This is a genomic window from Novosphingobium profundi (assembly GCF_020524485.1).
In the GTDB taxonomy this organism is placed as follows: domain Bacteria; phylum Pseudomonadota; class Alphaproteobacteria; order Sphingomonadales; family Sphingomonadaceae; genus Novosphingobium; species Novosphingobium profundi_A.
The window spans coordinates 456199-513004 of the sequence record NZ_JAIVLF010000005.1 but is presented as its reverse complement, the minus strand read 5'-3'; the positions used below and the strand labels follow the sequence as shown (position 1 = coordinate 513004).

50 protein-coding genes and 2 riboswitches (2 of these 52 running past the window's edge) are annotated in these 56806 nt (G+C 66.4%); of the genes, 21 read left to right on the top strand and 29 right to left on the bottom strand.

Features of this window, described 5'->3' with window-relative positions; translation table 11 throughout:
* Both LC060_RS16175 and LC060_RS16170 read right to left on the bottom strand, forming a co-directional pair.
* Positions 1-654, bottom strand: partial view of a sulfotransferase family protein gene (locus tag LC060_RS16175; protein ID WP_226637337.1) — the 5' portion only. 177 nt of this gene lie to the left of the window's left edge; 654 of the gene's 831 nt are visible here — the first part of the coding sequence; its start codon is at positions 652-654; its stop codon lies off the left edge, out of view.
* Between the two features lie 208 nt (positions 655-862).
* The gene (locus LC060_RS16170) at positions 863-1996 is read right to left on the bottom strand and encodes an acyltransferase family protein (RefSeq protein ID WP_226637335.1); all 1134 of its coding nucleotides are present in this window, start codon (positions 1994-1996) and stop codon (positions 863-865) included.
* A gap of 421 nt (positions 1997-2417) precedes the next feature.
* On the opposite strand from LC060_RS16170, the gene LC060_RS16165 reads away from it, so the two are divergent.
* Positions 2418-2849 carry a GtrA family protein gene (locus LC060_RS16165; protein WP_226637333.1) on the top strand — a complete coding sequence of 144 codons (432 nt, stop codon included), beginning with the start codon at positions 2418-2420 and terminating at the stop codon, positions 2847-2849.
* On the opposite strand, the gene LC060_RS16160 is transcribed toward LC060_RS16165, so the two are convergent.
* From LC060_RS16160 to LC060_RS16130, 7 genes are all read right to left on the bottom strand, one after another.
* Positions 2794-3807: a glycosyltransferase family 2 protein gene (locus tag LC060_RS16160; RefSeq protein WP_226637331.1), complete on the bottom strand. Its 1014-nt coding sequence runs from the start codon at positions 3805-3807 to the stop codon at positions 2794-2796. The two genes, LC060_RS16165 and LC060_RS16160, sit on opposite strands and share 56 nt — an antisense overlap.
* Entirely contained in the window at positions 3804-4790 is a 987-nt protein-coding gene (locus tag LC060_RS16155; protein ID WP_226637329.1) for an NAD-dependent epimerase/dehydratase family protein, read from the bottom strand. The genes LC060_RS16160 and LC060_RS16155 overlap by 4 nt, the downstream gene beginning before the upstream one ends.
* 25 nt (positions 4791-4815) lie before the next feature.
* Entirely contained in the window at positions 4816-6075 is a 1260-nt protein-coding gene (locus LC060_RS16150; protein ID WP_226637327.1) for a class I SAM-dependent methyltransferase, read from the bottom strand.
* A complete protein-coding gene (locus LC060_RS16145) occupies positions 6068-7288 on the bottom strand; it encodes a DegT/DnrJ/EryC1/StrS family aminotransferase (RefSeq protein ID WP_226637325.1) in 1221 nt (406 codons plus the stop codon). The genes LC060_RS16150 and LC060_RS16145 overlap by 8 nt, the downstream gene beginning before the upstream one ends.
* A complete protein-coding gene (gene rfbG / locus LC060_RS16140) occupies positions 7279-8436 on the bottom strand; it encodes a CDP-glucose 4,6-dehydratase (protein ID WP_226637324.1) in 1158 nt (385 codons plus the stop codon). The genes LC060_RS16145 and rfbG overlap by 10 nt, the downstream gene beginning before the upstream one ends.
* Positions 8429-9250, bottom strand: a complete 822-nt coding sequence (gene rfbF / locus LC060_RS16135; RefSeq protein WP_226637322.1) for a glucose-1-phosphate cytidylyltransferase — start codon at positions 9248-9250, stop codon at positions 8429-8431. Before rfbF ends, rfbG begins: the two co-directional genes overlap by 8 nt.
* Before the next feature lie 132 nt (positions 9251-9382).
* Positions 9383-11050, bottom strand: coding sequence for a hypothetical protein (locus LC060_RS16130; protein ID WP_226637320.1), 1668 nt, complete (start codon positions 11048-11050; stop codon positions 9383-9385).
* A gap of 294 nt (positions 11051-11344) precedes the next feature.
* Here LC060_RS16130 and LC060_RS16125 point away from each other — a divergent pair, with 294 nt between their 5' ends.
* From LC060_RS16125 to LC060_RS16115, 3 genes are read left to right on the top strand one after another with little or no spacing between them, the layout of a single operon-like run.
* The gene (locus tag LC060_RS16125; RefSeq protein WP_226637318.1) at positions 11345-12517 is read left to right on the top strand and encodes a glycosyltransferase family 4 protein; all 1173 of its coding nucleotides are present in this window, start codon (positions 11345-11347) and stop codon (positions 12515-12517) included.
* Positions 12514-13485, top strand: coding sequence for an ATP-grasp domain-containing protein (locus LC060_RS16120; RefSeq protein ID WP_226637317.1), 972 nt, complete (start codon positions 12514-12516; stop codon positions 13483-13485). Before LC060_RS16125 ends, LC060_RS16120 begins: the two co-directional genes overlap by 4 nt.
* A complete protein-coding gene (locus tag LC060_RS16115; protein ID WP_226637315.1) occupies positions 13463-14203 on the top strand; it encodes an HAD family hydrolase in 741 nt (246 codons plus the stop codon). Before LC060_RS16120 ends, LC060_RS16115 begins: the two co-directional genes overlap by 23 nt.
* Before the next feature lie 15 nt (positions 14204-14218).
* On the opposite strand, the gene LC060_RS16110 is transcribed toward LC060_RS16115, so the two are convergent.
* The 5 genes from LC060_RS16110 to LC060_RS16090 form a co-directional block, all read right to left on the bottom strand.
* Positions 14219-14890 (bottom strand): sugar transferase, encoded by a 672-nt coding sequence (locus LC060_RS16110; RefSeq protein WP_226637313.1) that lies wholly within the window; start codon positions 14888-14890, stop codon positions 14219-14221.
* Between the two features lie 6 nt (positions 14891-14896).
* Entirely contained in the window at positions 14897-17251 is a 2355-nt protein-coding gene (locus LC060_RS16105; protein WP_226637311.1) for a GumC family protein, read from the bottom strand.
* A 124-nt stretch (positions 17252-17375) separates the two neighbouring features.
* Positions 17376-18587, bottom strand: a complete 1212-nt coding sequence (locus LC060_RS16100; protein WP_226637309.1) for a glycosyltransferase — start codon at positions 18585-18587, stop codon at positions 17376-17378.
* Positions 18584-20017, bottom strand: a complete 1434-nt coding sequence (locus tag LC060_RS16095; RefSeq protein WP_226637307.1) for a lipopolysaccharide biosynthesis protein — start codon at positions 20015-20017, stop codon at positions 18584-18586. Before LC060_RS16095 ends, LC060_RS16100 begins: the two co-directional genes overlap by 4 nt.
* 1 nt (position 20018) lies before the next feature.
* Positions 20019-21401 (bottom strand): O-antigen ligase family protein, encoded by a 1383-nt coding sequence (locus tag LC060_RS16090; protein ID WP_226637305.1) that lies wholly within the window; start codon positions 21399-21401, stop codon positions 20019-20021.
* Between the two features lie 349 nt (positions 21402-21750).
* Here LC060_RS16090 and LC060_RS16085 point away from each other — a divergent pair, with 349 nt between their 5' ends.
* Both LC060_RS16085 and LC060_RS16080 read left to right on the top strand, forming a co-directional pair.
* A complete protein-coding gene (locus LC060_RS16085) occupies positions 21751-23154 on the top strand; it encodes a polysaccharide lyase family 1 protein (RefSeq protein WP_226637303.1) in 1404 nt (467 codons plus the stop codon).
* A complete protein-coding gene (locus LC060_RS16080; RefSeq protein ID WP_226637302.1) occupies positions 23151-24350 on the top strand; it encodes a glycosyltransferase family 4 protein in 1200 nt (399 codons plus the stop codon). Before LC060_RS16085 ends, LC060_RS16080 begins: the two co-directional genes overlap by 4 nt.
* A gap of 50 nt (positions 24351-24400) precedes the next feature.
* Here LC060_RS16080 and LC060_RS16075 read toward each other — a convergent pair whose 3' ends face one another.
* From LC060_RS16075 to LC060_RS16055, 5 genes are all read right to left on the bottom strand, one after another.
* Positions 24401-25642, bottom strand: coding sequence for an outer membrane beta-barrel protein (locus LC060_RS16075; RefSeq protein WP_226637300.1), 1242 nt, complete (start codon positions 25640-25642; stop codon positions 24401-24403).
* Between the two features lie 2 nt (positions 25643-25644).
* Positions 25645-26241, bottom strand: a complete 597-nt coding sequence (locus LC060_RS16070) for a polysaccharide biosynthesis/export family protein (protein WP_226637298.1) — start codon at positions 26239-26241, stop codon at positions 25645-25647.
* A 190-nt stretch (positions 26242-26431) separates the two neighbouring features.
* Positions 26432-27313: a sulfotransferase gene (locus LC060_RS16065; RefSeq protein ID WP_226637296.1), complete on the bottom strand. Its 882-nt coding sequence runs from the start codon at positions 27311-27313 to the stop codon at positions 26432-26434.
* Entirely contained in the window at positions 27313-28515 is a 1203-nt protein-coding gene (locus LC060_RS16060) for a DegT/DnrJ/EryC1/StrS family aminotransferase (RefSeq protein WP_226637294.1), read from the bottom strand. The genes LC060_RS16065 and LC060_RS16060 overlap by 1 nt, the downstream gene beginning before the upstream one ends.
* A 14-nt stretch (positions 28516-28529) precedes the next feature.
* A complete protein-coding gene (locus LC060_RS16055) occupies positions 28530-30620 on the bottom strand; it encodes a nucleoside-diphosphate sugar epimerase/dehydratase (protein WP_226637293.1) in 2091 nt (696 codons plus the stop codon).
* Between the two features lie 464 nt (positions 30621-31084).
* Here LC060_RS16055 and LC060_RS16050 point away from each other — a divergent pair, with 464 nt between their 5' ends.
* From LC060_RS16050 to LC060_RS16035, 4 genes are all read left to right on the top strand, one after another.
* The gene (locus LC060_RS16050; protein WP_226637291.1) at positions 31085-32347 is read left to right on the top strand and encodes a glycosyltransferase family 4 protein; all 1263 of its coding nucleotides are present in this window, start codon (positions 31085-31087) and stop codon (positions 32345-32347) included.
* 93 nt (positions 32348-32440) lie between these two features.
* A complete protein-coding gene (locus LC060_RS16045; protein ID WP_413465127.1) occupies positions 32441-33307 on the top strand; it encodes a methionyl-tRNA formyltransferase in 867 nt (288 codons plus the stop codon).
* Between the two features lie 3 nt (positions 33308-33310).
* The gene (locus LC060_RS16040; RefSeq protein WP_226637286.1) at positions 33311-34000 is read left to right on the top strand and encodes a PIG-L deacetylase family protein; all 690 of its coding nucleotides are present in this window, start codon (positions 33311-33313) and stop codon (positions 33998-34000) included.
* A gap of 669 nt (positions 34001-34669) precedes the next feature.
* Positions 34670-35197: a LuxR C-terminal-related transcriptional regulator gene (locus LC060_RS16035; protein ID WP_226637285.1), complete on the top strand. Its 528-nt coding sequence runs from the start codon at positions 34670-34672 to the stop codon at positions 35195-35197.
* Between the two features lie 15 nt (positions 35198-35212).
* Here LC060_RS16035 and LC060_RS16030 read toward each other — a convergent pair whose 3' ends face one another.
* From LC060_RS16030 to LC060_RS16020, 3 genes are read right to left on the bottom strand one after another with little or no spacing between them, the layout of a single operon-like run.
* Entirely contained in the window at positions 35213-36592 is a 1380-nt protein-coding gene (locus LC060_RS16030) for a cobyrinate a,c-diamide synthase (RefSeq protein WP_226637283.1), read from the bottom strand.
* Entirely contained in the window at positions 36589-37230 is a 642-nt protein-coding gene (gene cobO, locus LC060_RS16025; protein ID WP_226637281.1) for a cob(I)yrinic acid a,c-diamide adenosyltransferase, read from the bottom strand. Before cobO ends, LC060_RS16030 begins: the two co-directional genes overlap by 4 nt.
* Positions 37227-37811 (bottom strand): hypothetical protein, encoded by a 585-nt coding sequence (locus LC060_RS16020; RefSeq protein WP_226637279.1) that lies wholly within the window; start codon positions 37809-37811, stop codon positions 37227-37229. Before LC060_RS16020 ends, cobO begins: the two co-directional genes overlap by 4 nt.
* Positions 37812-38038: 227 nt before the next feature.
* A riboswitch (cobalamin riboswitch) is annotated at positions 38039-38245 on the bottom strand.
* 62 nt (positions 38246-38307) lie between these two features.
* Positions 38308-38496: riboswitch (cobalamin riboswitch) on the top strand.
* Positions 38497-38718: 222 nt separating this feature from the next.
* On the opposite strand from LC060_RS16020, the gene LC060_RS16015 reads away from it, so the two are divergent.
* The 11 genes from LC060_RS16015 to LC060_RS15965 are packed head-to-tail and all read left to right on the top strand — an operon-like array spanning position 38719 to position 48764.
* Entirely contained in the window at positions 38719-40650 is a 1932-nt protein-coding gene (locus LC060_RS16015) for a TonB-dependent receptor plug domain-containing protein (RefSeq protein WP_226637277.1), read from the top strand.
* Complete coding sequence (locus tag LC060_RS16010) at positions 40650-41069, top strand: DUF1636 domain-containing protein (RefSeq protein WP_226637275.1); 420 nt, start codon at positions 40650-40652, stop codon at positions 41067-41069. The genes LC060_RS16015 and LC060_RS16010 overlap by 1 nt, the downstream gene beginning before the upstream one ends.
* Entirely contained in the window at positions 41066-42085 is a 1020-nt protein-coding gene (cobT, locus tag LC060_RS16005) for a nicotinate-nucleotide--dimethylbenzimidazole phosphoribosyltransferase (protein ID WP_226637274.1), read from the top strand. Before LC060_RS16010 ends, cobT begins: the two co-directional genes overlap by 4 nt.
* Before the next feature lie 2 nt (positions 42086-42087).
* Complete coding sequence (locus LC060_RS16000) at positions 42088-42663, top strand: histidine phosphatase family protein (RefSeq protein WP_413465126.1); 576 nt, start codon at positions 42088-42090, stop codon at positions 42661-42663.
* Positions 42660-43373: an adenosylcobinamide-GDP ribazoletransferase gene (locus tag LC060_RS15995; protein WP_226637270.1), complete on the top strand. Its 714-nt coding sequence runs from the start codon at positions 42660-42662 to the stop codon at positions 43371-43373. The genes LC060_RS16000 and LC060_RS15995 overlap by 4 nt, the downstream gene beginning before the upstream one ends.
* Positions 43370-44350, top strand: coding sequence for a threonine-phosphate decarboxylase (locus tag LC060_RS15990; protein ID WP_226637269.1), 981 nt, complete (start codon positions 43370-43372; stop codon positions 44348-44350). Before LC060_RS15995 ends, LC060_RS15990 begins: the two co-directional genes overlap by 4 nt.
* Entirely contained in the window at positions 44343-45296 is a 954-nt protein-coding gene (cbiB, locus tag LC060_RS15985) for an adenosylcobinamide-phosphate synthase CbiB (RefSeq protein ID WP_226637267.1), read from the top strand. Before LC060_RS15990 ends, cbiB begins: the two co-directional genes overlap by 8 nt.
* Positions 45284-46744 (top strand): cobyric acid synthase, encoded by a 1461-nt coding sequence (locus LC060_RS15980; protein ID WP_226637257.1) that lies wholly within the window; start codon positions 45284-45286, stop codon positions 46742-46744. Before cbiB ends, LC060_RS15980 begins: the two co-directional genes overlap by 13 nt.
* Positions 46741-47271: a bifunctional adenosylcobinamide kinase/adenosylcobinamide-phosphate guanylyltransferase gene (cobU, locus tag LC060_RS15975; RefSeq protein WP_226637256.1), complete on the top strand. Its 531-nt coding sequence runs from the start codon at positions 46741-46743 to the stop codon at positions 47269-47271. The genes LC060_RS15980 and cobU overlap by 4 nt, the downstream gene beginning before the upstream one ends.
* Before the next feature lie 45 nt (positions 47272-47316).
* Positions 47317-48069: a peroxide stress protein YaaA gene (gene yaaA, locus LC060_RS15970; RefSeq protein ID WP_226637497.1), complete on the top strand. Its 753-nt coding sequence runs from the start codon at positions 47317-47319 to the stop codon at positions 48067-48069.
* Positions 48066-48764, top strand: coding sequence for an SDR family NAD(P)-dependent oxidoreductase (locus LC060_RS15965; RefSeq protein WP_226637241.1), 699 nt, complete (start codon positions 48066-48068; stop codon positions 48762-48764). The genes yaaA and LC060_RS15965 overlap by 4 nt, the downstream gene beginning before the upstream one ends.
* On the opposite strand, the gene LC060_RS15960 is transcribed toward LC060_RS15965, so the two are convergent.
* The 7 genes from LC060_RS15960 to peaA all read right to left on the bottom strand — a co-directional run.
* Positions 48761-49522 carry a S8 family serine peptidase gene (locus tag LC060_RS15960; RefSeq protein ID WP_226637236.1) on the bottom strand — a complete coding sequence of 254 codons (762 nt, stop codon included), beginning with the start codon at positions 49520-49522 and terminating at the stop codon, positions 48761-48763. The two genes, LC060_RS15965 and LC060_RS15960, sit on opposite strands and share 4 nt — an antisense overlap.
* Positions 49519-51291 (bottom strand): ABC transporter ATP-binding protein, encoded by a 1773-nt coding sequence (locus LC060_RS15955; RefSeq protein ID WP_226637234.1) that lies wholly within the window; start codon positions 51289-51291, stop codon positions 49519-49521. The genes LC060_RS15960 and LC060_RS15955 overlap by 4 nt, the downstream gene beginning before the upstream one ends.
* Positions 51288-52298 (bottom strand): hypothetical protein, encoded by a 1011-nt coding sequence (locus LC060_RS15950; RefSeq protein WP_226637232.1) that lies wholly within the window; start codon positions 52296-52298, stop codon positions 51288-51290. Before LC060_RS15950 ends, LC060_RS15955 begins: the two co-directional genes overlap by 4 nt.
* 86 nt (positions 52299-52384) lie before the next feature.
* On the bottom strand, positions 52385-53488 hold the full coding sequence (locus LC060_RS15945; RefSeq protein ID WP_226637227.1) for a YncE family protein: 1104 nt from the start codon (positions 53486-53488) through the stop codon (positions 52385-52387).
* A 118-nt stretch (positions 53489-53606) separates the two neighbouring features.
* Entirely contained in the window at positions 53607-53978 is a 372-nt protein-coding gene (gene qhpC / locus LC060_RS15940; protein WP_226637225.1) for a quinohemoprotein amine dehydrogenase subunit gamma, read from the bottom strand.
* A complete protein-coding gene (gene peaB, locus LC060_RS15935) occupies positions 53975-55453 on the bottom strand; it encodes a quinohemoprotein amine dehydrogenase maturation protein (RefSeq protein ID WP_226637224.1) in 1479 nt (492 codons plus the stop codon). The genes qhpC and peaB overlap by 4 nt, the downstream gene beginning before the upstream one ends.
* Positions 55450-56806, bottom strand: the 3' portion of a protein-coding gene (peaA, locus tag LC060_RS15930) for a quinohemoprotein amine dehydrogenase subunit alpha (RefSeq protein WP_226637223.1). Its footprint extends 515 nt past the window's final position; only the last 1357 of its 1872 coding nucleotides appear in the window; its start codon lies off the right edge, out of view; it ends in the stop codon at positions 55450-55452. Before peaA ends, peaB begins: the two co-directional genes overlap by 4 nt.

The following is a 56806-nucleotide window of genomic DNA, read 5'->3' as shown; positions in this document are numbered from 1 at the left end:
GGGGCGGGCGAGGGGCTTCATCCAGGCAAGGCGCTTTCGCAGGATGGGCGGGACGAGCGGGACCGTCTTGTCCTTGACCTTCCCTCCTCCTTCGCTGGCGAGGGGGCGGGAAGGCAGGCCCAGGTGGGAGCGAACAAGGGCCATCTGCGCGTCGGGATTGCCCATGACGCCTTCGAAGAACAGGACCAGAAGCCGCTCCTGACCGAAGAGCTCGATATAGGGCTTCAGGTGCTCGGCGAAGTTCCCCGAACCCAGGAGCTGCATGTTCTCGCTCGTCGCTGGATCAAGATAGGACGTGATGTCCGAGCCGACCTCTCCGCGCCGGAACAGCATGCAGTAGCCCGAGTAGGCGCGTTCGACCGGATTGCGCAGTTGGGCAACCAGCTTCACGTTCGGAAGGTGGCGATGCAGACGGGCCGCCGCCTCGGGTGAATAGAGGTACGAGTTGGACTTTTCGCCAACGGTCCGGGCTGCCGGATCCGTGTCGAACTGCGAGAGGTACCAGTCCTGACCGCGCGCATATTCCCGCGAGAAGTAGTGAAGTTCCGGGTCCGGCATATAGACACCGGGATCGGACTGCAGTTGCTTCTGGAGCCAGGTGGTCGCCGATTTGGCGGCTCCAATGATGACGAAGTCGATGTCATTGAACTGCATGGGCGGACAAGGCCTTCCGGTTGATGCACTGTCACGGCCGGCAACGGGAGCGTGGCTTGTGGGGTGAGCCGCTGCAAACACAGACGTTGTCGGTGCGATTTACGTACAAGTTGCGCGCGCAGCCTCGCAATTACCTCTTAGGTTGAGCGCTGCGCAAAAAGGGGCATCTTGGAGGTGGTCTCGTGGCTCTTCCGGTCAGTGTCCGTCCTCACTTGTGGAAGATGCGTTCGTGGAAGAAGCGTCGGTAGGGGTAGCGTTCCAGCGCACGGTAGACACCTTCAGTCAGCAACAGTGTGAGGGGGATCGTGCAGGCGAGGAAGAGCGTGATCGAGACGAGCCAGTCCGATGTGAACAGGCCCGCTTTCACGAATACCGCGCGCAGCCCGTAGTAGGTGTAGGGGTGACAGATGTAGAGGCTGTAGCTGACCGTGCCGAGATAGGATGAGAAGCGGTTTGCCAGCAGGCGCGAGGTCAGGCTGTTCGGGCTGATCGCCAGGTAGAAGTAGGCGACCGTTGCAAGGAACACTGCGTAGGTACGCGGGTCCGAGAGGTCACTGTGCCCGAAGGTATAGTGCCGCACCGAGGCCAGGATCAGGCACGCGGCGAAGGCCAGTATCTCGAGCCAGGGCCGTAGCCGCAGTGGCGGCCAGACCCGGCGCTCGTGGAGCAGGCGTACCGCGATCCCGCCGAGGAAGAACGCCATGGCGGGATAGCGCCACAGGAACACCAGCGAAATGGCCGCGAGGCCCAGCGTAAGGCCCTTGTTACCCGTGCGAACGCCGGTGTGCACGATGAGGCAGCACAGCGTGTAGAAGACGACTTCGTAGCTCAGGCTCCAGGCGTTGGGCGTCAATTGCTCGGTGTGGGTGAGCAGGTTGATCATGAGCAGCGCAGGCACGATCGAGCGCCAGTCGTTGAGCGCGGGATAGGCATTGGTGAGAGCGTTCGCGCAAATGAACACGAGCGAGAAGGCGAGGAACAGCGGGTAGAGGCGCAGCAGACGGCGTAGGGCGAACTCGCGCGGGGAATAGCGCATGACGCTGGGCAGGATGACGAAGCCGCTGATCACGAAGAACAACCACACGCCCCAGCGCCCGAAGTTCCAGGGCGCGTACGTCAGGGCGAGGTAAGCCGGGACGTTGGCGTAGACGTGCTCGCCCACGCCGCCGAGCATGTGGGCGAGGAAGACCATGAACGCGGCCACGCCGCGAAGGGCATGGACGGTGGTGTTGAAGGTCCGGTCCTGGACGTGCGGACGCTCGGGCGCGGTCGCGCTCTGGGCCGTGCGCGGGGCAAGGTGGTCGGGAGCCGTAGGGGCGAGGGTGTCGAGCCGGTCGAGCATGGGCGAAAGGGCCTGGTGATCCTGTACTGGGTCCCAAAGTGGTCAAGGGCAGACGGGAGGATCGGGGCCTGGCCGGTGCCGGATACCGCGGGGACACAGGTTGAGCCTCGCGGGGAAAAAGGCCGGGGTCAATTGTTCTGAATCGCCGCGATGGGCCTCGAAAGATGGAGCAAGCAGGCCTGGATGGGGCGACTTTGGGGGAGCCCTCGAAAGGCCATGGGCCACCCCCTTTGCGCCCTTGTCTCCGGGCGCGCACAGGGGCAGCGTGGAGGTCGTGCGTCAAGGCTGGTGCGCATGTCCGCGCACATGTCCCTGTGGCCCCTGAAAGGAGCGTCTTCGTGGCAACGCCTGTCCAGCTTTACTCTTCCGGAGCCGATTCGAGCCCGAGAAGCCTCCCTTGCCAGGTGCGGCAGGTGCTCGGTTGAACCGCCTGCACGGGGCGGCTCTGCGCTCCGAACTCTTGCTGGCTCTGCGCTTCGGTCTTGTCGGGCTTGGCAATACGGCGATCGGTTATGGCCTGATCCTGGCCTGGCTCCTTGCGGGCGTCGGTGACTATGGTGCCAACGTCCTGGGCTTCGCGCTGGGCTTTCCGATCTCCTATGCGCTGCACCACAGTCTGACCTATCGCCGTCGGGAGCCGATGAGCCGCCGGGCTCTTCGGGCTTATGCGCTCGCCTTTGCGATGTCCTATGCCGTCAATTTGGGGGTTGTGGCCGCGGGGCGGGCGCTGGGACATGCGGGCAGTCCGCTGGTGCAGGGGCTGGCGGTTCTCGCCTATGCCGTCTGCCTGTTCGTGCTTACTCGCTGCCTTGTTTTCCGTTCTTCACAAGCGAGACGACCTGCGGAAAGTTGAGCTGGCTCTCGACGATCGGCTTGATCTCGGTCTTGGCCTGCAGGAACAATCGGCCCACGTACTCGCCCAGGATACCCATGAAGATCGCGTTGATCGCAATCGACATCAGGAGGAGGATGGTGGTGGTGGCAAAGCCGTCCGGCCAGGCTTGGCCGAAGACAAGCCGCCCGACCAGGTAGACGAAAGTCAAAAGGAGGCTGAGCAGGCCGATCACCAGCCCTGCAATCGAGGCCAGGCGCAGCGGTAGCAGCGAATGGTTGAGCACCCCGTCGACCGCGAGCGAGAGCATCGACTTGAGAGGAAACTTGCTCTCACCCTCGGTGCGGCCCATGCGGTCGTACTCGAGCCCGACCTGGGAAAAGCCCATCGCGCTGATGAGCCCGCGCAAGTAGGGCGAGGCATCGGTCACCTTCTGGAGTTCGACCAGGATGCGCCGGTCGACGAGGCGGAATTCGCCTACGTTGACGGGGAGTTCGTCCTCGCTGATGAACGACACGAAGCGGTAGTAGAGGCGCCGCAGCGAGGCGATCATGAAGCCGTCCTGCAAGGTGCGCCGGATTCCGTAGACGACCTGATGCCCGATGCGCCAGAGCTGCAGCATCTTGGGGATCAGTTCGGGCGGGTCCTGCAGGTCGCAGTCGAGCTGGATTGCGCAGGCCCCGCTGGCCGCCTGGTAGGCCGTCAGCAGCGAGCGCTGGTAGCCATAGTTGCGCGAGAAGCGGATCACCTTGAGTGCGGGATCCTTCGCCGCCAGTTCTTCCAGCAGCGGGAAAGTCCGGTCGGTCGAGTGGTTGTCGGTGACGATGATCTCGTAGTCGTAATCGGGCAACTGGCGGAAGACCTTGACGATGGTCTCATAGCAGCGAACGACGTTGCCTTCCTCGTTGTAGGCCGGAACCAGGATTGACACCAGCGTCCGGGACGTGCCGGTGAACCCGGTGATGCCGGGGCCGTTCACGACCAGGTCTCGGCAAGAAGGGCCTCGGCACGGCGGGCGGCACGTGTGCGGCGCTGGGATGCAATAGTTTGCACAAGCCCTTCCTCCAGCCCGATCTCACAGCGCCAGCCAAGACGATGCCAGGCAAGTTCCGGGCAGGTGCGCAGTTCCGTCGCAGGACGTCGCGACGCTCCACTGGCCGGTCGCACGAAGTCCTCGGGAGCTCCGATCAGGGCGCGCAGCGTATCGAGCACGTCCGCCATGCGCGGGGCATGGCCCGAGCCGATGTTAATGACGGGGCAGTTGGCGGGCACGATGTCGGCGATCCGCATCAAGCCTGCAACGGCATCGTCAACGTGCATCAGGTCGCGGCGGTCGTCCGGCGCCAACAGGGCAATCGGGCGCTCGTCGAGGAAGGCGTCGATCGCCTCGGCGAGGAGAAATGCGCGTGATTGGCCTGGGCCGTAGCACAAGGCAAGCCTGGCCGTGACGACGGGAAAGGGCAGGCTGGCGGCCAGGACGTCGAGGGCGGCGGTCGCAGCAAGCATGCCCGCGCCATAGGGCGTGGCCGGGCGGACCGGGCCGTCCTCACGGCTGGGCACGTCTGTCGGGCCATATTCGGCCAGTGTTCCTGCGCGGACCACGATCCGGGGCGGCACGGGCAGGCTGGCTAGGGCCTGCACGAGGGGCAGCGTGGTAGTGAGGCTGGAGTGTATCGCGGTGTCGACCGCCTCGATGGGGGATGCCGCCCGGGGCCGTGTATCCGCGGCAAGATGGTAGACGTGGGTGGGCGAAACCTCCTTGAGGCAGGCCTCCAGTGCCGGACGGTCAGCAAGGTCAAGCCGATGCAGGGTGATCCGGTCCAGCACGGGGGCCAGCCGTTCGAGCCGGGTCGAGGGCCGCACGAGCGCGTGGACCTGCCTCCCGCGTTCGAGGAGGCGCCGCACCAGGTGCGCGCCGACGAAGCCGGCGGCACCTGTCACGAAAGAGACACTGGAAGGCACGCAATCCTCCTGAGGCGAGCGTCAGTCAGACGATCTGCGGCGAGGGCAGGGGGACCAGGAATTTGCCGCCGCGCGCGCGGAAGGCCTCCTGCTGCTCGTAGATCTCGTCGAAGAAATTCCAGGCAAGGACGAACAGGACGTCCGGCGCCTCCTCCTCGATCGCGCTTACCGGCTTGATCGGGATGCGCGTGTTGGGGGAGTAGAGCCCGTGCTTGAGCGGGTTGCGATCGACGAGGAAATCGAGATAGCGCGTGTCGATGCCGAAGTGCGTGATCAGCGTGTTGCCGCGCGCCGAGGCGCCGTATCCGGCGATCTTGAGCCCTTGCGCCTTCAGGTCATCGAGTATAGCACGGGTTTGCTGACCCATCTCCTCGACCCGCGAGGCGAGCTCGTCGTAGGTGCGTTGTTCGAGCATCCCCGAACCCATTTCCTCGGCCAGCATTGCGCCCACCCGGTCACTGGGTGCGCGCGGCGCTTCCTTGCGGGTGAGAAAGACGCGCATCGAGCCGCCGTGGATGTCGGGAAGCGAAAGCGCGTCGGTGACTTCAAGGTCGAAGTTCGCGGCCAGCTTGGCAATCGAGAGCAGGCTGAACTCGGAGACGTGCTCGTGGTAGATGTTGTCGAATTCGGTGTGCTCGATGTACTCCTTGGCGCGCGGAACCTCGATCACGAAGGTGCCGTTGGGGGCCAGCAGGATGCAGATCGCTTCCATGAAGGTGTGCAGGTCACCGATGTGATTGAAAGTGTTGGTGGTGACGATCACCTTGGCAGGACCGCGCTCGTCCCGGACCTGCGCGGCCGTCTCGGGCGTGAAGTAGGCGAGGAAGGTCTCGACCCCGCGCTGGGCGGCGAGTTCGGCGATGTTCTCGGCCGGATCGAAGCCCAGTGTCGTACAGCCCAGCGTGTTGCAGGCGGCGAGCAGCAGCCCGTCGTTGCTGCCGATGTCGACGATCAGCTCCTCGCCCGCGATCCCGGCAAGGACTTCGGCGAAATCATGGAAGTGGGTGTGCATGCGCGCCGCGCCGGAGGGGACGTAAAGGTAGTGGCGGAAGAAGTCGGCCGGGATCTGGTCGGCGATCTCGATCAGGCCGCATTCCAGGCACACCTGGGTGTTGAGCGGAAACGCGGGCTGGGGACGACCGAGATCGTCGGGGCGGATTAGCATCTGCGCCGGGGCATGGTCGCCCAGCGGCAGGAACAGGTAGGGCGAAGGCGCCTTGCAGGCCCGGCAGGTGGACAGCGTGGCGTTGGTGGCGAGCGGCGGCATGGTCGTGTTCTCAGGCATTCGAAACCTCCCGGCTGCGCTGGTCAGTGAGCGCGTTGCTGAAATCCTCGAAGCGTCCATGCATGTAGTCGATATGCGCGTCCGTGAGGCCGTGGTGACAGGCGAGCAGGATGCCGCCGCGCATGACATCGTCGGCGACTGGATAGCCTGCGGGATCGCGCGCCACGGTCACCGACTTCATGGCTGGCTGGCGCAGGATGTTGCCGGTAAAGACCGGCCGGGTCTGGATGTCGGCTCCCTCCAACCAGGTCTGCAGCTCGCGCCGGGTGAAGGGTGCATCCTCGCGAATGGTGAGCGGGAAGGCCAGCCAGCCGGTGCGCGAGCCGGGCATCTGGCGGGGCAGTTCAAACCAGTCCTCATAGGCCTTGAAGAAGTCGTACTGGCGCTGGAAATTGTGCTCGCGCGCGGCGATGTTGTGTTCCAGCTTGCCCAGCTGGACCAGACCGAAAGCGGCACCAATCTCGGAAGGTTCGACATTGAAGCCGAGCTCCTCGAACAGGAACTTGGCATCGTAGCTGAACCCGTCGAGCTCGACGTTGAAGCGCTTGTCGATGCTTTCGGAATCGACGTAGAGCGAACTTGTCCGTCCCCACGAGCGTAGCAGCAGGCCGCGCCGCGCAAGGTCCGGGTCCGAGACGCAGAGCATGCCGCCATTGCCCGCCGCGTTGATGACGTGGCTGCCGTAGAAGCTGGTCGTCGAGATGTGCGAGCGCGTCCCCGTGCTGGTGCCATGCAAGGTGGCGCCCAGCGTGTCGGCGCTGTCCTCGATCACCATGAGGCCATGGGCCTGGGCGATCTCCCAGATGCGGTCCCAGTCGGGCAGGTTGCCGATCAGCGAGGGGATCATCATCGCCTTGGTTCGCGGTGTGATCATCGCCTCGATCTTGTCGACATCGATGTTGTAGGTGCCCGGCGCGGCATCGACGAAGCTGGGCACGAGCCCTGCGCGCACGAGCGGGGCGACCGTCGTTGCGAAGGTGAGCACCGGAGTGATGACCTCGCTTCCCTTGGGCAGGTCGAGCAGTTCGACCGCGAGGTAGTTTGCCGAGGAGCCGGAGTTGACCATGATCCCGTGGTCTTTCGCGAAGAGCGCGGCGACCTTCTCCTGCATCTCGCGGACCTTGGGGCCCATCTGGGTGGAGGTGCGCAGCACCTCGAGCACGGCGGCGATTTCCTCCTCGCCGTGGACTGTCTGGCCGTAGTTTACGCGCATGCTGCTGCCGCCCTTTCGATGGATGGTTGACGCGGGGTGAGGGATGTCGGGTGTTCGCTGTAGCGGGCAATCTGCGCGGCGCTGAAGGCGCGCATGTCGGCGCCGGGTGCGCAGGCCTCGCGGTACCATTCCACGCTCATGCGCACGGCCTCCCCGGTGGAGAGACGCGGTGTCCAGCCGAGCACGGCGCGCGCCTTGCTGCTGTCGAGCGTGAGCAGGCCCGCCTCGTGCGGGTCGTCGGGCCGCTTGCCGAAGACGATACGCGGGGCCCCTTCGCCCCAGGCCGCAATGACGTGCTGCGCGATGGCTTCGACGTCGAGGAAGTCTTCGGCACTCGGCCCGAAGTTCCAGCCCTGCGCATAGCGCTGGCCGTTCGCGTCCATGAGGCGTGCGCCGAGGAGGAGATAGCCCGCTAGTGGTTCGAGCACATGCTGCCAGGGGCGCACGCTGGCCGGATTGCGGATCGTGACCGGCTGGCCGGCAAGGGTCGCGCGCACTATGTCCGGAAGCAGCCGGTCGAGCGAGGCATCGCCTCCGCCAATGACGTTGCCCGCGCGCGCGGTGGCGATCTGACACCCCTCGGGATCGGCGAAGAACGAGCGGCGAAAGGCCTGTGCAACCAGTTCGGTGCAGCCCTTGGACGCGCTGTAGGGATCGGCTCCGCCCAAGGCATCGGTCTCGCGGTAGGCCCAGTGCCACTCCCGGTTGTCGTAACACTTGTCACTCGTCACCACGACGACCGCGCGGGCGCTGGGCATGCGCCGTACCGCGTCGAGAACCACCGCCGTGCCGGTGACATTCGTGGCAAACGTCTCGACCGGCGCTGTGTAGGAGGGGCGCACCAGCGCCTGGGCTGCGAGGTGTAAGACGATGTCGGGAGCGAGCCCCGCGCAAGCCTCTGCAAAGGCGCGCTCGTCGCGGATGTCGGCGATGCGGTGGTCGATGAGTTCGGTAATTCCGACCTCGCGGCCGAAATCGGGGCCGTCGGGATCGGTGGGAAGGGCAATGCCCGTGACCTCGGCGCCGAGCGCCTTCAGCCACAGGCTGAGCCAGGCCCCCTTGAAGCCGGTGTGCCCGGTCACCAGCACCCGCTTGCCGCGATAGGTGTCGGCCAGCGCCTGCCCGAGAGAGGAGGGGCCTTCAGACATTGATGAGCTTCGTGGGCGCATCGGTGGTGAGCACGGCCTGCCCGTTCTCGAAGTCCATCCAGGGCGGCAGGGTCTGGTTGGCAAGGGCATCGAGCGTGTCGCGGTCGCGCACGGTGTCCATGGGATGCCAGAAGCCCTTGTGCTGGTAGGCCATGAGCTCGCCGTCGTGGGCAAGGCGGGTGAGCGGGGCTTGCTCGAGGGGCTCCTCGTCGCCCTCAAGGTAGTCGAGAACACCCGGCTCGAAGATGAAGAAACCGCCGTTTATCCAGGTCTCGTACTTGCGCACCTTCTCGGTGAACTCGACCACCTGGCCATCCTCGATTTCGAGGTTGCCGAAGCGGGCGGGCGGGCGCACCGCGGTCACGGTGGCAAGCTTGCCGTGCGAGCGGTGGAAGTCCAGAAGCGCGCCGATGTCGACGTTACCCACGCCATCGGCATAAGTGACCATGAAGGTTTCATCATCAAGCCAGGAGCGCAGGCGGCGCAGGCGTCCGCCGGTCATGGTGGCAAGCCCGGTGTCGACGACGGAGACGCGCCAGTCGATCTTGCTGGTCGGGCGCAGCGCCATCTCGCCATTGCCGATCCCCACCGTGAAGTCGTTCGACATCAGGTGCAGGTCCTGGAAGAAGCTCTTGATCGCCATGGCCTTGTAGCCGCACGCGACGATGAAGTCGTTGTGCCCCCAGTGGTCATAGATATCCATGACATGCAGCATGATCGGCCGTCCCGCGACCTCCACCATGGGCTTGGGGACGCGGACCGTCTCTTCGGCAAGGCGGGAGCCCAGGCCCCCTGCGAGCAACACGACTTTCATGTTCCAAGGCTCCGATCAGTGATTGGGAAGCGCTCCTGAAGGTCTCGCTTCGGGACATGCAGGAAGGGTAAGGCTTGCGCGGTGTGCGGCGAAATGGGCATCGGGGTTAGGCGGGTTTAGCCAGGTGGACACTCAAAGGGTGGAGGGCCCGCCCGCCGGGGGCAGGACAGGCGTCGCATCCGGGCGGCGGTAGAGTTCGATGGTCCGTCCCTTGTGGCGGCGCCGATAGCCGGTGTAGCCGTGGGACAGCGCATAGGCTTTGAACGGCTCTTCCAGCGTTTCCTCGCCACTGATCAGGATCGCGGGCGGCGGGGCCGCATCGAGAAAGGCGGCCAGCCCGGCAGCGGAAGTCGTGGTGTAGTAGCGCCGGTCTTTCGCGGGGATGTAGGGCGCAATGCGGTATACGAACTGGCCTGCCGCGAATTCGGGGGGGACGGCGAAGTTCCCCGCGAGCGCAAGGGCCGGCGTGAGTGTCGCCACCCGTTCACCGCCGGAAAAGCCAGCCTCGCGCGCCAGAGCGCGCATGTCGCGGTGCAGGCTGATCGTCTCCCACTGCTGGGGGCGGGCCAGCTGGACCAGCCCGGGCCCGATCCGCGATGCACCTCCGACAAGGGCGAGGAGCGCCATGGCCCCGAGCACGGCCTGGGCTCCGGGAAGGTCGGGCGTGGCGGTACGGGCGCGCAGCAGGACAACTGCCAGGATCAGGAACGGGATCGGGGGCACGAAATACTGCGGGAAAGAAGGCGAGGGGACGAAGGCCACCACGAAGCCTGTGGCGGCAAGGCCAAGCGGCAGGACAACGCTCCAGCTCCGGACAAGCCGAACGCTCTCTCGCATGTTGGTGCGCATGGCCGGGATGAGCGCGAGCGCCACGATCCCCACGAGGCTGAGCAGCGTTGCGTTCGCAAGCCAGATACTCTCGGCGAGCAGCACCTTGGCGGCCAGTGTGTCCACCTTGGGCTCGCCGGACGCGGCCCAGTAGGCCGGCTGCAACTCGGTGAAATAACGCAGGGTGTGGGCAAAGAAGCTCTGCGTATCGAACAGGACGTACATCAGAACGGGCAGGCCCGCGAGCAGGCCGCCAATAGACAGCGGAAGGGTTCCGGCCAGAAGCCGCAGCGCGAACCCGCGCGAGGCCGGCGCGAACAGGGTGGCGAGTGCAAAGAGCGGAGCAAGGAAGATGTAGTTGGCCTTGAGGCCGATGGCGCAGGAGACCAGGACACCAGCTGCAAAGCAGGCGAGCGGAGAGGGGCGCGAGGATCCAATCCCGTGCAGCAGCGCGTAGAAAGCCAGCAACGCAGGGGCGAGCGGGAGCAGGTTGTTGGTGGCCAGCATCCCAGCGCCGCCCAGTAGCAAGACGTTGCCCATCAGCAGGCATGCGGCGGTAAAGAAGGCGAGGAACCCCGCTTCGGTCCGGCGGCAGATCAGCCAGATTGCGCCAAGCGCCGTGGCCCATCCGGCCAACACCAGCAGGCGCGCGATGAGGAGGAAATGTTCGGTTCCGACAAGGTCGTACAGGCCTCCCAGCAGCCATGGCAGGATGGGCAGGTGGTTGTAGCCAAGATCGCGATAGATGTCCTGTGTCCCGCCCAGCCGGGCGACCGTGAGGAACAGGTTTTCGTCCCGGCTGAGCGGGGTGGACATGAGCCGTCCCACAAGCCCCAGGAACACGATCCCGAGGACCCCGAGCCCTGCAAGTTCGATACGGGCGAGAGGTTGTGGCCGCGGGCGCACATGCACGGCCTCGGCGTATTCCGGGCGAAGCTCCATCCAGTCCTCGGCGATCTCGACACGTTGCATCTGTGGCCCTGCATTTCCCGCTGTTGATCCTGTGAAATCTGAAGGATTGGCAGGCCGCGAGGCGAGCGCGATTCGGGCGTACCCATTCCGGGTAGCGCCTCCTACGAAGGGGATCGGGAGAGCGCCGGGCGGGCGCGAAGCAGGGGCGTGGCTCTCCCAAGGGCTGCGGGTCGGGCCAAAAGGGGTAGACCGTATTCCCAGATTTTCAGGGCGCGCGATCTGATACGCTTGGGTGGACCGACAGAGCTCCGTGCGGGGGCTCCTTGCGTGAGACCGGAAGACGGATTTTGCCGCGTGCCTTCTAGCCAGACCCCACCCCAACACATTCTCATCGTGACCTCGGGCCTTGGTGCAGGGGGCGCGGAACAGGTCATCGCGCAGTTGGCGCACCATTTGGTCGAAGCTGGCCATGAGGTGGACGTCGCCGCCTTCGACACAGATGAGGCGCGCATCTATCACGAACTGCCCCTCGTGAGCCGGGTCTTTCGGCTGGGCGGACGCTCTGGGTTCTCGGGCGTTGCAGGACGGGTCATGGCGCTGCGCGGCCTTGTTGCCCGGCGCCGTCCCGATGTCGTCCTCTCGTTCCTGACCAAGATCAACCTGGTGGCGGCCCTTGCGGTGCAGGGACATCCCGCCCGCCTGATCTGCGCCGAGCGCAACAACCCCGAGCAGCAGCAACTGCATCCCTTGTGGAACCTGGCATTGCGCTGGTTCTACCGCCGTGCCGATACCATCATCTGCCAGACCGAGGGTGTGCGCCGCTGCTTCGCGCACGACCTGCAGGGGCGGCTGGTAACGATTCCCAACCCCGTGCCCGAACCCGATGTCCTGCGCGGGGAGGGGCCCTCCTACACCGTCTGTGCGGTCGGGCGTCTTACCTACCAGAAGGGGTTTGACCGGCTGATCGAGGCCTTCGCAGACATTGCAGCCGATTACCCGGAATGGCGCGTCGCCATCTGGGGCGAAGGCCCTGATCGCGAGGCGCTTGAGGCGCGAATCCGCGAGAGGGGCATGGAGGGGCGCATTGTTCTGCGCGGACTTGGTGAAAGGCCACGCTCCTGGATCCGGGAGGCCGACCTCTTCGTACTCTCGTCGCGCTACGAGGGGTTCCCCAATGCCCTGGCCGAGGCCATGGCGGCCGGGCTCCCCGTGCTGGCAACCCGATGCGATTTCGGTCCCGAGGACATGATCTCAGACGGTGAGAACGGCCTGCTGGTCGAGGACGAGGGCACAAGCCCAGCGCTGGGCACGGCGCTTGCGCGGCTGCTTGACGATGCACCTCTGCGCGAGCGGCTGGGCAAAGCGGCGGCGTGTTCGATGCTGCGCTTTCGGCCAGCCTACGTGCTGCGTCGTTGGGACGAGGTGCTGCGGCATTCTCCCGGCCATGGTTTGTCAACAGGAGGTTCTCGGCGAGGTCCGCGTCGGGCATCGCAGGCAAAGGCGCATGCCCTGGCGAGGAGCGAATGAGCGTGCCGAGGCTGCGGGTGCTGTTCACGTCGGCGGGACGCCGGGTCGAGCTGACCCGGTGCTTCCGGCGAGCGGGCACGGCGCTGGACGTCGACCTAGAGGTGCATGCCTGCGACCTCACGCCGCACCTTAGCGCGGCATGTCTCGATGCCGATGCCAGCTTTGCCGTACCGCGCTGCACGAGCCCGGACTATGTATCCCGCCTTCTCGACTACTGCCGGTCGAACGGGATCGACCTGCTGGTGCCGACCATCGACACCGAGCTCGAGGCACTGGCCGCTTCACGTGAGGACTTCGCGGCGGCTGGAACGCTGGTTCACGTGAGCGCGCCCGAGACGATCGCCATTGTCCGTGACAAGGCCCGGACGACCGAGGTGCTTGAGCGCGCCGGTGTTCCGGTGCCGCGCACCGCGCCCATCGAGGCGGTGCGCGCGGCGCCGGGGGATTGGACCTGGCCGCTCTTCGCCAAGCCGGTCGGAGGGAGCGCCAGCCGCGGTATCGGCGTGCTGGAAGGTCCCGGTGACATCTGCGCCCTCTACGATGAGCCGATGCTGGTACAGGACCTGCTCGAAGGTCCGGAATACACGATCAACATGTACCTTGATGGCGAGGGGCACATGCTGTGCGCCATTCCCCACGAGCGTCTCTCGGTACGTGCAGGCGAAGTGGAGAAGGGGCGTACCTTGCGCGATTCCCGCATGATCGAGATCGCCGGGGCCATCGCGCGGACCCTTCCCGGCGCGCAAGGGGCGCTGTGCTTCCAGTTGATCGATGACCCCTGTCATGGGCTGCGCGTGTTCGAAATCAACGCGCGCTTCGGAGGTGGGTACCCGCTTGCCGATCATGCGGGTGGCCGCTTTGCCGAAAATCTCCTGCGCCGGATTCTGGGCCGCGCACCTGTGGACCCTTCTGATTGGCGCGCCGGGGTGACGATGGTGCGCTACGATGCGGCCCATTTCCTTGGCTGATCCGGACTTGCCCGAAGACAGCGGACGTCTCGATCTGACGGGACGTGTCCTCGTGCTCGATCTTGACGATACCCTCTACCTCGAACGCGACTTCGCCTTCAGCGGCTTTGCCGCGTTGGAGTCGCTGGTCCTTCAGCGCACGGGCCGGAAAGGCTTTGCCCGGGTTTGCTGCAGTCTGTTCGCAGCAGGCCTTCGCGGAACGATTTTCAACCAGGCCCTGGCAGAGCTGGGCGCGGAGGGCGAGGAGGACCTGATCGCTGAACTGGTCGGGGCCTACCGCGCGCATGACCCGCAGATTGCGCTCGCCCCCGACGCGGCGCGCTTTCTTGCACGGGCACCGTGCGCAAGCTGCGCGCTGATCTCGGATGGGCCTGCGGGCATGCAACGATCCAAGGTACGCGCGCTTGGCCTGGAGGTAAGGCTGGGACGGATCGTTCTGACCGGGGAACTCGGCCCCGGATGCGGCAAGCCGCACCCCCTCGGCTACACCCTTGTCGAGGAATGGTCGCAGCGCCCCCCCGAGGCGCACGTCTATATCGCGGACAACGCGGTCAAGGACTTCCTCGAGCCGCGCCGACGCGGGTGGACGACGATCCAGATCCTGCGGCCCGAACGGGTTCATCGCGGCGCGGCACCTACCCTTGCGCACCGCGCGCACCATGTCATCGGTTCGCTGGATGCGCTTGCGCTTCGCAAAGGTGCAGTGGGCGCGCGGTAAGCTCCGGGGCGGTGCCTATTCGGCAGCTTCGGATGGGCAGGCCTCGACCCGGGGCGTTTCGATCTGCGGGGCCCGGCGTTCGCCGCCCAGCATCACCCAGAACGTGCGCAGAAGGATCTGCATGTCGAGGCGCGGGCTGGCGTTGTCGATGTAGCACATGTCGAGCGCGACCTTCTCGTCAAGTGAGAGCAGGGTGTTGCCGTTGACCTGCGACCAACCGGTGAGCCCGGGACGGACGCGCGCGCGCTGGTGGCCGCGTTCGCCGAGCTGTGCGATGGTTTCGGGAAGGAGCGGGCGCGGCCCGACGAAGGCCATGTCGCCGCGCACCACATTCCACAGGCCTGGCAGTTCGTCGAGACGGCTTCGGCGCAGAAATTTGCCCAGACCCGTGACGCGCGCCTCGTCGGGTAGGGGCGCTCCCGTCGCATCGAAGGCGCTGCGCATCGAGCGCAGCTTGAAGAGCGTGAAGCGCGTTTGGTGAAGGCCGGAGCGTTCCTGCCGGAACAGGATCGGACGGCCCATGCTGAGCGCCACGCCCAGTCCCAGAACGCCGATGACGGGGGCGCAAGGGACAAGCAGCAGCGCGGCAAGCGCGCGCGTAGCCAGACGCGAGCCGCCGGGGCGGGTGGCCGGGGATGGCTCGTGCGAGGCGGTGTCCTGCAAGGGGGCGTCGGTGGGGTGGACCATGCTCCCTCAGGCCGCGCTTGGCTGGTAATCGCCGCGCGCGAACATGCGGCGGATGCGCTCACCCCAGGTCGGGATCGGCGGAATGTCGGACGTGTAGTAATCGGCCGAATAGCGGTAGAACTGCACCGAGTCCCCGTACCTGCGGCGGGCATGTTCAGCGTAGTCGACCTGGTCGAAGATGACGCCGCGGATCCTGTCGGTGTCCATGACCTCGAAGGCGGCGCGCATCTGGTCGATGGTGGTCTTGCCCCAGCGCGCGACCAGGATCGTCTGGTCGGCAAAGTCACACATGGTACGCGCATCGCGCACGGCTAGCGCGGCGGGGGCATTGATGACGATGAGGTCGAAACGTTCGCGTAGCTGTTCGAGCAGGCCGGTTAGGCGGTGGGAGGACAGGATCACGGCGGGCTCCGCAACGGGGGCCTTCGCGCTCAGGAGATAGATACGCTTTTCGCTCGGTTCGCTGCCGAGGATTGCCTCGAGATCGCGCTCGTCGCGGGCGATGTCGTCAGGCCCTTCGACCCGGCGATGCGGCAGCATCAGCCCATCGAGGTCGGCGCGGCCTGTCACGATATCGACCAGGTCCGGGGCCAGCGACTGTTCTTGCAGGCGCTGGAGCACGCCGCGCTTGCGCAGGTCGAGGTCGAGGACGACGGTGCGATCCCCCATCGCGACGCCCGCCGCTGCGAGAGAGAGCGAGACCGTCGATTTGCCATCGCCGGGAACAGGCGAACTGATCAGGACGACCTGCGAGCCCTTTCGGCCCGGGCGCAGGGCGCGCAGGTCGCAATAGGCCGAGCGCGCGACTTCGGAGAACAGCGACTGCGGTTCTGTGAGCACGACGCTGTCCTTCGGATCCTGCGAAAGTCCGTGCGCGATCTGGGGCAGCATGCCCAGGGTCGGCCGAGCGAAGAGGCGGCGGATCTGGGCGACGGTGCGCAGCTTGTTGTCCAGGAATTCGCGCGTCAGGGCCGCCATGAAGGCAAGGACGGTAGAGCCCAGGAACGCGGTGACCGTCATCTTGAGAGGGTTGGGCGCGATCGGTGCGTAGTCGGGTACCGCGGGCGAGACGATGGTCGAGGCCACGCCCTGAAGCTGCATCTGGGCACCCACCTGCTCCACGCGCTCGGCGAGGACCTTGTAGGCCGCTTCGGCAAGGTCGGACTGGCGCACCAGCTTGTCGAGCTCCACTGTGTTCTGGGCGTTGCGGTAGGCGCTGGACGACAGGCTGCCGACGACGTTCTGCAGGCGCGCGGCCATGGCGGCGGCTCCGGCCGCTTCGCTGCGGGCAAGCTGGGCCATCTTCTCACCCTCGGCACGGGCGACGGCCTGGGTCGCGGCCTGGACCTGGTTGCGTTCGCGGGCAATGCTGGTGTCGATCGTGGCGAGCTGCGAGTTGACCCGGCGCACGTCGGGGTGATTGGGCCCCAGGCTGGTGCTCAGCTTGGCCTTCTCCGCCACGAGTTCGCCGCGGCGCCTCTCCAGGGAATCGAGCGCGGTCGAGGTCGCCGTCGCCGTGCTCTGTATCTCGCTGGCGCGCGAAATTCCGGCGCTGCGGGCCGCCGAGGCATCGCGCGCGGCGTTGGCCGCTGCACTCTGGAGCGCAATGCGGTTGATCTGCTGCAGGTCCTCGGCCCCGCCAGCGCCGACAAGCATCCGGTTGCGCGTGCGGAACTCGGCGACCTTGGCCGCGGCGTCGAGGGCGGCCTGTTCGCGGGTCTGCAGCTCCTTCTCGAGCGAACCAAGAAGTTCCTGGCGCCGCTCGTTGGTCTTGGCGTTGCGCAGGATGCCAACCGAGACGGGCAACTGGTTGGCGATATCGGCGGCAAGCTCGGGCGAACGCGATGTCACCGAGATCTGGATGAGGTCGGAACCGCTTTCAGCATTGATCGCCAGCATCCCGAGCAGGTGGTTGATCGCAAGCTGCATCAAGGCCTTGCCGGTAAGGTTGTCGTTGCCCAGTTCACGGCGGAACCTCTCGTCGTTCAGGAGGTCGAGGTCCTTGATGATCTGGCCCGCCACCGAGCGCGAGCGGTGCAGGCGCACCGTGTTCGCGACACGCTCGGCGTTGCGCGAGTTGACGTCGGCCTGGTTGGTGCCGACCTCGTCGATCAGTTCGACCTGGACGTTGGAACTGGACTGGTAGAGCGGGGGCGAGGCCAGTTGCTGGGCGAGCACGAGCACGGTGATCACGCTGACAATGGCGAGGATCATGCCCCGATAGCGGTGGAACAGCCGCACCAGGTCCTGCGGTCCGATTTGCTCGGAAGCTGCGCCCATCGCGCTTCCTTCCGGCTGCGGGGATGTGCGGTGCAGCGCAACCGAAGCGTCAGGGTCGTGATGTGCGATCGACGTCGACATTTCCGCTCTCCTCGGGCTGGCCGCGCAGGCCATCCGATGTGTGTGGTGTCAGGAGGGGGCAGTATGGTTCACCGCCCAGCCGGAACAAATCGCGCATCCGGAAGGGGGCCTGCTCCTTTTCTGGCTAGTCCTTATGGGCAGGACTGGAACGAAGGAGGGACTTGTAGAGGTCGAAATGGCGCTGCGCGGAGCCCTCCAGGCTGTAGCTCTGGCTCGTTGCGAGCGCGCCTTGCGAGTAGGAGTGGTAGTAATAGGCGTTGTGGGCAAGACGGGCGATCGCGTTGGCGAAGGAGGCCGGCTTGTCGAGCGCGCACAGCGCGCCGTTGCGGCCGGGCACGACCAGCCCGCGATTGCCGTTGACATCGCTGGCAACCACGGGAAGTCCCATCGACATGGCTTCGTGGATCGCGATCGATGCGCCCTCGTAGCGAGAGGTGTTGAGGTAGATGTCACTGGCGGCCAAAAGATCGCGGATGTCGGCGCGTTCCCCCAGGAACTGCACCATGTCGGCAAGGCCAAGGGCATCGACCTTGCCGCGCAGCCGCTCCAGGTCCGTGCCGCCGCCCGCCACGCGGAGGCAGAAGACGGGCTCGGTTCCGGGGCGGTACTGGCGCAGGACACGCGCGACTTCGATCAGCAGGTCGTAGTTCTTCTGGTCCGAGATCGCACCCACAGTCAGGATGCGGCAGGGCGTGCCCACGCTCTCTCGCGGGGCCTTGGCGCGATAGCTGGCGGCCGGCGCATTGGGGATCAGCGAGAAGGGGCGGCGCGAGAGGTCGCGATAGAGCGATGCGGTCTCGTTGCTGATCGCGACATAGTGCGCGACCACGTGGTCGAGGAAGCGGAATGCTGCTGGCGGAAAAGAGAGACGGCTGTTGTGGTGGGTGAAGACGACGGGCCCGCCAAATCCCGAAAAGGCGAGCATTAGGACGGCCCGCACCGTATGGGCATGGACGATGTGGGGGCGCGTTTCATGCAGGTGGCGCCGCAGCGCGCGCACCCCTTCGATCATTCCGCGCCGCCGGGTCAGGGCAAGGCTGTCGAAGTGCGCGCCGGCTTTCGTGATGCGTTGCTGCAGTTCGGCTTCCATGGCTTGCGAGTTGCCCAGGGTCTGGGCATCGCACAGCGCGGTGACGCAGGCGCGCGCGCCAAGCCCGGCATAGGCCTGGTTGAGATTGGTGATGAGGATTTCCGCGCCGCCCGAGGTCAGGCTGGTGAGGATCGAGCAGATCCGCAGCGGCTCGGACCCGGCCACGATCCTCGGGGCGGGCGATGACGTGGGCACGGGCGGCTGGGAGCGGACGACGAATTTGCCCCGGGGGGCCTGAAGAGTCATGGCAGGGGCTCCTTGGTCGAGGCGGTCACAGGTTCCGGGCGTCGGCTGGCGGCGAGGCGGCCATGGAGCGCGATATCGAAGGCGAGGACCAGCATGAGGCCAAAAACGATGTGGGCGAAGTTGGCCCCGATCGCGCCGTAGCGCGGGACCATGAGGGTGGCCGTGATGAAGAAGGCGAGGGTGGCCAGAACACTGCAGGCCAGAACGAAGCTCGGCCGGTTCATCGCCAGAAGCGCCGAGCGGGCCGGGGCCGCATGCAGCATCAGCATGATCGCGACGAGCTGGGCGAGGAGCAGCGCGAAGCTTCCCGAAAAGGCATTGCCGAAGACCAATTCAAGAAGTGGGCGGCCCATCAGCCAGCACAGCGCAAGCGCGACAAGTCCGATCCCGCCCAGGGCCAGTTGCAGCATCGTCACCAGGCGCCGCACGCCCTTGCGCGAGGACTGGTTCCACAGCCGCGCCAGATCGGGATAGATGATCGTCTGGAGCAGGTCGCCCGCGGTCTGGACGACTTTCGCGATGCGCCGCGAGAGATAGTAGAGGCCCGCCGCGGCGGGTCCGGCCAGGGTGCTGACAAGCAGCGTGTCCATCTCGTGGGTCAGGGTGCGCAGGCCCGAGGACAGGTTCGTCGAGATCGCAAAGCGCAGGAAACCGGGGAACTTGCTGGGCAGACGGCGCTTGTCCGCGCGCCAGGGGCTGGGGATGCCGGTCTGTTTCAGGGTACGCAGCCCCAGCGCATTGAACAGGAGGGAATCGAAGAGCTGGGACACAGTCCAGGCCACTACGAATTCGGTGATCCCACGATCCAGGACATAGAGCAGGCAGGCGAGCGTCAGGCGTAGCAGAACGGCGGCCATCTGCACGTAGGCGAGCACGCGGAAGCGCCCGGCAAGGCGCAGGGCCGCGCTCGCCATGCCGCGCAGGTTTCCGGCAATTGCAAGCGCATAGATTGCCACGAGGAAGCGCGCGTCGCCATCGAGGCCAAGCAGGGGCCCTGCCACCAGCGCGACCGCCACGGCAAGCAGTGCAGCGCCCAGCGCGCTGGCGATGTCGAGAAGGAGGCCATAGGCGTAGAGCGAGGCAAGGCGTTCGGGCGAGGCGCTCTCTTCCTCGGCTGCGACGAAGCGGATCAGCGGTTGCCAGGATTCGAAGCGGACCAGGCGTTCGCAGGTGCGCGAGATGGTGAGGACGATCACGAAAGTCCCGAAGGCCTGGGTGCCCAGCGCCCGGGTCGCGATCGCCAGCGTCGCCATCATCAGCATCGCGGCGCCAAGGCTTCCCGACATGAGGTGGGCCAGGCTGATCAGACGCGGGCGGATGAGCGTGCTGCGCTGCCAGCGTGCGCGCAGAGAGGCTCGCGGAGCGCCGGTGGCCGAGGTACGGGCATGGCGGCACGAGCCGTGCGGCGTTGGGCTGATGAGGTCCGTCATCTCAGGTCAGCTGCTGGTGGCGGGAGCCGGACGCAAGCCCCGGCCCAGGCCCGTATGCCATCCGGTCGCCGCCTGCGGCCAGTCCCTGTGCCGAGCGCGTCGCGATCCAGGCCAGCGCGAACATCAACATGACAGGGCCATTCCAGAGCCGGGCAAACATGTGCGGCAAGGACATGGTGTAGATGAAGAACACGGCCAGGATCGCGAGGCAGGAAATGCCCTCGATCCGGCTCACGCCCGCGATGGCCTTGCCCTGGAGGAGAAGCGCCAGCGCCATCAGGCACAGGCCGAGGAAGGAGACGATCCCGCCCTCGTTCAGGACCAGCAGGTAAAGCTGGTGAACCGGCATCCCGTGGGGGCTCGCGACACGGTATCCGTCGCTGCCAAGGCCTATGAGCAGATGGTCGTCGGCCAGTTGCCAGGCCTCGACGATCAGTGCCGAGCGGCCCACAAACGTCCCGGCCCGGGTCGGATCTCCGGTCATGAGGGCCTCGCCGACACGCTCTTCGAAGATACTGGGCACCGGACCGCCTAGGCTGGTGTAGGCCAGCACGATCAGGGCAAGGGGGACGGCGATGCGCACGAAGGTGCCCAGCCGCGAGAGGCCCAGCACGAAGCCGCAGGCAAGCAGGGCGGCGAACGTGCCGGTAAAGGTGGCGGAATAGACCAGCCCTGCGATCACGCAGAGCGCGAGGATCAGCGCGTAGATCGTGCCAAGCCGTCCGGTCATCACACCCCGGATGAGGAAGATCAGCGCGAAGGCGCAGACCGCGCCATTGGAATTGGGCTCTCCGGTCATCGCGCCCAGACGCCCGTTCCCATAGACGACATGCTCATTCACCAGCGCGCTGACCTGTGCGCGGTCGAACAGGGTTATGAGCGTGATGCCGATGACCTGCGAGACCGCCACGCCCAGAATGTAGGCCGTCGCGCAGCGTTCGAGAACGGGGCGGGAACACGAAGTCAGGAGCATTGGCACCAGCAGCATGGCAAAGGCATATTGCCCCGCCACGATTGGCCAGCGCATGAAATCGCCGTGGACGAGCGAGCCGACCAGCATCCCGCCCAGCAGCATCGTTAGCCCGGCAACCCACAGCGCGGTGTAGCGTGCGAACATGCGCGCGTTGAGGCCACCTGTGACGAGCGCGAGGGCAAGGGCCGTGAACAGCGCGACATCGGAGATCGAGATGTTCATTCCCGGCAAGCGACCAGCTTGCCACCAGGACAGGAAGAAGGCCGCTCCGGGCAGGAGGAGGCCAAGAGCCCGTTCCTGGCGTGAACGTGGGACCGGGATGGACGGCGCCCATTCCGAGGGGGGGCGCACGCCTGCCGGGCGCGTGTCGCTGCCGCCGAGAGATGCGCAAGGGGAAGGGCTGGTGGCCATGACGCAAGCATGAAACGCACGGGGCCGGCAGGCAAAGGCGAGTGTGGAGAATGCGCGGCGCATTGTCGGTAACGCCAAAGGGGCATCGCGACGGGTGCATTATACCCAAAGGATAGCTTGTCCGGGGGGCAGGGCGCACCCACACTTGGCCGGTCGCGTGGAGCCGCGTCTTGACCCAGACGCACGGGCGTACACGCGGCGCGCAGGCCTCCGGGGGAGAGCCCGAAGCTCATGGGCGAAGGCGCGAGCCTCATCCGCGCGGTGCCTGACCTCGCATCCTGTTCCGATCGCGTATGCGCCAGCCGGTCGGCAACCTTTCACCTGAAGCTGGCGCGAACGGGAGAGCGCGGTGCGTACAGCAAAGCAGGAACGGGCGAGCACGGATCGCGCGCAGCGGCCCCTGGAGGGGCGGTTCACGGCGAAGCGCGGGCTTGTGTTCGCAGGGCTTGTCGGCCTGGCGCTCACCGATTGCGCGCCGCCAAGCGCGGCAGCTTCGGCCCCGGTCGTGCGCACGCCCGCGGGGCAGAAGGCCTTTCCCGGCGCCATGGGGTATGGTGCGGTCAGCGCCGGAGGGCGCGGGGGGCGGATCATCTATGTCACGACACTTGCCGATGGCGGTCCCGGATCGCTGCGCTCGTGTATCGACTACAAGTTCCCGCGGGTCTGCGTCTTCCGCGTGAACGGGGTGATCCGCTTCACCCAGCGCCCGCCGCGCATCCGCTATCCCTACATCACCATCGCCGGACAGACCGCGCCGGGCGGCGGCATCACGCTCAGCCACAACGGCGGAGCCAACGGGCAGACGCCGCTCGTCATCAAGAACTCGCACGATGTGGTCGTGCGCCACATCCGCGTGCGCAACGACAAGGCGGGCAAGTACCGCGGCGCCGAGGACAACATCACGATCGAAAACAGCTCCAAGGTAATCATCGACCACGTCAGCACCTCGTGGTCGCGCGACGAGGGGATCAATGGCTATGCCGACAACGATCTCGTCACGATCAGCAACTCGATCTTCGCCTGGGGCATCCCCAAGCATGACAAGTGCGCGCTGCTTGCCAGCGACCCGAAGGACAAGCAGAACCTCAGCTTCATCAACAACATCTGCGCGCACAACGGCGACCGCAATCCCGACATCAATTTCCCCAGAGGCTCGTGCGTCGAGGTCGTGAACAACATCCTCTACAACGCCCAGTCGGAATTTGCGGAGGTCTGGGAGACCTATGGCGGCTCGCCAGTCTCGATCGTCAGCAACACGTTCCTGGCGGGCAACAACACCAACACCAACAGCCGGGGCATCGCGCGCGAGACGATTGGATCGACCGGCCGCGCCCAGATCTACCTCTGGGGCAACAAGTACGAAGGCAACTTCAAGCACATCAGCCCCGAGGTCGATGTCGCGCGGGTGCCCGATGGCCCGTGTCCGCTGACCGTCACGCCGCAGACCGCCAATGCCTCGTTCTACACCGTGCTTGCCCGTTCGGGTGCGTTCCCGCGCGATGACATCGATGACGAGATCCTGTCCGACGTGCGCAACCGCACCGGACAGATTGGTTCTCCTGCCCCCGCGCTTCCCTACCAGCCCGCCGCGAACCCCTATCCCGATGCGGACAAGGACGGCATGGACGATAGCTGGGAGGCCAGCCATGGCGCCAATCCCGCTAAGTCGGATGCCTGGGCCGATGCCAACGGCAACGGGGTCTCCAACTTCGAGGACTTCCTGACATCGCGCGAGCGGGGCTTCGGGCTGTGAGCGGCCTCGCCAGCGCGCAGCTCGCCTCCGTACCATCGGTCGGCCGCGCCCGCGCGCAGGGTCGTCCGCTGACGATCTGTTTTCCCTTCAGCGGGGACGAGCTTGGCGGCAGCCACATGTCGGTGCGCGGGCTCCTCGAGCAACTCGATCCGACCCGTTACCACGCCCTGATCGTGCCCGAGAGGCCGGGCGGGGATATCGCCGAGTTCTTTGCGTCCTGGCCGCAGGCCGCCGATCCCGCACCACCGCGCCAGTCGCTCGTGCCCGGAGCTCGGATCGGTCCGGCCAAGGCGCTTGGCGCGCTTGCCGGGGTGCGGGCGCGAAGCCGCTTTCTGCAGGCGCGGGGCGTGGATATCGTTCACAGCAACGACGGGCGCAGCCATGCGGCCTGGGCGCTGGCCGCGCACCTCGCGGGAAGCCGGTTGCTGTGGCACCACCGCGGCGATCCATCCGCGCGGGGGCTGCGCTACGTCGCGCCGTTCCTGGCCGACCGGATCCTGACCGTGTCCCGCTTCTCTCTGCCTGCACAAGGCTCGCGCGCCGCACAGCGCGCGCAGGTCGTCCACAGCCCCTTCGACACGCAGGTTGAGGCCAGCCGGGAGACCATGCGGGCCCGAATCCTCGAACATATCGGAGCCCCGGCCAACGCGGTCCTGTGCGGCTATTTCGGGAACTTCATCGAACGAAAGCGCCCGATGGGCTTTCTCGACACGGTCGAGGAACTGGGGCGTCTGGTCGATAGACCTGTCCACGGGCTGCTCTTCGGCGACCCGCGCAACACCGAATACGGGGAGCTTCTGCCCGAGCGTGCCGCGCGGATCGGAGGCAATGCGCGGGCGCACATGATGGGGTTCCGATCACCCGGTCACGCCTGGCTGGCGGGGTGTGACGTGCTGCTGGTGCCCGCCTCGCGTGAGCCGCTGGGACGCACGCTGGTCGAGGCGATGCTGGTGAAGACGCCTGTCGTGGCGACCCGTTCGGGGGGCAATCCCGAGGCGCTTGAAGGCGACTGCGGGATGCTGTGTGATCTCGATGATCCTGCGGGAATGGCCCGCGCCGTCGCGCGCCTTCTTGCCGAGCCCGAGCAGCGCCAGGCCATGTGCTTGCGGGCGCAAGTCGCGGCCCGCGCGCGCTTCTCGCGCGAGCACCATGCCGAGCAGGTGGCGGCGGTCTATGCCGAGCTTGCCGCGCCATGATGTGAGGCGGGGGGGGGGCAGGGGCCCCGGGTTGATCGGTGCTGGCCTCTTCAGAACCGGGCGCGCAGGCTGAAGCCGGCGCGAAAGCGTTCGAAACGTGCTGCGAACCGTTCGCTCGTGCGCTTGGAGAACTGGGCGTCGAGACTGATTGAGATATTGCGGGCGATCACGTGCTCGATCTCGCCCGATACGGTCGCGGTGTCTTCGCTTATCCCGGTGCCCACGAACTTGCTGCGCCGGAAGCTGCCACTCAACTTGGCGAACAGGTTGTGCCGTATTTCCTGCTCGGCGGTGAGCCGCAAGCGGGTGTCGGTACGTCCCTGCGCGCCGGTGCGGAAGGTCGCAACATCGCCGTTGAAGGCATCAAGAAGGAGCGCGGTGCGCCGCGAAGGGCGGTAGATCAGGGCGCCCGAGACCGACAGGCCGGTGCGGCCGGGCGCGGTCGGCTCGTCAGGGTCATAGCGAAAGACACCTACGCCCAGACGCCCTTCGAAGAGCCCTCCAGGTTCGACGTTGAGCCCGAGCTGGCCGCCGTAGGTCGTCGTATCCCGTTCGAAACCGGCCGGGGTTCGCGAAAGGCGGAACTCGCGGCGATTGACGAAGGTGCTGGCGGTGACGAACACGGTGCCTCCCACGCGAAGGCCCACGGCCGCCTGGCCGTTGTAGGCGGAGAAATCGCGGTCGGCGTCGATGCCGGACAGAGCATCGAAGCGAGTTGCACTGGCCTGGAGATCGAACAGGAGACGCCCGGGCTGCGTGCGCAGGTGAAACTCGGTGGCCAGGATGTCGAACCGGCGCGGGCCGCGATCCGGGTTGGTACGGGCTTCGGAATCGCTGCGATCCTCGACCGCGCGTTGCAGGCTGGCGCCAAGTGAATAGAGCGAGGTGCGGGAGGGGGACCACTTCACCGTTGCATCCAGACGCCAGCGTTCGGAATTCTCGGTGCTCCGGCTCGCGTAGCGGCGCACGGTTCCCGTAACCCCGCCCGTCAGCGTAACGGGCCCAGGGCTGCTGTCGGCGCGCACTTCACCCGAGAAATCGGCGTAGACATCGTCGTACCGTTCGATGGGCGCGGCGTAGATGTTGCTGTCGTAGTTCAGCCGGACATTGGCGTTGGTGGTCAGGCTGAGGCCGCCCAGGCGGATCGGTTGCGCCCGGTATTCGGGATCGTCGGGATAGACCGTGGGTGCAGTACTTCCGAGGGTTTCGGTCTGCGCACGGGCAGGGGCGGCAAGGGCGCCCAGGGCACCCAGGTCGAGGACGAGCGCGGAGAGCGCGAGACGGGCCTTCATGGTCAGAACCAGCGTTCGAAGACCTGGATTCTGTCACCGGGTTGTATCGGTGTCGTCTCGGTTGCCTTGGCGATGATGTCCCGCCCGTCGACCGAGCGCGTGATCGAGACCTTTCCGGTCGAGGCGCGGTACGTGTACCCGCCTGCGGCGGAGAGAGCGGCAAGCACGGTCATGCCGTGGCGATAAGGAAACTCGCCCGGCCGGTTGACTTCGCCGGTCACGTAGAAGGGGCGAAGTTCGATCGGGCGGACATTGACCACCGGCTCACCGACGAGGATGCCTTGGGAAAGAAGCCGGCCCGCGATGCCCTGTTCGATCTCGCGGTAGCTGAGCCCGGCGACCGGCATCGTCTTGACGTAGGGCATCGAGATCGTGCCCGTCTCCTCGACGACGTAGTCGCCGCTGGCGTCCTCGAGCTCCTGTATCGCGACGTGGATCTTGTCACCCGCGGCCACCTGGTAAGGAGCTGCTTCCATCTCGGCGAGCGCGGGCAACGATCCGGTAGGCGAAGTGCAACCGGCGAGCGCCATGGCGGTAACCGTGCAGACAAGAACGGAGGTCTTTGCGAAGAGATGTCGGCGAGGCGCGGGGGCGGTCATGCTCGGCTCCTGAAACGGCTGGCCCGGCCCGCGCGTGCCATGCGGCGCAAGGGGGCAGGACCAATGAACGGGTAGGATGAGCACAGGCTAACCTGTATCGGCCTGAATCGGAGGTGCTATTCAGGGCTAGATACCCCCGAATTCGAACAGGGTGCTACCTATTCTGGAGCCGGGGCGCGGACACGAGGCATTACCTCGAGGCCTGCGCGGGGATCGGGGTCCGGGCACTTTGCCAGCAGTCGAGGGAGCGTTCGATGAGCGTACCCAGCCTTTGCGTGTCGGGCGCGTAGAACTCGCATAGCCGCGCGCGCAGGCTCGTGCTCAGGGGCGGATAGCGCATTTCCTGGGCGAGGAGCGAGCGCGCGCCTTCGAAGATGGGGGTGCCCCGCAAGGGGCGCGCGGCATCCTTGAAGGGAGCCAGCATCCGGCGCAGCGGCAGGGGCAGGATCATTGTCCGGCTCGAATTCTCGTGCGTGGTGTCGATGGTGTCGGGAAGTGTCGGCTCCAGGCCGATATGGCGGGACACCTCGGCGAGGACCTCGCGTGGGCGCTCGTCGAGATCCTCGTGCAGGTAGACCCGGATCTGCTCGCGCGGGAAGACCTCCAGCCAGCGGTCGAGGTGGCGGGCATAGAGGCCATCCTCGAGAAAGCGCGGGTGCGGATTGGCGAGATCGACCAGATAGTCCTCGGGCGGTCCGGTGACGGTGCCGCGCCGGTAGAACATCTTGTAATCCGAATAGGCTCTCTCGACCGGATCGCGCAGCATCACGACGAGACGGGCATGGGGGAGCATTCGGGCCAGCCGCGCGGGCGCTTCGGGATGGGCAAGGTAGTCGGCGGACTTTTCCCCGATGCAGGTGACGCCCTCGGGGATCTCGTTGAAAAAGCCGCGGTAATGGTCTTCGCCTTCGGCGTAGTATGTGCTGAAGTAATGGGGTTCGGGATCGGGCATGTAGACAGTCGGATTTTCCTGGAGCCGAGCCTGGATCCAGGTCGTCGCAGCCTTGGCCGCGCCGATCACCACGAAGTCGGGTTGCCACCTGGGCTCGGAGCGTGCGCGCGATACCGCCATTAGGTCACCACCTCGGCCAGAGCCTCGCCGATGCGCTGCATGTCGCGGGGCGAAAGGGTGTGGTCGCAGGGAAACATGAGGGTGCGTGCGCCAAGTGCGTTGGCGGCTTCCAGCGCGCCGTCACACCGAAACGGCTGGGCGTCGAGTGCGCGCTCGCGGCTCATGTCCGGGCACGATCCGCTGGCCGCCGGAATGCCTCTTTCGTGCAGAGCCGCGATGATATCGAGCCGGCGTTCGGCCAGATCGGGGGCGAGCTGGACATAGAACTTGTACCAGGCGTGGCGCACATGCTCGGGCGGCGCGGGAGGCGCGATGCCGGAAAGCGGAGCAAGGGCGGTGCAGAGCGCCTGTGCATTCGCACGCCGCTGCGTGAGCCAGTCCTCCAGCTTGGTGAGTTGGCGACGGCCGATCGCGGCCTGCATCTCGGTCATCCGGTGATTCGAGCCCGGCCGGGCGTGGACATAGCGGAATTCCCCAGGCCTCCCCTTGCCATCGCGCAGCATGGCAAGGTCCTTGCCGTGATCCTTGATCGACCAGCCCGTCTCCCAGGCATCTCTCTCGCGCAGCAGGATCATGCCCCCTTCGCCGCCGGTCGACATGATCTTGTCGGTGCAGAACGAGAACGAGGCGGCGGTGCCGAACGAGCCGACCCGGCGCCCGTGCCACTGGGCCCCGTGCGCCTGCGCGCAGTCTTCGAGGAGCGCGAGGCCATGGCGTGCGCATAGCGCCACGAGCCGGTCCATATCGCAGGGCCATCCGGCATGGTGGACGCAGATGACCGCACGTGTGCGTGCACCGACGAGGCGTTCGACCGAGACCGGATCGATGTTCTGGCTGTCGGGCTCCACATCGGCGAAGGCAAGGCTCCCCCCCACCGCGAGCACTGCGCTGGCGGTGGCAAAGAAGCTGCGGGCCGGCACGATGACCTCGTCGCCCGGCCCGATGTCCAGCGCCTTGAGGGCGATCTCGAGCGAGACAGTGCCATTGGCGACGCATATGCCGTGCGGCATACCGTTGTAGGCGGCGAACTCCTGCGCGAAGCTGCGGGTCTCATCGCCGTGCACGAGTGCGTTTACCCGCCCGGATTGCAGGACTTCGCTCACGGCTGCAATTTCGTCGGCCTCGTGGCACGGCCAGCCGGATTTCAGGGGCTGAGGGGCCGAATGCGAGGGCTGTGCATCGGCAAGAACATGGGATGCCATGCGTTCCGGGCTCCTTATGCGGGGGTGCGCGTGCGGGAGGTGTCCTGGGACATCGCTGGATTCTCGATGACCTGGAACGAGGCCGCACCGCTGGGCATCTTGACGAGGGTGTGGGTAATGCGCCGGGCCTCGGCCTGGTCCCCCGCCTCCACGGCGTGAGCGAGCTGGTCGATGCTGCGGGAAATGAGCGGGAGCGGGATGGGCCGCGACTGGGCCTCGAAGATGCCCTTGATCCGTGAACTGGTCTGCTCCTCGCAGATGTCGAAAAGTTCCTCGTAGAGCTTTTCGCCCGGACGCAGGCCGACGAACTGGACGGGCACGTCGATCTCGGGCTGGAGGCCGTAGAGCCGGATCATGCGGTAGGCGAGATCGACGATGCGTACGGGCTTGCCCATGTCGAGCACGAAGATCGTGCCGCGCTGCGACTGCTCGCTGAGCGCGGCGGCGCTGCTCTGCAGGATGAGCTGCACCGCCTCGCGCACGGTCATGAAGAAGCGTTCGATATCGGGGTGGGTGACGGTGAGCGGACGGCCTTCGCGCAGCTGGCGCTGGAATAGGGGAACGATCGAGCCGCTCGAGCCGAGCACGTTGCCAAAGCGCACGGTCATAAAGCGCGGCGCGTCGGGATCGTCGATCCCGCACATGTCGAGCGCCTGGCTGTAGAGCTCGCCCACGCGCTTGGTCGCGCCCATCATGCCGACCGGGTTCACGGCCTTGTCGGTCGAGACCTGGACCATGGCCCTCGCGCCGAATTCGCACACCGCATCGGCGATGATGCGGGTGCCCAGGATGTTAGTGTGGACCCCGGCACACGGGCTCGTCTCGACGATCGGCACGTGCTTGAGCGCCGCAGCGTGGTAGACGATGGTCGGGCGGTGCTTGGCGAAGATGCGGCGCACTTCGGAACGTTCGCGGATATTGCACAGCTCGGCCTCGATGGGGACATCGGGGTAGCGCTCGCGCAGTTTCATCTCGGCGGCGTAGAGGTGGTATTCGCTGTGATCGAGTACGACCAGTTTGGAGGGGCGGAAGCTGGCCAGCTGCCAGCAAAGCTCCGAACCGATGGTGCCGCCACCGCCTGTCACCAGCACGCACTTGCCCGAGATCTGGCTGGTGATCTGCTCGCCTTCGAGCGTGAATTCGCTGCGGCCCAGGAGATCCTTGACCGAGAGCTCCTCGTGAACTGCGCTCGGGCTGCGCTGGAGGATGTGGCTCCAGCAGTCGCGAATGCGCGAGAGTTCGAGGCCCAGGTGGCGCGCACGGCTGGTGAGGCGGGCCATCTCGCGGTTGGTGAGGTCATTGCCGTCGTCGCTGGCAATCACCAGCGAGGGGCGCTGGTCCTTGGCTTCCAGGCGCTCGACGGCATTCACGATATCGTCGTGGCTACCCAGCACCGGCACCTTGCCGATCTGCATCAGCGTGTCGTTGAGGGTCGGCAGAAGAATGCCGGAAATGATGAAGGATGGGGTCGCCTCACGCCGCAGCATCTCGATGATCGAGAGCACCCAGTCGGGCGAGCCGACAAGCAGCGCGTGGGGCAGTTGCCGACCTGCGACATGGCGCAGGTGCGCGCTGCTGGTGCGGTTCAGGTGTTCATGCACGAGGCGCCGCAGGGCGCGCAGTGTCACCAGGCCCGAGGTCGCCAGAAGCCAGTGGATGGCGATGACTGCGGCCAGGTTGGACTGCTCGGCGCGCACCGCCGGAGACAGCAGCGCGACCGCCCAGCCCAGGCCGATACAGGGGAGGATCAGCGCGACCAGGTGGATAGAGTGGGCAAAGCTGAAGAAGCGCCAGCTGCGGCGATAGAGGCCGCTCATGAACAGCCCTAGCACGGTCACGATACCCATACCCGCAGTCGTCCAGGACACCCCCTCGCTCTGCAAGAAAGGGCCGTGCCCTACCAACAGGAACGCCGCGACGAACGTGGCGCCGATGGTCAGGGTGTCGAAGCTGATCAGCAACTGGTTGCGAAAGGTTCGCCGCAGGCTGAAGCGTCCGATCGCGGCGTTTTCGCGCGCGCCGTCCAGCTTGCGAATACGCAGCAACGGACGGGAGGATGCGCTCTTGGCGGATGACGCGGCACGGTCTGCAATGTTCTTGCTCATGCGGGCAGCCTTCGCTGTTTTGGACGATCCGGAAGGATCCGGGCGAGGCAAGACGGCCGTGGCGAGTGCTGCGGCGGCCTCTGCAGTTTGCTAGGCTATGGTAGCGCTGCCGGGGGCGCACGTGATCTTAAAGCCATAAGCCGAAATCGCCGTTTTGGGAGTTCACCTCCCGAAAGAAATGCCTGCCCTGTCAAATATACGTATCGGAATTCCCCGTAGCTGTCGCAAAAGGGGATCAGCCACTTGCGTTCTTGCAGTTTTGCCGGCTGCGGGCATCGTTGGTGAGGACCTGGGGGGTCGTTCAGCCAGGAGACGAAAGTCGCAGGAAAGATGCGTGGTACCCCCGCAGGTGGCCGCGCTCGGCTGCGGCTTTTCCGATCCATGGCGGGCGAGGTCGCGGTGCTAAGGGCATCGTCGATCGCAGCCGCCCCCGGCCGTCTCGCAATCACGGGCCAAACCGCGCTATGAAAGTTCTTGTCCTCTCCAGTCTTGCCTATTCGCTGACTAATTTTCGCGGCGCCTTGTTGCGCGAACTCGTGGCCAACGGACACAAGGTCGTGGCGGTGGCTCCCGACCGTAACGACGATGTGGAACGGGAACTGGACGCGTCCGGGATCGGGTTTCGTCAGGTTGCGATGGAGCGCACGGGAACCAATTTCCTGCGCGACCTGCGCCTTCTGCTCGACTACGTGCGGCTGATGCTGCGCGAGCGCCCGGATCTCGTGCTGGCCTATACCCAGAAACCGATCATTTACGGCGGGATCGCGGCACGCTTGCTGTGTGTCCCACGCTTCTACGCGCTGATGTCGGGGCTGGGGCATGTCTTCAGTGAGGACAGCCACGCGCGCGTCGGCCTGCGCAAGCTGGTGAGCGTGCTCTACCGCGAGGCGGTGCGCCGGGCGCGGGCGATCTTCGTGTTCAACCGTGACGACCGGGCCGACATGATCCGCTTTGGCATCGTCACGCCGCGGCAGAATGTCGTCCAGGTGCCGGGTTCGGGCGTCGATCTGGAGCGGTTCGTCCAAGCCCCGCTGCCACGCCAGGGCCTGCGCTTCCTGCTCATCGGTCGTCTGATGCGCGACAAAGGTGTCTACGAGTTCCTCGAGGCCGCAGCCCGCATCAAGGCGGACCATGGCGACTGCGAATTCTGGGTGCTGGGCCATTACGAGCGCAACAACCCGACCGGCATCGACGAGGAGGAATGCGCGCGGCTCGCCCGGCAATACCCGGTGACATTCATTCCCGGCTGCTCGGACGTGCGGCCCTACCTTGAGGCCTCCTCGGTCTTTGTCCTGCCCTCCTTCTACCGCGAGGGCCTGCCGCGTACGATCCTGGAGGCGATGGCCACCGGACGCGCGGTAATTACGACCGACATGCCCGGCTGCCGCGAGCCGATCGTGGAGGGCGAGAACGGCTATCTCGTCGAGCCGCGCGATGCCGAGGCGCTGCGCGCGGCCATGATGCGCTTCGTCGAGGCGCCGGAGCGCGCATCCACCATGGGCGCAAGGGCGCGCGATCTCGCCGAGAAGATCTACGATGTGCGCAAGGTCAACCACCAGCTGCTTGAGGAAATGGACCTGCTGCAGGCGCCCTGGCGGGCTGAGCCTGAGGTGCCGGAAGGACGGCCGGGCATTTCAAATGTTGCTGCGGCAGGATTGCCGACAGGTCCTGTGCCAGTTCGGGCAGATGCGGACTCGGTGAGCGAGCCGCGCAAGGTGGCGCACTGAGCCCTTGCTGTGATGGCGCGGCGTGAAGCGAAAAAGCGGGAGGAGGTGATGGGGGTGCGGGCAGTCGTGGTTGGTGCCGTAGGAAGCACGCAGGTGCTCTTGGAAGAATTGCTTGGGGCGCCCGGCTGGCAGGTGCCGCTGGTCCTCACCTTGCCGCCAGCTCTTCATGGGCGGCATTCCGACCTGGTGGACCTGACTTCCCTCGCCGGGGATCTGGGGGCCAGACTGGAGCATGCGGCGCAAACGAATTCTGCGGAAACCCTGACGATGGTTCGCGCTGCGGTGCCTGACTACGTCTTCGTCGTGGGCTGGTCGCAGATCGTGGGGGAGGAGTTCCTGTCCATCGCGGCCTCGGGCACGATCGGGTATCATCCCGCACCCCTGCCACGCCTGCGCGGCCGGGCGGCGATACCCTGGACCATTCTCCTGGGCGAACCAATCTCCGCGTCCAGCCTGTTCTGGGTCGGGGAGGGCACCGATGATGGTGACATTCTGGCGCAAAAGTTCTTTCACGTCGCGCCCGACGCGACGGCGCAGCAGCTCTATGACCAGCACATGGACGCTCTACGCGCGATGCTGCGGACATGCCTTGCGCAGCTGGCCTCGGGCACCGCGCCGCGCGAGCGGCAGGACACGCGCCTCGCGACATGGGCGGCGCGGCGGACCCCTGCCGATGGGCGTATCGACTGGCGCGCCGATGCCACTCGGATCGACCGGCTCGTGCGGGCGGTGGGACGTCCCTATCCCGGGGCGTTCGCCATGGATGGCCCGCACCGGTTGACCGTCTGGAGCACCCGTCTGTGCCCGGATGCCTGGCGCTATCACGCCTTGCCCGGCCAGGTCGTTGGGATCGAGGACGGGCTCTTGCGGGTCATGACGGGCTCGGGTCCGATCGACCTCGTTGAATGGGAAAGCGCGAGGGGCGCGCCTCCCAAGTTGCACAGTATCCTGGAGGCCTAGATCATGTCGCTTGCGCATTTCGGGAAGGTTCTGGTCGTGGCACCGCACCCCGACGACGAGATACTGGGGTGTGGCGGGACCATGGCCCGTCTCGTACAGGAAGGGCACGAGGTGGAGGTGTGCCTCGTCACGCGAGGCCGGCCTCCGGCCTTCGATGAGGAGGGGGTTGCCCGCGTCATGGCCGAAATGGAGCAGGCCCATGCGCACCTTGGTGTTTCGCGTGTGCACCGTCTCGATTTTCCCGCAGCACGGCTCGATACGGTTCCGGCCTGGCAGATCAACCGGGCGATCGGCGAAGTGGTGGAGGAGGTCGCCCCCGATACCCTGTTCCTGCCCTTCGTCGGCGACATCCATCTCGATCACCAGATCGCCTTCCTGGGAGCGATGGTCGCGGCGCGACCACGCAACGCGGGCGTCCCCAAGCGCATACTGTGTTACGAGACCCTGTCCGAGACGAACTGGCTGGCCGCGCCCGTGACGCCGGCCTTCGTGCCCAACTGCTACATCGATATCGGCGCCACGCTCCAGCGCAAGCTCGATGCCTTCGCCCTGTTCGAAAGCCAGCTCAAGCCGTTTCCTGATGAGCGTTCGCTCAAGACGATCGAGAGCCTGGCGGTGGTACGCGGCTCGACCGTCTTTGCCCCGGCTGCGGAGGCGTTTGTTGTCGTGCGGCAGATCGAAGGACGCCCGTAGGTCAGTCGGGGGGCAACTGGATGGGCACGTGAGGCCCAAACGACTCGCCGAGTCGTTTCCTTCGGGTATCAAAACATTTCCAATGGGGTATCCTATTCCACTCTGAATCTGAGGTATTTTACGTATTTATACGGCAATTGTATAAATAGGTCGACTTGCTGTTAACTATGTGGTTTACTTATTGTCATGAAGTGCAGTCGCAAGATGACGTAATGTAAAAAATAATATACAATATCTGTGCTGGCCGTGAGATGCGCCCAGGTTGCCTCGACAATGTCCCGGCGTTTGGACGGAGACATTTGGAGAGTGGCGGATATTATCTTCTTGTGCGTCAAATCTTGCTTTTTTTTGTAATTTTCGTGTCTGTTCAAAATTTGAATGGATGATGAAGGTGCAAATTTTTCAAGTGCGGTCTTGGGTCGTCCGTATTTCCATCTTAGGGAGAGAAAGGCGATGACATCTCTAGATTCCGTAGTGGATGTTTCCATCATCGGTTTTACTTCACTTATACGGGAAGGTATTGGTAAAATACTTGAGGGTAGCGAGTTCGCTTGTGCGAAGTGCTTTGCCTCATGCCAGGATGCGCTGACCGACGAACAGGCGTCGAGCCTCGATCTGGCCATTCTCGACCTCGCCGTCCTGGAAGGCGACATCGATAATCTTCACCCCTTGAAGGAGCGCTTTCCCGGTCTTCGCATCGCGGCGCTCGTGGACAGCTTCAACTTCGGTCAGATGGTCGATGCCTTCAATCGCGGTGTCGATGCCTACCTCCTCAAGGAGATCGCCTCCGACCCGCTGCTGGGGTCGCTGCGTCTCGTCCACCAGGGGGAGAAGGTCATGCCCACGGCGCTGCTCGAGCATCTCGCGCACAAGCGGCCGCTGATCGAGGGGGAGGCCGAGATCAAGGTCGAGCTGGGCGAACTGTTGTCCGAACGCGAGATCGATACGCTGCACTGCCTGGTGATGGGCTATCCCAACAAGGTGATCGCCTATCGCCTCGATATCAGCGAGGCGACCGTGAAGGTTCACGTCAAAGCGATCCTGCGCAAGCTCATGGTCCAGAACCGCACCCAGGCTGCGATCTGGGCGGTCAACCAGGGGCTCGTCCTGGCCAATGGGCGCTTCGCCGATGCGGAGCCCGGCGAGGTCGTGCCCTCCGAAGATGCGACGCCGCCGCTCGTAGCCATGGCGCACTGAAGGGGCGCAAGGCCGTCAGGCCCTTGCGGGTTGCAGCGTGCGACCGGTGCCGTCGGCAGGACTGTCGGCACCGGCGCGCGTTGCGCTTTTCTGGAATAGGAGCGCCGTCGCTTCCGGGGCGGATGCGAAATAGAGGTGCATGTAGGTGGCGGTGAGACGGCTGCTGGCAAACACGCCTTCACCGGCGCGGCCGCGTGGTGAGCGCGATTGCGCTATCGGCGAGAGCGACGTTTCCATGGTCGAGTAGTGGAAGGTGTGGCCGCGCAGGCTCCCGCCTTCGAGAGCGACCTCCTGAAGACCAAGGGCGGCCAGGCGCGGTTGCAGCGCCGCGTGGCCGGGTAGCAGTCCGGCCATCGGCACAGGTGCGCTTTCACGCGGGGCGAGGGTCTCGAGGCAAAAGAGCATGCCTCCGCATTCGGCAAGGATGGGCTTGCCTGCGCGGAGGTGGCGGTGGAGGTCTGCGATCAGGGATGTGTTCCCCGATAGGCGCTCGGCGTGGAGCTCGGGGTAGCCTCCCGGTAACCAGACCGCATCACAGACGGGAAGCGCCGTGTCCTCCAGTGGTGAAAAATAGGAAATTCGTGCGCCGAGCACTTCGAGGCAGGCAATGTTGGCGGGGTAGATGAAGCCGAACGCGGCATCCCGGGCTACGGCGATCGTGTGCCCCTCCAATGCGCGCGCGGAGACCGGCTGCGAGGCGGGGGGCGTGAAGGTCACGGCCTCGGGTAGCCAGTCGGCGCCATCCGGGAGGCTGGCCGCGGCCCGGCCAAGGCGCGCGTCGAGATCGGCGATCTCATCAGCCTGGAGAAGGCCGAGGTGGCGCTCGGGGAAGGCCAGGTCGGGATCGCGGGCGAGGGCGCCCAGCCAGGCGATGCCTTCGGGAAGGCTCTCTTCCAGCATTTCGCCGTGACGCGCACTGCCCACCCGGTTGGCCAGGACGCCTAGAAGGCGCGTGTCGCTGCGATAGCGCGCCAGCCCCAGCACCAGTGCGCCGAAGGTCTGCGCCATCGCCGAGCCGTCGAGGACGGCCAGCACCGGCAGGCCGAAGCGTGCGGCGAGATCGGCGGCGCTGGGGTCTCCGTCGTAAAGGCCCATGACCCCTTCGACGAGGATCACGTCGGCGTCCCTGGCGGCCTCATGCAGCAGGCGCCGGCATTCCTCCTCGCCGACCATGAACAGATCGAGCTGGTAGACCGGCGCCCCGCTCGCGCGTTCGAGGATCATCGGGTCGAGGAAGTCCGGCCCGCACTTGAACACGCGCACGCGCCGCCCGGCACGCCGGTGTCGCCGGGCGAGGGCGGCGGTCACCAGCGTCTTGCCCTGGCCCGAAGCCGGAGCGGAGACGAGCAGGGCAGGGCAACGCGCACTGTCGGTTGCGGGGCCGGAGAGGCTCACAGGTCGATACCGACCTGCGCGCGCACGCCCGCGCGAAAGGCGTGCTTCTCGTCGCGGATGGCGCTGACCGTATCGGCCAGTTCGACCAGTTCCTCGTGCGCCGCGCGGCCGGTGATGACCACGTGCTGCATGGGAGGGCGGGCCCGGATCGCGGGCAGGATCTCGTCCAGTTCAAGGTAGCGGTAGGTGACGAGATAGGTCAGCTCGTCGAGCACCACCAGGGAGATGTCGGGATCGGCGAGTGCGGCTCTGGCCTTCTCCCAGCCTGCCCGCGCGGCGGCGATGTCGCGCGCGCGGTTCTGGGTTTCCCAGGTGAAGCCCTCGCCGCAGTTTTCCCAGGTGACGCCGTCCTGGCGCGAGAGGAAGGCGCGTTCGCCCACGTCTTCCTTGCCCTTGATGAACTGGAACACCGCGGCCTTGCGGCCATAGCCGAGCGTACGTGCGACCATGCCGAAGGCGCTGGAGCTCTTGCCCTTGCCGTTGCCGGTCAGGACGAGCACCAGGCCCTTGTCGATCCTGGCCGCCGCGATCCGCGCGTCGACCACCTTCTTGTGCTTGGCGGTGCGGGCCTTGTGGCGGCGCTCCTCCTCGCTCAGCGTGGCGGTGTCGGTTTCGGTTTCGCTGGAAGCCTCGCTCACCGCGCGGCCTCGCGGCGCAGGTCGGGGCGTGCGCTCAGGGTAAGCGCCCAGAGAGCTGCGGCAATACCGCTCCAGGTCAGCGAGGCGACCAGTGCGCGCGGGAAGTAGCGTGCGAAGCGGGGCGCGAATTCGGCCAGCGTCGGGTCGGGATAGCGTCCGCCCAGGAAGTAGAAGCCGCCGCTCGAGCACAGGTGCGCGACGACGGTCGCGCCGCCGACGAGTAGCGCCATGGTGGGAAGCGAGGAAAGGCGCTCGGGCAGGTTGGCGGCAAAGCGTCCGGCCATCCACATCGCCGCGTAGGCGGGGACCAGCATGGCGTAGGCGGGCGTGTAGCAGAAGTCCGAGACGCCCAGCACCGACATCGAGACGACGTCAATCGCATAGGCAAGGCCGAACAGGCCTGCAAAGCCCGCCGCGCGGCGCACGAAGTAGCCGAGCACGAAGAAGCTGGCGAGCGCGGTGCTGGGCACATGCTCCATGTGGGTCAGCGCGTGCGAGCGGGTGAGCAGCATCACGGAAGCCAGGATGGCGAAGATCGTCCACTGGAAGCGGGGCGAGGAAAGAACAGGGGAGCGGTGCATGCGAGGTATCTCCTTGCGGAAAAGGGGAAAGGTGCGTCGGCGCGCGCCCTGACAAGGGCACGGCCACGGGAAGCCCACGGGACGGGCCCTGGCTGGAGACCAAAGAGGAGGTTCAGCAGTACGGCATGGATCACAGGCTCCCTTCGACGCGACACACGAATGTCGTCCGCCAAGGGATATCCCCGCAGGTCGCGAGGCCCTCGTCCGCCCGGTTCATCCCGCCCGCGCGAAGAACGACGGCATCGGGCCGGTTTCCTGACTTCCCGGTTCACAGCGCGTCTTCGCCGCCTTCTCGGGAGATCCCTCCCAATGGCACCTGGCGATGCGCTCCCCGGTCACAGTTGCGGGAGCAGTGCCGGCCCAGATCGCCTCCTGGCGACCTTTCCGGACTTCCCGATTAAGCCCTCTCGGGCACCCGTTGCGCCCCCACGATTAAGCGAGCATCGCCTTTCCCGCAAGCATATTGCACTTGCGCAGGCGGCAACGGAGCTATAGTTCGCGAGCCCAAGCGACAGGTTCCCCGCAAGGGGATCAAAAGGGAACCGGGTGCAAGACCCGGGCTGCCCCTGCAACTGTAAGCGGCGAGCCATCCGGCCAATCTGCCATTGGGACATGCGTCCTGAGAAGGCGGCCGGAGCGCCCTGACCCGCGAGCCAGGAGACCTGCCTGACGCCGTCGTTCTTCATTCGGGCAGGGTGCACCGGGTGTTCGAGGGCCGCGCCGTCACAGGCCAAGGTCATCCCTCGCGTAGCGACAGCCACCGCCTTGCCGGATGCGATCCGGGCAGGGGGCGTCGGGTCGTGCGCTCTTCTCGCAAGCAGAAGACCTGCGATACGGCAGTTCCTTGCCACAACGGAGCGCAAACGGCGGGCAAACCGTTGTTTGCATGAAGGGAATTGTCCCGCCCGTGTTGAAGTTTTCCTATCTGGCCGGAGTTTCGGCCCTCGTTTTCCCGCTGTCCGTCCTCGCACCTTCCTTCGCCCATGCAGAGGAAGCCCCTCCGGGTACGATCTACGTCAGCGCCTTGCGCACCCCGGTCGCGGCCGAGCGGGTTTCCTCCAGTGTGACCGTACTTGATGAAGAGGCTATCGCGCAGGCGCAGACTTTCTCGATCACCGATATCCTGCTGCGTACGCCCGGTGTCTCGATCTCGCGCAACGGGGGCTACGGCACCAGCACCAGCCTGCGTATTCGCGGTGCCGACGATGGCACCACGGTCATGGTGATCGACGGCATGCGCCTGTCCGATCCTTCCTCGACGGCGGGCGGGGTCAATGTCTCCAACCTCTTCCTCGACGATGCAGAGCGCATCGAGATACTGCGCGGGCCGCAGTCGATCCTGTGGGGCAGCAACGCCATTGGCGGTGTCGTCAACGTGACCACGCGGCAGGCGTCCGATCCGCTTGAAGGCAGCTTCGCCGCCGAGGCGGGTTCCAACCAGACCGTGTCGGCTCGTGCGGGCGTGGGCGGAACCAGCGATCTCGTCGACTGGCGCGTGGCAGGCTCCACCTTCCGCACCGACGGCATCTCGGCCCGTTCGAGCGGCACCGAGGATGACGGCTACCGCCGCACCTCGGCGAGCGGGTCGGCCCGCTTCAAGCTGGCCCCGGATGTTTCGCTGGATCTGCGCGGCTACTGGTCGGATGCGCGTTCGGAGTTCGACGGGTCTTCGGGCGATACCTATGCGTTCGGCACGACGCAGGAATGGTCGGGATATGCCGGGCTCAACTTCGGCCTGTTCGATGGGCGCCTCGTCAACCGGCTCGCGGTCACGCAAACCACCTCGGACCGCGAGAACTTCGATCCCGAGCGGGACATCCGCCAGATCACCTTCGACGCGCATGGTCGTCTGCGCCGCTTTGAATACCAGGGCACTTTCACGCTGAGCGAGGCCGTGCAGGTCCTCTTCGGGGCCGAGCGCGAAGAGCAGCGCATGACCACCGCGTCGCCCGGCAACAACCTTGTGCCCTATGAACTGACGCGCCACGCGGTCGATACCGACAGTCTCTACGGCCAGTTGCGGGTGACCCCGCTTGACGGGCTCACGCTTGATGGCGGCGTGCGCTACGACCACCAGTCGCGCTTTGGCGGCAACACGGTGGCAAGCGCCGGTGCGGCCTACTCGCCCAACGACGGCGTGACCGTGCTGCGCGCGAATTATTCCGAAGGCTACAAGGCGCCTTCGCTCTATCAGATGTTCTCGGCCTACGGTGTTGCCGACCTCGAGCCCGAACAGGCCAAGGGATGGGAAGTCGGGATCGAGCAGGGCCTGGGCGAGATCCTGCGCGCCTCGGCCACCTGGTTCGAACGGCGCACGACCAACCTCATCAACTTTGCCTATTGCCCGAGCGGTGCCGACCAGCCCGCGGTCTGCTACATTCCGGGCACCGACACCACGCGTTTTGGCTACTACGCCAATGTCGACAAGGCCCACGCCAAGGGACTGGAGCTGGCCGCGACGGCGCGCCTGGGTGTCTTCTTCGCCGATGGCAACTACACCTGGACGAATGCCGAGGACCGCACGCCTGAGGCTTCGACGTATGGGCGCCAGCTGGCCCGCGTGCCGCGCCATACCGCCAACGTAGAGGGCGGTGTGGACGTGGCGGGCCTTCGGGCCAGTGTCGCTGCGCGCTATTCGGGCAAGACCTTCACCAGCGCCAGCAGTTCGACTGTGCTTGACGATTACTGGCTGGTCGACGTGCGCGCGCAGATGGAGGTCACGCCCGGCCTCACCTTCCAGGCCCGCGTCGAGAATGTGGGCAACACGCGCTACGAGACGGCGAGCGGCTACGGCATGCTTGGCCGCACGGTCTACGCCGGTATCCGGAGCCGCTTCTGATGTTGCTCGCGCTGGAGGGAGATGGGGCGGCCAAGACGCAGGTGGTGGTCTGCTCCACCTGCCGTCACACCACCGAGGCGCGCGAGGACGGTGAGGGGCTGCGCGGCGGCGCGCGCCTCGCCGCGGCGCTGCGCGAGGTAAAGGCCGCCGAGGAGGGCTTTGCCGGGGTCGAGGTCCAGGACATGCCCTGCCTCTTTGCCTGCAAGCGCTTCTGCACCATCCACATCCGCGCGCCCGGCAAGGTCGGCTACGTGCTGGGCGATTTCTCGGCCGATGCCGAGGCCGCCCGCGCGATCCTGACTTATGCGGCGGCCCATGCCCAGAGCGAGGAGGGTGTGGTGCGCTACGCCCATTGGCCGGATGGCGTGAAGGGCCACTTCATCACCCGCACCCCGCCCGAAGGATACCTGTGCACATGATGCTGTTCGAGAACCGCGCCGCCTTTCTCGATGCGCTTGCGGCGATGCCCGGGCCCGATACTGGGGCCATCGCGGCCGCGCGCGCGCGGCAGGCCCAGCTGACCAAGCCCACAGGATCGCTGGGGCGGCTGGAGGAGATCGCGGTCTTCATGGCCGGATGGCATGCGGCTGAGCGGCCACGGCTGGACCTGGTACAGGCGGTGGTCTTCGCAGGTAACCATGGCGTTGCCGCGCGCGGTGTCAGCGCCTTTCCGGTCGAGGTGACCGCACAGATGGTCGCCAATTTCGCGGGCGGCGGGGCGGCGATCAACGCACTTGCGGCGGCGTGCGGGGCTGATCTTTCCGTCGTCGCGCTCGATCTCGACCGTCCGACCGGCGACATTGCCTGCGAACCGGCCATGAATGAGGTGGACTGCCTGGCCGCGCTGAACGCGGGCGCAGAGGCGGTGAAGGAGGAGACCCAACTTCTTTTCGTCGGCGAAATGGGCATTGCCAACACGACCCCTGCCGCCGCGCTTGCGGCGATGGCGTTCGGTGGGGAGGCCGCCGACTGGTGCGGACGCGGCACCGGGCTCGATACGGCAGGTGTCGCCCGCAAGGTCGCGGCGGTCGAGGCCGCTCTGGCGCGCCATGCCGGGGCCTGCACTGATCCCTTCGAGACCCTGCGGCGGCTTGGCGGGCGCGAGATCGCGGCGATGGCAGGCGCCATGCTGGCTGCGCGTATGCGGCGCATTCCGGTGCTGCTTGACGGCTTCATTGCCTCGGCATCAATCGCGCCGCTGGCTGCGGCCTTTCCGGACTTTGCCGACCACTGCCTGGCTGCGCATCGATCAGCCGAAGCCGCGCATGGGCGACTGTTGGAGCACCTCGGGCTGGAGCCGCTGCTCGCGCTGGGAATGCGGCTAGGTGAGGGCTCGGGCGCGGCGGTGGCGGTTCCGCTGGTGCGCGCGGCCCTTGCTGCGCACAGCGAGATGGCGACCTTCGCCGAGGCCGAGGTGGCGGCCGGGAGCGCATGAACGTGCGGCGGATCCACCTCGTCCGGCATGTCCCTCCGGTGCGCCCGGGGCTGCTGTGGGGGCATGGCGACGTGGCGCCCGCCGTGGTCGATTGTCCTGTGCTCCACCAGCGCGTGCAGGAGGTGGCGCCGACGCGGCTGGTGAGTTCGGACCTTTCGCGCGCTATGCTTCCCGCGCAGCGGTTGGCCGAGAAGCTGGGGCTGGAACTGGAGTCCTCTCCTCGCTGGCGCGAACTCGATTTCGGGGGCTGGGACGGCCTTGCGCCCGAGGCCATCGATGGCGAGGCCCTGACCGCCTTCTGGGAGGATCCCGAGGCAAATCCTCCTTTTCGCGGTGAGCGCTGGTCGCAGCTGTGTGCCCGCGTGCGCGCAGGGCTCGCCGTACTGGAAGACGGCGCGTTGGTGGTGACGCACGCGGGCGCGATGCGCGCCGCGCTATCGGTGCTGACAGGGCTCGACCATCACGGTGTTTGGGCCATCGATCTGCCCTATCGGGCGCGCCTGACCTTGCGGATCTGGCCGGGCTCGACACTGGCGGGGCAGGTGGTGGGGCTCGATACAGGGGATGCGCCCCTATGAAGGCGCCAATCCTCGCGCTCCAGTTGATGACGCGCCTGCCGCTGCCCGACGTAGGGGCGACGAGCGCGGACATGGCCCGCGCGATCCGCTGGTTTCCGCTGGCAGGGATCGTGGTCGGCGTCTGCCTTGCAGGGGCGGTCTGGGCAGGGGGCTTTCACAGCGGAGCCCTTGCGGCCCTGTGCGGGCTTCTTGTCTGGGTCGGCATCACCGGCGCGCTCCATCTCGATGGTCTAGGCGACATTGCCGATGCGTCGGGCGCGGCGCATGGGGACCGTGATCGCCTTTCCGCCGTTCTTGCCGACCCGCATATCGGCAGCTTCGGCGTGGTTGCCATCGTCCTGCAACTGCTTGCCAAGCTGGTGCTTCTGTTCCTCGCGTGCCGCACGGTGCCCATGCCGGCGCTGGTGCTGGTGCCTGTTGCTGCGCGCATCGCCCCGCTGGGCTGGACGCGGATGCTGCCCCCGCTCCATGCAGGGATGGGGACGCGCTTTGGAAGCGGCGCGAGCTGGCCGGTGTGTCTTGCCTGGTCCGCCTTGCTCGCGGCGTGCGCGTTGGCATTCGCACCTGCTCTCCTGATCGCCTTTCCGGCGAGCGCGCTCTGGGCGCTCTGGCTCAAGCGCCGTATCGGCGGCATTTCGGGCGATGGGCACGGCGGGGGGATCGAGCTTGTCGAAACCGCAACGCTTGCGGCACTGGTGGTGCTGGCATGAGCGCCTTCGTGGCCCACGGCGGACGGCTCTCGGCGGCCTGCGCGCGCTACGGCGGGACGCCGAATGACTGGCTCGACCTTTCCACCGGCATCAATCCGGAGCCCTGGCCGGGGGCGCAGACCCATGTGCCTGACTGGCGAGCCTTGCCCGACCCGGCGGCGTTAGCCCGGCTTGAGGCGGTGGCCGCGTCCCATTTTGGAGCTGATCCGGCCACCTGCGCGGCGGTGCCGGGAAGCGAAGCGGGCCTTCGCGCTATGGGAGAGGTTTTGCGGCAGTTTCCGCTTGCGCCCGGCCCCCTCACGTACAGCACCTATGCCAAGGCTTTCGGCTCCGCTGCCAATGGAGCTGCGGGCCCGACCGTGCGTGTCCTCACCAACCCCAACAATCCCGATGGCACCTTGCAGACGCGCGCCGAGGTGCTGGCGGCGCTGTATCGTCAGGAGGTGGGCGGCGGCTGGCTGATCGTCGATGAAGCCTTCGCCGACCCGCATACGGGTGTGAGTGTCGCGGGCGAGGTGTGCGAGGGCCGCCGTTTGATCGTGACCCGTTCGTTCGGCAAGTTCTTCGGGCTGGCGGGGCTGCGCCTTGGTTTCGTGCTCGCGCCTCCGGCCATCCTCGATGCCCTCCGCCGCCTGCACGGAGACTGGCCACTTTCAAGCGCGGCCATCGATCTGGGGCTCACCGCCTACGCCGATACCGACTGGATTGCGCAGGCACGCCAGAGACTGCCGCGCTGTGCGCAGACGCTTGATACACTGCTCGCCCGTTTCGGACTGGCGGCGCAGGGAGCATCTCCGCTGTTCCGGTTGGTGCGTACCGACAGAGCGGATGCGCTCTTCGAGGCACTCGCCAGGGCGCATATCCTGACCCGGCCTTTCGAGGGGTATCCCCAGCTTCTGCGCTTCGGCTTGCCGGGCAGCGATCACGCACTGGCCCGGTTGGAGGCGGCTCTCACGCGCTGGTCCTGTGATGGTTGAGGGCGCCGCAGTCCTCGGCGCGCTGGTCTTTGATGCCGTGCTCGGCTGGCCCGATGCTCTCTACTGCCGGATCGGTCATCCGGTCGGGGCCTTCGCGCGGGTAATCGGCGGCCTGGAACGCCGCTGGAACCGTGCCGACCTATCCTTTTCCGCGCGGCGCCTGCGGGGCGTTGCTGCGATGATCGTACTCCCGGTGATGGTGGGAGGGGCGGCCTGGGGCGTGGAAACCGTCGCAGGCCGCCTTGCCGGATCGTGGAGCTGGCTCGTGATCGCGCTCGCGGCCTGGCCGGCGCTGGCCCAGCGCAGCCTGTACGAACATGTCGTGCCCGTGCGCCGCGCGTTGGCCGCTGGCGACCTTCCCGCAGCTCGCTTGGCCGTGGGGCGCATCGTCGGGCGCGATACTCGGGAGCTGGACGCGCCGGGCGTGGCGCGTGCAGGCATCGAAAGCCTCGCGGAAAGCTTCTGCGACGGCGTGATCGCGCCGCTGTTCTGGTTCGTCATCGCGGGCCTTCCGGGCCTGTGGGTCTACAAGGCGATCAACACCGCCGACAGCCTGATCGGCCACCCCGAAGAGCCCTTGCGCGCCTACGGCTGGGCGGCGGCGCGGATCGACGATCTGGCCAATTTCGTGCCCGCGCGCCTGAGCGGCGTTCTCATCTGTCTTGCGGGCAGGGGAGGCTGGCGCATCCTGTGGCGCGACCATGCCCGCCATGCTTCGCCCAACGCCGGTTGGAGCGAGGCCGCGATGGCAGGCGCGCTGGGTCTGAGGCTAGCCGGTCCCTTGCATTACGACGGCATCCGGGCCGACAAGCCCTGGATCGGGAACGAGGGGCGCATCGCCGGTGCACCGGCGATGCGCAAGGCCGAGATCATCTATCTGCGCGCCTGCCTGCTGGCCTGGCTGGCTTGTGCACTTGTTACAGGAGTCCGCGCATGGCTGGAGTGATGCTGCAGGGAACCGGCTCGGACGTCGGCAAGTCGGTGCTGGTCGCCGGGCTGTGCCGCGCGCTTTCGAACAGGGGTCTGTCGGTTCTGCCCTTCAAGCCGCAGAACATGTCGAACAACGCCGCCGTTACCGTCGATGGAGGCGAGATAGGTCGGGCGCAGGCGCTTCAGGCGCTGGGAGCCCGCGCGCCGCTCCACACCGACATGAACCCGGTGCTGCTGAAGCCCCAGGCCGACCGCACTTCGCAGCTGATCGTGCACGGGAAGGTGCGCGGCACGCTGGGATCGGGCAACTTTCGCGAAGGACGCCGCAACCTTCTGAGTGAGGTTCTGACCAGTTGGAAGCGTCTCTCCGAACGCTGCGACGTGGTGCTGGTCGAGGGCGCGGGCTCACCTGCCGAGATCAACCTGCGCAGCGGCGACATTGCCAACATGGGCTTTGCTCGCGCGGCGCATGTGCCCGTCGTGCTGGTGGGCGATATCGACCGGGGCGGTGTGATCGCCTCGCTGGTAGGGACGCGCGCCGTGCTTGAGAAGGAGGACGCGGCGATGATCCGGGGCTTCATTGTCAACAAGTTCCGGGGCGATCCGGCGCTCTTTGCCGATGGCTATGCGGCTATCGAGGCGCGCACGGGCTGGCGCGGCTTTGGCCTCGTTCCCTGGCTCTCCGCCGTCGCAGACTTGCCGAGCGAGGATGCGGTGATCCTCGAAAAGCGGCAGCCCCTTGCCGAGGGCAAGACGCTCATCGCTTGTCCGATGCTGCCGCGCATTGCAAACTTCGATGATCTCGACCCACTGCGCGCCGAAGAGGGCGTCGAAGTGGCGATGATCCCGCCCGGCACGCCGATCCCGCCCGAGGCGGCCCTGATTGTCCTGCCCGGCTCCAAGGCGACGCGCGCCGACATGGATTTCGCACGCCAGCAGGCCTGGGACATTGACATCCTGGCCCACCACCGGCGCGGCGGGTGCGTGCTGGGGATCTGTGCGGGCTTCCAGATGCTGGGGCGGACCATCGCCGATCCTGACGGGATTGAAGGTCCGCCGGGCGAGACGCCGGGGCTCGGGCTCCTGGACCATTCGACCGTGCTCGGTCCGCGCAAGGCCCTGCGGCATGTGCGCGGAACAGCGTTGGGCGTAAGCTTTCGCGGTTACGAGATGCACATGGGCGAAACCCACGGGGCCTCGCTGGCCCATCCTTTCGCCATACTGGACGCCGATCGGCCTGATGGGGCGATATCGCGCGACGGGCGTGTCATGGGGACCTACTGCCATGGCCTGCTGGCCGCCGGGCCGCTTCGCCGCGCCCTGTTGGAGCGGATTGGCGTTGCCAGTTCAGGGGGAGATCACGATGCGCGTGTCGACGCGGCGCTCGACGCATTGGCGCAAGGGCTGGAGGCGCATCTCGATATCGACGCGCTGATTGCGCTTGCCAGGGAGAAGACCGCATGACGAGCCTGCTGGTTCTGGGCGGCGCGCGCTCGGGCAAATCACGTCACGCGCAGGCGCGGATCGAGGCCGTGCCGGGCCGCCTGGCCTTCATCGCCACCGCGCAGGCCTTCGATGCCGAGATGGACGAGCGCATCGCCCGCCACCAGGCCGACCGCGATGTGCGCTGGACGACCATCGAGGCACCGCTGGACCTGGCCGGAGCGCTGGGACGTGCAGGCCAGGAGGCCGAGGCGGTGCTGGTCGATTGCCTGACCTTGTGGCTCTCCAACCTGATCCTGGGGGATGAGGATGTCGCTGCGCGCACCGAAGAATTGCTGGCCGCGCTGGCAATCTGCCCGGTGCCGATTGCCTTCGTAGCCAACGAAGTCGGCATGGGCATCGTACCGGATAACGCGCTCTCGCGCCGCTTTCGTGACGAGGCGGGACGGCTCAACCAGCGCCTCGCGCAGGAGGTCGACGAGGTCGTGTTCGTGGCGGCGGGACTGCCCCTTGCGCTCAAGGGGGCGGGCAAGTTTGCAGCGGGCTGATCTGGGCGTTTGACGCTGCCCTTCCTCATGAGTACCCAGCCTCCCATGATTGCGCTCCTGTCCCCTGCCAAGACGCTCGACTTCGAGCGTGAACTCCCGCCGCTCGACCTCACCACTCCGCACTTCGCCGAGGAGGCGATGGGGCTGGCGAAATCGGCCTCGAACCTCAGCCAGAAAAAGCTGTCCGAGCTGATGCACATCTCGCCCAAGCTGGCAAAGCTCAACGCGGATCGTTTCCGTGACTTTCCCGAGCTTCCCGAGCGCCAGGCGCTGTTCGCCTTCGCGGGCGACGTTTACGCAGGCTTTGACGCCTTCTCGCTGCACGAAGAGGGCATTGCCTTTGCGCAAAACCACATCCGCCTGCTCTCCGGTCTTTACGGCTTGCTGCGCCCGCTTGACGCAATGCGCCCCTATCGCCTTGAAATGGGCACGCGCTGGGCGCCGCGAAAGAAGGCGCTGACCGACTGGTGGGATGACCGCATCGCCGCTTTCCTGCGCGCAGAAGTTGCCGAGGAAGGTTCGGGCGCGATCCTCAATCTTGCCAGCCAGGAGTACTTCGCTTCGGTCAAGGGGCGGCTGGAAGGCCTGCGTGTGGTCGACGTCGACTTCCGCGAACCGGGCCCCAACGGCCCGCGTTTCATCAGCTTCAACGCCAAGCGCGCGCGCGGCATGATGGCGCGCTGGATGTGCGAGCACCACATCACCGAGATCGAGGACATGAAGGGCTTTGACGCCGAGGGCTATCGCTTCGTGCCCGAACAGAGCGAAGAGAACCGCTGGATGTTCTCGCGCGCATGAGTTCGAGCGCGGTCGTCATCGGCGCTTCGGGCGGGATTGGTGCGGCCTTCGAGGCGGCGCTGATCGAGGAGGGTGCCTTCGAGGTCGTCCACGGGTTCGCCCGCTCGCGCAGGGATGAGGCGCATATCGACCTCACTGATGAGGCGAGCATCGAGGCCGCGGCCGCACGCGTGGCCAAGGGCCCGCCGCCTTCGCTGGTGATCGTGGCGACAGGGCTGCTCCACGAAGGTGACAAGGGCCCCGAAAAGGCGCTGCGCGACCTCGATCCCGACTGGCTGGCCAAGACCTATGCCGTCAACGCGATCGGTCCGGTGCTGGTCGCCAAGCACTTCCTGCCGCTCATCCCCAAGGGCCAGCGCGCGGTCTTTGCCGCGCTTTCGGCGCGGGTCGCCTCGATCAGCGACAATGGTCTGGGCGGTTGGCACGGGTACCGTGCGTCCAAGGCTGCGCTCAACATGATGGTGCGCAATCTCGCCATCGAGGAAGCGCGGCGCAAATCGCGCACGGTCGTCGTCGCGCTGCATCCGGGCACCGTCGATACGCCGCTCTCCAAGCCCTTCCAGGGCAATGTGCCCGAAGGCCGCCTGTTCGATCCTGAACGCGCCGCGCTCCAACTGCTCGACGTGATCGAGGACCTGAAGGTCCCTGACAGCGGCAAGTTGTTCGATTACGAAGGGCGCGAGATCGCGTTCTAGGACAGCGTGGGCACGGCCTCCAGCGCCGCGACGAGCGCGGCGTGCAGGGCCTCGGCTGGCGCGCTTTGGTCATGCCTTTCACGGCCCTCCAGGGCGCACGCGGCAAAGCCGCTCACCTGCGCGACGGCGAAGCTGATGCCGTAGAGGTTGCGCTGGGGCGCAACGCCCGGGATCGCGCGCGGATAGCCCGAGGCGCACAGGGCGCCGGGGATCGTGCCGGGCACATAGTAGCGTTCCCGCGGGCAGTCCCAGTCGAGCGTAACCCCCAGCACGCCAGGCAGGCTTCCGGGCAGACACGCGGTTCCGTCCACATCGTGCGCGGCGATTACCGCGATCCCCTTTGCCGCGGCCTCTGCAACCGCCTCGGCGAAGACCGCGGTGTGGGCCGTGTTGGTCGTGCCGAGGCTGAGGTTGATGACATCGACGTCCAGCGCCGTGGCCCAGCGGATTGCGGCAAGAAGCGCGCGGGCGTTGGTGGCGAGGCTCTCGGCAAAGACGCGCACGGGGATGCAGGTGGCACCGGGGGCCTTCTCGAGGATCGCGGCCGTGACCGCCGTACCATGGCCAAGCCGGTCGAGCGTTTCGTCTGGTCCTTCATGGCACATGCCATCGCGGTCGATCCGAACGCCCGGCGCGATGCGGGCGGCATCGATGTGATCATGCTCCGGGTGAACGCCGCTGTCGATCACCGCAATGCGCACGCCCGTTCCGGTCCGTTCGGGAAAGAGCGGGGGCAAGGGCCTGTCGGGACCCATCATGCGTCGACCAGCGGCGCGAGGGTCTCGGGCGTGCGCACGTGCGCGCGGCCTTCCTCGATGGTGATGATGCGGTCGGCGACGTCAGCGAGCGCGGGGCGGTGGGTGATGGCGATGATCGTTGCTTCGGGGAGGACCTGGCGCAAGGTCTGCGCGATGTGGCGCTCTGTCTCGGGATCGAGTGCGGAGGTGGGTTCATCGAGGATCAGGACCTCGGGACGGCGCAGCAGCACGCGGGCGAGAGCAATGCGCTGACGCTCGCCAGCGGAAAGGGCAAGGCCGCGCTCGCCCGCGGGCGTCGCCAGCCCCTGGGGCAGGCGTTCGAGCAGTGGATCAAGGCCAGCCTGGTGCGCGGCGGCGCGGATCGCCTCTTCGCTGGCTTCGGGGCGCGCGAAGGCGATGTTGGCGCCGATGGTGTCGTTGAAGAGGTAGGGCGTCTGGTCCAGCAGGATCACCTTCTCGCGCAGGGACCCCAGCGTGAAGGCGGACAGCGGCGCCTCGTCGAACAGGATGCGCCCTGCGTCGGGATCGAGGTAGCGTACAAGCAGATCGGCAAGTGTCGACTTGCCCACGCCGCTCGGCCCCAACACCGCGCAGAAGCTGCCGCGCGGGATTTCCAGCGTGAAGCCCTTGAGGACCGCCCGGCCGTCATGGGCAAGGGCGACGTCCTCGAAACGGATCGCGTCGGCAAGGCCCGGGAAGGCGCGGGCGCTGGTGCTCTCGTGAACTTCGGCTGGCGTGTCGAAAAGCTCGAAGATACGCGCGAGCGAGACACGCGCGGAGCTCAGCCCGGAGACAAGGCCCATAAGTACCTGGATGGGGGAAAACAGGCGCGACTGGTAGGCCATGAAGGCCACCAGCGTGCCGATCGACATGGTCCCCTCGATGATCTGGTAGCCGCCGTAGAGGATTACCCCGGAGGTGGTGACGGCGAGCAGCGTGCCGGGCACGGCTCCGGCCATGAACGAGGCGACCTGCATGCGCAGCATGGCTTCGACAAAGGCGGAGTTGCGGGTGCGAAAGCGCTCGGTCTCGTGCGCGGCGGCGTTGAGCGAGGAGACAACGCGCATGCCCATGATCGTGTCGACGAGCAGGCTGCCCAGGTCCGCGCCGCGCTCGCGCATGGTGCGGGTGAGGCGGTCGAGCTTCCTCTGGAAGACCACGAAGAGGCCGACGCAGGCGGGCAGCAGCACAATGGCGAGCAGGAACAGTTTCCAGTCGAGCCACAGCATGATCGCGACCCCGCCTGCCAGCATCAGGAGGTTGCTGAGGACCGAGAGCATGGTGTCGGCGGTGACGCGCTGGATGTCGCTCACATCGCTGTTGATGCGCGACATGAGATCGCCCAGGCGAAAGCGGCTGTAGAAGCGCGGCGAGAGCGTCTGGAGATGGCGCAGCAGCGCCACGCGGATGTCAAAGAGCATGTCCGCCGAGGTCGAGATGTAGCGGTAACTGGCCAGGATATTGAGCGCGTAGTTGCCGATGGTGACGCCGACCATGGCGAGCCCGATGGCGACGAGCGCACCCATGTCGCGCGGCAGCAGGGCGTTGTCGATCAGCATCTTGGAAAGATAGGGCTGGGCAAGGCCAAGTGCGGTCGAGACCAGGCTTACCAAGAGAACCAGCGTCAGGCGTCCGATATAGGGGCGCAGGTAGGGCAGGAGGCGCGCGTAGCTGCTCCAATCGGCAATCCGGTCTGGCTCGCGCGCAGGTCCGGGTGGGCCGATAGGGCGCTGGGGCACGGGGGCGGTGTCGTGGGGCGGGCGGCTCATTGCGGGCTCCCGAGCGGTGTCAGGGTCAGTCCGTCGAGACGGTAGCGCGGTTCGGCGAAGGTCGCCAGCTGCGCGCTGCACCAGTCGAATCCTTCGCGTGTCGCGTGCAGTTGCGCGCGCCACCAGGGGCTGTCCGCGCCGGTCGCGTAGAACTGCCCACATTGGCGCAAGTGACGGCGCATGCCCGCGAGTAGCATCGAATGGTAGTGGTCGAGATAGGGGCGCACGGCCTCTTCGCTTCCGTCCGAACCCGCAATGGCGTGGAGCGTGGCGGCGGCAAGGCTCGCCTCGCGGGCGGCCTGCGCGGTGCCATCGCCGCACAGCGGATCGAAAGCGAGCGCATCTGTGCCGCAGGCGAGCGAGTCGGGCCCGGAAAGGCGGGTCAACATGCGTGGGGCCGTCTCGAAGCGAACCGAAGGGGCGGCTTCGCTGCGTTCGATGCGCGGGGCTATGTGGCGGCTGTGATCCAGGAGTTCAGGGATCTCGGCGCCGACGCCCAGCAGCCAGGCGGCCTTGGGGCCCGAGGGGATCATGAAGATCCAGCCCTGTGTTACGGCTTCCACCCAGCAGGCCTCTTCGTCGTCGGCGTGGAGGAGGGCAACGGCCTCGGCGCTGGCTGGACGCGCGCCGAAGTGGCGTGTCTCCTCAGGTGGGAAGGGAGCTTCGGTGTGGATGCCAAAAGTACAGGGAAGTAAGGCCCCGCCGGTCCGGGAGCTGTGTACTTGCTCCATCGCGGCATGCAGGTCGCCGCCCGACAGGACGATGGCATCGTGGGGCAGGACGGTCGGCTTGGAGCCGCCCCAGGCAACGATGCGGCGCCGGACGTGACGGGCATTCGCCAGGAGATCGGGGGCTTCCAGGCAATCGCGCAGGAGCTTGACCGCAACAGCGCCGAGCAGGATCGCGGGCGCCGAGGAAGGGCGCGCAGGTGGATGCACGCTCGCGAGACCTGCCTGGCGCAGAAGGCCCGCGCAGCAGTGCGCCGCTACGCCTCCCCCGCGGATCAAGATTGGAGCGATCTTCGGGGAAGGCGCCGTCTCCGCGTGCAGAGACGTGTCGCGGCGACCCGCGGCATTGCAGCGCACGGTTTGGCTCACGGCAGGTGCAGGAGGCCCGCCATGGTGATGTCGTTGCGCACCTCCCAGTCGGCCTCGAGCTTGAGCGTGGCGGCATCGTAGACGGCGATGTCGTAGCCCGCGCCGTAGATGTAGAGCTTCTTGCCGTCGGCCGACATGGCGAAATAAAACCGGCGACGGCATTCAAATTCAGCCTTGCCCACTGCCGTGTTGGTTTGAAGGTCGAAGTGCCAGAACTCGCAGCGCTGGTCGCCCAGGTCATCCATGACCGCGACGGTGTAGCCGTCCTTGCCATCGGGCGTGACCTGCAGGCCTTCGAGGCGATCGGGTGCGGGGCCGATGGGATCGAAGGTGAAGCTGCGCTGCGTCAGGTCGAAGCGGGCGATGCCAAAGACCTTGTTGTGGATGTAGGGATCCTCGCCGTTGAAGAGCGAGACATAAGTGCCCGGATCCTGGCGCGAATTGAGCGTGCCGCCAAAGCTCACGTCCTGGAGCGCGGACGACTGGGGCTTGGCAAGGTCGATGCGCTCCAGCACCGAGAAGTCCTTGGTGTCGAGCACGCGGACCTTGTCACCAAAGACGTAAAGCGTCTTGCCGTCGGGAGAGATTGCCATGCTGGCCGCCCAGCCCGGACCGTTGTCTTCCTCGGCGAAATCGACTGCGCGCACGACCTCGCCGCTCTTCAGGTCGATGGTGTAATACTGGAACTTGCTGACCCGGAAGAGGTCCACTTCCTTGTCGAAACGCTGGCCGATGGCGTAGAAATAGCGTCCGCTGGGATCGGGCACACCGCCCTTGAAGCGGTAGCGCGTGCTTGGCGTGTTGAGCTCGAAGTGGTTGAGGACCTTGCGGGTCTTCGTGTCGATCACCTCGATCCCTGTGCGGGTGAGGGTGGTGACATAGAGCTTCGAGCGATCCTGCGAGAGCTGCAGGTTGTCGGGAAGGCCCGTCTCCAGCGTGACGAGGTCGGTGACCTTGCCGCTGGTGTCGTCGATGAACTGCACCTGGTCGGGATAGCCGCCGATGACGATGGTGTCGGCGGTGGCAGGCTGGGCGAAGGCCAGCGCGGCACCAAGGGCGGCGCTGGCGCTGCCGGCAAAGGCATGACGAAGCGATTTCATGAAGGCTGCCTCTTTCTCGAGGGGCGTGGGCGCATGGCGGTCCAGGCGAGCGGGGCGGACCGAACATGGCCCGCACGGCTCCCCTTCACACAGATCGGGCGAAGGGGAGGGACGCGCATCACGGGAAGACCAGGTCGAGATTGCGCCAGTCCTTCGCCGCCGAGGCGCAGTTGCTGGCCCAGTCGGGCGAATAGTTGACGTGGTCGGGCACCTGCACGGGCCAGAAACAGCTGACGTAGCAGTCGTAGATGTCGCGCTCGACCGGCTGGCACAGGCCTGCCGTGCCGCCGCCCGCATCGACTTCCCAGCCCGGCGAGAAGGCCAGCGTGCAGCCCATCGGCACGTGGGGCTGCTGGGTCTTCTGCTGGAGCGCGACGACGTCGTCCTCGCCCAGCGGGTCGGGCGCGGCATCTAGCGTGGTTTCGGGGACAGGGGAGGCCAGATCGTCGATCCTCTGGGCCTTCCGGTTGATCGGCTTCAGGTGCTTCATGCGTTGGCCTTCCGCGTTGCGAAACGTTCGAGAAATCCGGGGTTCTGCGCCGCGACCGCGCCGTAGACACGCAGGCACGTGTCGGTCCATTCGCGGATCCAGTCGCAGTAGTGCAGATTGGCGTGGCCGGTGTCGCCGTAGCGCACGAAGGCCTCGTGGTGGCAGCCGCCCGCGCACAGGGGCCGGGCCCAGCAGCTCTGGCATTCGTACTTGGCGCTGACGTGTCCGCGCGAGAGGAAGTCCTCGCGTTTTTCCGCATCAATGCCGCTTTCGATGTTGCCCAGCGTGTGGGTGTCGGCGTCGGTGAAGCGGTGGCAGGGCGACAGGTCGCCCGAGGGGCTGACACCCAGCAGGCCAAGTCCCGCGCCGCACGGGTGCGACTTGTTCACGCCCTGCATCAGCTCGGCAATGGTCTCCGAGACGTTGGAAAAGCCGTGCATGCGGTTCTCCAGCGCGTAGTCCAGCCATTCGTCAGCCAGCGCGTGAAAGTCCGCCAAGACCTTGCTCATTCCATCGCCGTTGATGGCGTAGTCCTGCTCGCCCGAATTGGTGACCGGCGCGAAGCCGACTTCGTGAAAGCCCAGCTCGTCCTTGAGGTGGCGGTAGATGCGAAGGACATCGGTGACGCCTTCGCTCAGTGTCACGCGCGCGGTGATGGCGCGCGTGCGGTGGCGGGCGATGAGCTTCTTCAGGCGCGGCTCGATGACCTCGTAGGAGCCCTTGCCACTGCGGTAGATGCGGCGATGGTCCTGGAGGTCCGCCGGGCCATCGATGCTGACCGTAACACCCACGTCGTTGTCGGCGAGAAACTCGATGATCGGGTCCGAAAGCAGCGTTGCGTTGGTGGTGAGGCTGTAGGTGATCCCGCGCCCTTGCGCGGCCGCGGCGTCATTGGCGTAGAGGACGACTTCGCGCAGCAGCTTGAAGTTCATTAGCGTTTCACCACCGAAGAAAGTGACGTGCACGATCTCGCGGCTGCCCGACTGGGACAGCAGGAAGTCGATCGAGGACTTCGCCGTCTCCAGCGTCATGAACTTGGGCTTGCCCTGTGGCGTCGCGATCTTGTCCGCACCGAACTCGTAGCAGTAGGTGCAGGCAAGGTTGCACTGGTTGGTGATGTTGAGCACCAGCGCCTGGAGCGGGAAGTCAGCCGGAGGGGCGGTCGGCTGCGGATCGAGCGCGGGCGCGATCCGGTCCGAGACAATGCCGCGCACGAACAGCAGTTCGCGGATCAGCTCTTCGGCATCGCCGTGCGCGTACCCATGGGCGACGAGCGCGGAGACGATCTCGCCGTGCGCCATCTCGCCTTCGCGCAGTTCGTCGAGCACCGCGCGGGCGCCGTCGTCGAGCGCGAAGATCGCGCCTGCGCCGACAAGGTAGACGTAAGGCTGGTCGGCGGCTTCGAACTCGTGCAGCTCGCCCAGGCGATAGCGCGCGGTGCGAAAGTCGGCGGCAGGGGTCGTCATCGTGTTCATTCGGACACCTCCGGCTGGTCCCAGCGCTTGTAGGTGGGAACGGTGGTGACGAGGTAGGAACGGCCGACAAGCGGCTTGCCGTCCTTGCCCGCGAAGTTCTTCGCGGTCGCAACGACCCAGACCTCGCCGTAATTGTTGCGGCCGAAGCGGCGTTCGGGGTTGGGGCCTTCGACGTTGGGCGTGAAGAGACCCGAAGCCGCGTCGAGCGAGCCCACGAACTTCGTATCGTTGTCATAGGTCGTGGTGATGAACTCGCCCAGCGACCAGGTCGCCTCGATGGGCATGATCGCGAAGTCGTCCTTCGTGCCTTCCTTGCCGTCCGGGCCGTTGGAATAGCCCCAGGCGGCGAACTGCTCGAAGCCCTTGGCGTACTTGATGCCGCCAAGGTGCGCGAGTGCGGTGTCGGGGGTGACCTTTACGTAGTCGACACTGGCATAGACCGGCAGGGCTTTTTGCAGCACCGCGCTGCCGACCGTCACGTCGCGCGGACCGGGTACGGCATTTGCGGCGATGTCGAGCGTGACGACCGCTTCGCCCGGTGTGACCGAGACGAGCTTCGCCACCTTGGTGCCGCTGCCGAAGTCGATGTCTCCTGCCGCGAGATCGGCGGGAAGGTTCGCGCCATAGATGTGGACTTCGGCGCCCTTGGTGCCGGTCTTGAGCGCGTCGAGCGAGATCGCGGCCAGTACCGGCGCTCCGCTCTCACGGCGCAGCGTCACGTCGTAGCCGAACTCGTGGTATTCGCCCCAGTACCAGCGGCCCATGGCCATGGTTTGGTCAGGCGCAAACCACAGCGTCTCGCGCAGCTTGCTGTCGAGGTCGTCCGGGGCGGCGGAAGGGGCGGCGCCGAGTGACGAGCCGCGCCACGAGAAACCGCCGTAGATGAGCGATGCCCCCTTGCGGGTATGGACTGAACCGTCCTTGAGCGAGCGCAGCACGGTCGAGGTGATGTACTCGTCCGATCCGGGTTCGCGTGGGGCAATGGTCATTTCGCCCACGAAACGGCCGTGGCCCCGCATCTCGGCCGAGACCAGCCATTTGCCGCCCAGCTTCGGAGCGCGAATGCGCGGGCGCCAGGCGGACCATTCCGGGGTGTGCAACGGGGCGTTCTCGGACAGCCACTTGAGCGCGGCGATCGCCTGCTTCTCGGGCTTCGCGCCTTCGCCATCACCCGCGCCGCCGTTTTCGTCATAGCCGCCGCCAACCGGCGTCTCGTAGATGAACTCTGCGGTCGAGTAGAGCGCGCGGTGCATGTTTTCCAGCAGGCCCCATTCGCGCTTGGATCGGCGCGAGGACATCGGCTGGGCAAAGGCATGGCAGCTCGCGCAGGTCTGGCGCAGCGTGTCGTTGGGG

Coding starts and splice junctions, on each gene's coding strand:
- LC060_RS16170 (WP_226637335.1), bottom strand. CDS start 1,996: ATGCTCGACCGGCTCGACACCCTCGCCCCTACGGCTCCCGACCACCTT.
- LC060_RS16150 (WP_226637327.1), bottom strand. CDS start 6,075: ATGCCTGAGAACACGACCATGCCGCCGCTCGCCACCAACGCCACGCTG.
- LC060_RS16145 (WP_226637325.1), bottom strand. CDS start 7,288: ATGCGCGTAAACTACGGCCAGACAGTCCACGGCGAGGAGGAAATCGCC.
- rfbG (WP_226637324.1), bottom strand. CDS start 8,436: ATGTCTGAAGGCCCCTCCTCTCTCGGGCAGGCGCTGGCCGACACCTAT.
- rfbF (WP_226637322.1), bottom strand. CDS start 9,250: ATGAAAGTCGTGTTGCTCGCAGGGGGCCTGGGCTCCCGCCTTGCCGAA.
- LC060_RS16130 (WP_226637320.1), bottom strand. CDS start 11,050: ATGCAACGTGTCGAGATCGCCGAGGACTGGATGGAGCTTCGCCCGGAA.
- LC060_RS16120 (WP_226637317.1), top strand. CDS start 12,514: ATGAGCGTGCCGAGGCTGCGGGTGCTGTTCACGTCGGCGGGACGCCGG.
- LC060_RS16115 (WP_226637315.1), top strand. CDS start 13,463: ATGCGGCCCATTTCCTTGGCTGATCCGGACTTGCCCGAAGACAGCGGA.
- LC060_RS16110 (WP_226637313.1), bottom strand. CDS start 14,890: ATGGTCCACCCCACCGACGCCCCCTTGCAGGACACCGCCTCGCACGAG.
- LC060_RS16105 (WP_226637311.1), bottom strand. CDS start 17,251: ATGTCGACGTCGATCGCACATCACGACCCTGACGCTTCGGTTGCGCTG.
- LC060_RS16100 (WP_226637309.1), bottom strand. CDS start 18,587: ATGACTCTTCAGGCCCCCCGGGGCAAATTCGTCGTCCGCTCCCAGCCG.
- LC060_RS16095 (WP_226637307.1), bottom strand. CDS start 20,017: ATGACGGACCTCATCAGCCCAACGCCGCACGGCTCGTGCCGCCATGCC.
- LC060_RS16090 (WP_226637305.1), bottom strand. CDS start 21,401: ATGGCCACCAGCCCTTCCCCTTGCGCATCTCTCGGCGGCAGCGACACG.
- LC060_RS16075 (WP_226637300.1), bottom strand. CDS start 25,642: ATGAAGGCCCGTCTCGCGCTCTCCGCGCTCGTCCTCGACCTGGGTGCC.
- LC060_RS16070 (WP_226637298.1), bottom strand. CDS start 26,241: ATGACCGCCCCCGCGCCTCGCCGACATCTCTTCGCAAAGACCTCCGTT.
- LC060_RS16065 (WP_226637296.1), bottom strand. CDS start 27,313: ATGGCGGTATCGCGCGCACGCTCCGAGCCCAGGTGGCAACCCGACTTC.
- LC060_RS16060 (WP_226637294.1), bottom strand. CDS start 28,515: ATGGCATCCCATGTTCTTGCCGATGCACAGCCCTCGCATTCGGCCCCT.
- LC060_RS16055 (WP_226637293.1), bottom strand. CDS start 30,620: ATGAGCAAGAACATTGCAGACCGTGCCGCGTCATCCGCCAAGAGCGCA.
- LC060_RS16050 (WP_226637291.1), top strand. CDS start 31,085: ATGAAAGTTCTTGTCCTCTCCAGTCTTGCCTATTCGCTGACTAATTTT.
- LC060_RS16040 (WP_226637286.1), top strand. CDS start 33,311: ATGTCGCTTGCGCATTTCGGGAAGGTTCTGGTCGTGGCACCGCACCCC.
- LC060_RS16020 (WP_226637279.1), bottom strand. CDS start 37,811: ATGCACCGCTCCCCTGTTCTTTCCTCGCCCCGCTTCCAGTGGACGATC.
- LC060_RS16010 (WP_226637275.1), top strand. CDS start 40,650: ATGTTGCTCGCGCTGGAGGGAGATGGGGCGGCCAAGACGCAGGTGGTG.
- cobT (WP_226637274.1), top strand. CDS start 41,066: ATGATGCTGTTCGAGAACCGCGCCGCCTTTCTCGATGCGCTTGCGGCG.
- LC060_RS15995 (WP_226637270.1), top strand. CDS start 42,660: ATGAAGGCGCCAATCCTCGCGCTCCAGTTGATGACGCGCCTGCCGCTG.
- LC060_RS15990 (WP_226637269.1), top strand. CDS start 43,370: ATGAGCGCCTTCGTGGCCCACGGCGGACGGCTCTCGGCGGCCTGCGCG.
- cbiB (WP_226637267.1), top strand. CDS start 44,343: ATGGTTGAGGGCGCCGCAGTCCTCGGCGCGCTGGTCTTTGATGCCGTG.
- LC060_RS15980 (WP_226637257.1), top strand. CDS start 45,284: ATGGCTGGAGTGATGCTGCAGGGAACCGGCTCGGACGTCGGCAAGTCG.
- cobU (WP_226637256.1), top strand. CDS start 46,741: ATGACGAGCCTGCTGGTTCTGGGCGGCGCGCGCTCGGGCAAATCACGT.
- yaaA (WP_226637497.1), top strand. CDS start 47,317: ATGATTGCGCTCCTGTCCCCTGCCAAGACGCTCGACTTCGAGCGTGAA.
- LC060_RS15965 (WP_226637241.1), top strand. CDS start 48,066: ATGAGTTCGAGCGCGGTCGTCATCGGCGCTTCGGGCGGGATTGGTGCG.
- LC060_RS15960 (WP_226637236.1), bottom strand. CDS start 49,522: ATGATGGGTCCCGACAGGCCCTTGCCCCCGCTCTTTCCCGAACGGACC.
- LC060_RS15955 (WP_226637234.1), bottom strand. CDS start 51,291: ATGAGCCGCCCGCCCCACGACACCGCCCCCGTGCCCCAGCGCCCTATC.
- LC060_RS15945 (WP_226637227.1), bottom strand. CDS start 53,488: ATGAAATCGCTTCGTCATGCCTTTGCCGGCAGCGCCAGCGCCGCCCTT.
- qhpC (WP_226637225.1), bottom strand. CDS start 53,978: ATGAAGCACCTGAAGCCGATCAACCGGAAGGCCCAGAGGATCGACGAT.
- peaB (WP_226637224.1), bottom strand. CDS start 55,453: ATGAACACGATGACGACCCCTGCCGCCGACTTTCGCACCGCGCGCTAT.